Annotated in this window: 54 protein-coding genes and 9 pseudogenes (2 of these 63 running past the window's edge); 1 reads left to right on the top strand and 62 read right to left on the bottom strand. The window is 43.2% G+C overall.

The window, feature by feature from the left end; translation table 11 throughout:
• From OMP40_RS22545 to OMP40_RS22310, 51 genes and pseudogenes are all read right to left on the bottom strand, one after another.
• Positions 1-328, bottom strand: partial view of a hypothetical protein gene (locus OMP40_RS22545; RefSeq protein WP_277534696.1) — the beginning only. Its footprint begins 383 nt before the window's first position; 328 of the gene's 711 nt are visible here — the first part of the coding sequence; the start codon lies at positions 326-328; its stop codon lies off the left edge, out of view.
• Positions 325-1,002, bottom strand: a complete 678-nt coding sequence (locus OMP40_RS22540) for a RodZ family helix-turn-helix domain-containing protein (RefSeq protein ID WP_277534695.1) — start codon at positions 1,000-1,002, stop codon at positions 325-327. Before OMP40_RS22540 ends, OMP40_RS22545 begins: the two co-directional genes overlap by 4 nt.
• Positions 1,003-1,048: 46 nt before the next feature.
• A pseudogene (locus OMP40_RS22535) lies at positions 1,049-2,077 on the bottom strand (GDP-mannose 4,6-dehydratase).
• Positions 2,058-3,429, bottom strand: a pseudogene (locus OMP40_RS22530) (UDP-glucose dehydrogenase family protein). The pseudogenes OMP40_RS22535 and OMP40_RS22530 overlap by 20 nt, the downstream one beginning before the upstream one ends.
• 77 nt (positions 3,430-3,506) lie before the next feature.
• A complete protein-coding gene (locus OMP40_RS22525) occupies positions 3,507-4,025 on the bottom strand; it encodes a hypothetical protein (RefSeq protein WP_277534694.1) in 519 nt (172 codons plus the stop codon).
• 217 nt (positions 4,026-4,242) lie between these two features.
• Positions 4,243-4,608 carry a hypothetical protein gene (locus tag OMP40_RS22520; RefSeq protein ID WP_277534692.1) on the bottom strand — a complete coding sequence of 122 codons (366 nt, stop codon included), beginning with the start codon at positions 4,606-4,608 and terminating at the stop codon, positions 4,243-4,245.
• Positions 4,609-5,070: 462 nt separating this feature from the next.
• A complete protein-coding gene (locus OMP40_RS22515) occupies positions 5,071-5,865 on the bottom strand; it encodes a hypothetical protein (protein ID WP_277534690.1) in 795 nt (264 codons plus the stop codon).
• 269 nt (positions 5,866-6,134) lie between these two features.
• Positions 6,135-6,686, bottom strand: coding sequence for an O-antigen polysaccharide polymerase Wzy (wzy, locus tag OMP40_RS22510; protein WP_277534689.1), 552 nt, complete (start codon positions 6,684-6,686; stop codon positions 6,135-6,137).
• 230 nt (positions 6,687-6,916) lie between these two features.
• Positions 6,917-7,405, bottom strand: a pseudogene (gene wzy, locus OMP40_RS42125) (O-antigen polysaccharide polymerase Wzy); the annotation flags it as partial.
• Between the two features lie 293 nt (positions 7,406-7,698).
• A complete protein-coding gene (locus OMP40_RS42120; RefSeq protein ID WP_420872010.1) occupies positions 7,699-7,956 on the bottom strand; it encodes a glycosyltransferase in 258 nt (85 codons plus the stop codon).
• Positions 7,937-8,050, bottom strand: a complete 114-nt coding sequence (locus OMP40_RS42115; RefSeq protein WP_420872009.1) for a glycosyltransferase family 4 protein — start codon at positions 8,048-8,050, stop codon at positions 7,937-7,939. Before OMP40_RS42115 ends, OMP40_RS42120 begins: the two co-directional genes overlap by 20 nt.
• A complete protein-coding gene (locus OMP40_RS22505; RefSeq protein WP_277534687.1) occupies positions 8,043-8,408 on the bottom strand; it encodes a glycosyltransferase in 366 nt (121 codons plus the stop codon). The genes OMP40_RS42115 and OMP40_RS22505 overlap by 8 nt, the downstream gene beginning before the upstream one ends.
• A gap of 19 nt (positions 8,409-8,427) precedes the next feature.
• Entirely contained in the window at positions 8,428-8,808 is a 381-nt protein-coding gene (locus OMP40_RS22500; protein WP_277534685.1) for a glycosyltransferase, read from the bottom strand.
• 39 nt (positions 8,809-8,847) lie between these two features.
• Entirely contained in the window at positions 8,848-9,129 is a 282-nt protein-coding gene (locus OMP40_RS22495) for a hypothetical protein (protein ID WP_277534683.1), read from the bottom strand.
• A gap of 211 nt (positions 9,130-9,340) precedes the next feature.
• On the bottom strand, positions 9,341-9,796 hold the full coding sequence (locus tag OMP40_RS22490; protein WP_277534681.1) for a glycosyltransferase: 456 nt from the start codon (positions 9,794-9,796) through the stop codon (positions 9,341-9,343).
• Between the two features lie 139 nt (positions 9,797-9,935).
• Entirely contained in the window at positions 9,936-10,466 is a 531-nt protein-coding gene (locus OMP40_RS22485; RefSeq protein ID WP_277534679.1) for an acyltransferase, read from the bottom strand.
• 52 nt (positions 10,467-10,518) lie between these two features.
• A complete protein-coding gene (locus tag OMP40_RS22480) occupies positions 10,519-11,493 on the bottom strand; it encodes a glycosyltransferase family 2 protein (RefSeq protein WP_277534677.1) in 975 nt (324 codons plus the stop codon).
• 338 nt (positions 11,494-11,831) lie between these two features.
• Complete coding sequence (locus OMP40_RS22475) at positions 11,832-12,326, bottom strand: glycosyltransferase (protein ID WP_277534675.1); 495 nt, start codon at positions 12,324-12,326, stop codon at positions 11,832-11,834.
• Between the two features lie 156 nt (positions 12,327-12,482).
• Positions 12,483-13,064, bottom strand: coding sequence for a sugar transferase (locus OMP40_RS22470; protein ID WP_420872008.1), 582 nt, complete (start codon positions 13,062-13,064; stop codon positions 12,483-12,485).
• Positions 13,065-14,182 (bottom strand): annotated as a pseudogene (locus OMP40_RS22465) (DegT/DnrJ/EryC1/StrS family aminotransferase). It lies immediately after the preceding gene.
• 46 nt (positions 14,183-14,228) lie between these two features.
• Positions 14,229-15,596: a polysaccharide biosynthesis protein gene (locus OMP40_RS22460; protein ID WP_338131207.1), complete on the bottom strand. Its 1,368-nt coding sequence runs from the start codon at positions 15,594-15,596 to the stop codon at positions 14,229-14,231.
• Positions 15,532-16,050, bottom strand: coding sequence for a hypothetical protein (locus tag OMP40_RS40320; protein ID WP_338131206.1), 519 nt, complete (start codon positions 16,048-16,050; stop codon positions 15,532-15,534). The genes OMP40_RS22460 and OMP40_RS40320 overlap by 65 nt, the downstream gene beginning before the upstream one ends.
• Before the next feature lie 24 nt (positions 16,051-16,074).
• A complete protein-coding gene (locus tag OMP40_RS22455) occupies positions 16,075-16,767 on the bottom strand; it encodes a CpsD/CapB family tyrosine-protein kinase (protein ID WP_277534673.1) in 693 nt (230 codons plus the stop codon).
• Complete coding sequence (locus OMP40_RS22450; protein ID WP_277534671.1) at positions 16,748-17,527, bottom strand: YveK family protein; 780 nt, start codon at positions 17,525-17,527, stop codon at positions 16,748-16,750. Before OMP40_RS22450 ends, OMP40_RS22455 begins: the two co-directional genes overlap by 20 nt.
• 166 nt (positions 17,528-17,693) lie before the next feature.
• On the bottom strand, positions 17,694-19,895 hold the full coding sequence (locus tag OMP40_RS22445) for an S-layer homology domain-containing protein (protein WP_277534669.1): 2,202 nt from the start codon (positions 19,893-19,895) through the stop codon (positions 17,694-17,696).
• Between the two features lie 210 nt (positions 19,896-20,105).
• The gene (locus tag OMP40_RS22440) at positions 20,106-20,768 is read right to left on the bottom strand and encodes a tyrosine-protein phosphatase (RefSeq protein WP_277534668.1); all 663 of its coding nucleotides are present in this window, start codon (positions 20,766-20,768) and stop codon (positions 20,106-20,108) included.
• Positions 20,769-20,827: 59 nt separating this feature from the next.
• Positions 20,828-24,244 carry a SwmB domain-containing protein gene (locus tag OMP40_RS22435; protein WP_277534666.1) on the bottom strand — a complete coding sequence of 1,139 codons (3,417 nt, stop codon included), beginning with the start codon at positions 24,242-24,244 and terminating at the stop codon, positions 20,828-20,830.
• A gap of 7 nt (positions 24,245-24,251) precedes the next feature.
• Positions 24,252-25,202 carry an Ig-like domain-containing domain gene (locus OMP40_RS22430; protein ID WP_277534664.1) on the bottom strand — a complete coding sequence of 317 codons (951 nt, stop codon included), beginning with the start codon at positions 25,200-25,202 and terminating at the stop codon, positions 24,252-24,254.
• Between the two features lie 136 nt (positions 25,203-25,338).
• Positions 25,339-26,544, bottom strand: a complete 1,206-nt coding sequence (gene metK, locus OMP40_RS22425; protein ID WP_277534662.1) for a methionine adenosyltransferase — start codon at positions 26,542-26,544, stop codon at positions 25,339-25,341.
• Between the two features lie 153 nt (positions 26,545-26,697).
• Positions 26,698-26,973, bottom strand: a complete 276-nt coding sequence (locus tag OMP40_RS22420; RefSeq protein WP_277534660.1) for an alpha/beta-type small acid-soluble spore protein — start codon at positions 26,971-26,973, stop codon at positions 26,698-26,700.
• A 120-nt stretch (positions 26,974-27,093) separates the two neighbouring features.
• Positions 27,094-27,958, bottom strand: a pseudogene (gene rfbD / locus OMP40_RS22415) (dTDP-4-dehydrorhamnose reductase).
• Positions 27,959-28,982 (bottom strand): annotated as a pseudogene (gene rfbB, locus OMP40_RS22410) (dTDP-glucose 4,6-dehydratase). It abuts the pseudogene before it with no gap.
• Positions 28,983-28,984: 2 nt separating this feature from the next.
• Positions 28,985-29,551: pseudogene (gene rfbC, locus OMP40_RS22405) on the bottom strand (dTDP-4-dehydrorhamnose 3,5-epimerase).
• 173 nt (positions 29,552-29,724) lie between these two features.
• Complete coding sequence (locus OMP40_RS22400; protein ID WP_277534658.1) at positions 29,725-30,837, bottom strand: FAD-dependent oxidoreductase; 1,113 nt, start codon at positions 30,835-30,837, stop codon at positions 29,725-29,727.
• A complete protein-coding gene (locus OMP40_RS22395; protein ID WP_277534656.1) occupies positions 30,830-31,624 on the bottom strand; it encodes a glycosyltransferase family 2 protein in 795 nt (264 codons plus the stop codon). Before OMP40_RS22395 ends, OMP40_RS22400 begins: the two co-directional genes overlap by 8 nt.
• Before the next feature lie 63 nt (positions 31,625-31,687).
• Positions 31,688-32,422 (bottom strand): annotated as a pseudogene (locus OMP40_RS22390) (sugar phosphate isomerase/epimerase family protein); the annotation flags it as partial.
• Positions 32,423-32,497: 75 nt separating this feature from the next.
• Positions 32,498-33,280 (bottom strand): NAD-dependent epimerase/dehydratase family protein, encoded by a 783-nt coding sequence (locus tag OMP40_RS22385; protein WP_277534655.1) that lies wholly within the window; start codon positions 33,278-33,280, stop codon positions 32,498-32,500.
• Positions 33,281-33,647: 367 nt separating this feature from the next.
• Entirely contained in the window at positions 33,648-34,283 is a 636-nt protein-coding gene (locus OMP40_RS22380) for a glycosyltransferase (RefSeq protein WP_277534653.1), read from the bottom strand.
• Positions 34,284-35,603: 1,320 nt separating this feature from the next.
• Positions 35,604-36,134 carry a hypothetical protein gene (locus OMP40_RS22375; RefSeq protein ID WP_277534651.1) on the bottom strand — a complete coding sequence of 177 codons (531 nt, stop codon included), beginning with the start codon at positions 36,132-36,134 and terminating at the stop codon, positions 35,604-35,606.
• A gap of 204 nt (positions 36,135-36,338) precedes the next feature.
• Positions 36,339-36,626: a hypothetical protein gene (locus tag OMP40_RS22370; protein ID WP_277534649.1), complete on the bottom strand. Its 288-nt coding sequence runs from the start codon at positions 36,624-36,626 to the stop codon at positions 36,339-36,341.
• 525 nt (positions 36,627-37,151) lie between these two features.
• Entirely contained in the window at positions 37,152-37,853 is a 702-nt protein-coding gene (locus tag OMP40_RS22365) for a hypothetical protein (protein ID WP_277534647.1), read from the bottom strand.
• Between the two features lie 36 nt (positions 37,854-37,889).
• A complete protein-coding gene (locus tag OMP40_RS22360; RefSeq protein ID WP_277534645.1) occupies positions 37,890-39,122 on the bottom strand; it encodes an ABC transporter ATP-binding protein in 1,233 nt (410 codons plus the stop codon).
• A 44-nt stretch (positions 39,123-39,166) separates the two neighbouring features.
• Positions 39,167-39,967, bottom strand: coding sequence for an ABC transporter permease (locus tag OMP40_RS22355; RefSeq protein WP_277534643.1), 801 nt, complete (start codon positions 39,965-39,967; stop codon positions 39,167-39,169).
• A complete protein-coding gene (locus tag OMP40_RS22350) occupies positions 39,960-40,505 on the bottom strand; it encodes a glycosyltransferase family protein (protein ID WP_277534641.1) in 546 nt (181 codons plus the stop codon). The genes OMP40_RS22355 and OMP40_RS22350 overlap by 8 nt, the downstream gene beginning before the upstream one ends.
• Positions 40,506-40,509: 4 nt before the next feature.
• A pseudogene (locus tag OMP40_RS22340) lies at positions 40,510-42,051 on the bottom strand (glycosyltransferase).
• A 39-nt stretch (positions 42,052-42,090) separates the two neighbouring features.
• Complete coding sequence (locus OMP40_RS22335) at positions 42,091-42,369, bottom strand: hypothetical protein (protein ID WP_277534640.1); 279 nt, start codon at positions 42,367-42,369, stop codon at positions 42,091-42,093.
• A 37-nt stretch (positions 42,370-42,406) separates the two neighbouring features.
• Complete coding sequence (locus tag OMP40_RS22330; RefSeq protein ID WP_277534638.1) at positions 42,407-43,126, bottom strand: class I SAM-dependent methyltransferase; 720 nt, start codon at positions 43,124-43,126, stop codon at positions 42,407-42,409.
• Positions 43,113-44,330, bottom strand: a complete 1,218-nt coding sequence (locus tag OMP40_RS22325) for a glycosyltransferase family 4 protein (protein ID WP_277534636.1) — start codon at positions 44,328-44,330, stop codon at positions 43,113-43,115. The genes OMP40_RS22330 and OMP40_RS22325 overlap by 14 nt, the downstream gene beginning before the upstream one ends.
• A gap of 177 nt (positions 44,331-44,507) precedes the next feature.
• Positions 44,508-45,113 (bottom strand): glycosyltransferase family A protein, encoded by a 606-nt coding sequence (locus tag OMP40_RS22320; RefSeq protein WP_277534634.1) that lies wholly within the window; start codon positions 45,111-45,113, stop codon positions 44,508-44,510.
• Positions 45,067-45,822, bottom strand: coding sequence for a glycosyltransferase (locus OMP40_RS22315; RefSeq protein ID WP_277534632.1), 756 nt, complete (start codon positions 45,820-45,822; stop codon positions 45,067-45,069). The genes OMP40_RS22320 and OMP40_RS22315 overlap by 47 nt, the downstream gene beginning before the upstream one ends.
• Before the next feature lie 8 nt (positions 45,823-45,830).
• Complete coding sequence (locus OMP40_RS22310) at positions 45,831-46,223, bottom strand: hypothetical protein (RefSeq protein ID WP_277534630.1); 393 nt, start codon at positions 46,221-46,223, stop codon at positions 45,831-45,833.
• Between the two features lie 1,211 nt (positions 46,224-47,434).
• Between OMP40_RS22310 and OMP40_RS22305 the strand changes: the two genes are divergently transcribed.
• Complete coding sequence (locus OMP40_RS22305; RefSeq protein WP_277534629.1) at positions 47,435-48,376, top strand: NAD-dependent epimerase/dehydratase family protein; 942 nt, start codon at positions 47,435-47,437, stop codon at positions 48,374-48,376.
• A 17-nt stretch (positions 48,377-48,393) separates the two neighbouring features.
• Here OMP40_RS22305 and OMP40_RS22300 read toward each other — a convergent pair whose 3' ends face one another.
• From OMP40_RS22300 to OMP40_RS22255, 11 genes are all read right to left on the bottom strand, one after another.
• On the bottom strand, positions 48,394-48,867 hold the full coding sequence (locus tag OMP40_RS22300; protein ID WP_277534627.1) for a hypothetical protein: 474 nt from the start codon (positions 48,865-48,867) through the stop codon (positions 48,394-48,396).
• Positions 48,864-49,436 carry a hypothetical protein gene (locus OMP40_RS22295; RefSeq protein WP_277534625.1) on the bottom strand — a complete coding sequence of 191 codons (573 nt, stop codon included), beginning with the start codon at positions 49,434-49,436 and terminating at the stop codon, positions 48,864-48,866. Before OMP40_RS22295 ends, OMP40_RS22300 begins: the two co-directional genes overlap by 4 nt.
• A 152-nt stretch (positions 49,437-49,588) precedes the next feature.
• Positions 49,589-50,551: an O-antigen ligase family protein gene (locus OMP40_RS22290; protein ID WP_277534623.1), complete on the bottom strand. Its 963-nt coding sequence runs from the start codon at positions 50,549-50,551 to the stop codon at positions 49,589-49,591.
• Between the two features lie 530 nt (positions 50,552-51,081).
• Positions 51,082-51,303 (bottom strand): hypothetical protein, encoded by a 222-nt coding sequence (locus tag OMP40_RS22285; RefSeq protein WP_277534621.1) that lies wholly within the window; start codon positions 51,301-51,303, stop codon positions 51,082-51,084.
• 16 nt (positions 51,304-51,319) lie between these two features.
• Complete coding sequence (locus OMP40_RS22280; protein WP_277534966.1) at positions 51,320-51,817, bottom strand: sugar transferase; 498 nt, start codon at positions 51,815-51,817, stop codon at positions 51,320-51,322.
• Positions 51,818-51,917: 100 nt separating this feature from the next.
• Positions 51,918-52,196 (bottom strand): nucleoside-diphosphate sugar epimerase/dehydratase, encoded by a 279-nt coding sequence (locus OMP40_RS42110; RefSeq protein WP_420872007.1) that lies wholly within the window; start codon positions 52,194-52,196, stop codon positions 51,918-51,920.
• Between the two features lie 4 nt (positions 52,197-52,200).
• The gene (locus OMP40_RS22275; protein ID WP_277534619.1) at positions 52,201-52,830 is read right to left on the bottom strand and encodes a nucleoside-diphosphate sugar epimerase/dehydratase; all 630 of its coding nucleotides are present in this window, start codon (positions 52,828-52,830) and stop codon (positions 52,201-52,203) included.
• 176 nt (positions 52,831-53,006) lie between these two features.
• Positions 53,007-55,157: a hypothetical protein gene (locus OMP40_RS22270; RefSeq protein WP_277534618.1), complete on the bottom strand. Its 2,151-nt coding sequence runs from the start codon at positions 55,155-55,157 to the stop codon at positions 53,007-53,009.
• 372 nt (positions 55,158-55,529) lie between these two features.
• Entirely contained in the window at positions 55,530-56,549 is a 1,020-nt protein-coding gene (gene ltrA / locus OMP40_RS22265; protein WP_277534617.1) for a group II intron reverse transcriptase/maturase, read from the bottom strand.
• Positions 56,546-56,743: a TetR family transcriptional regulator gene (locus OMP40_RS22260; RefSeq protein WP_277534616.1), complete on the bottom strand. Its 198-nt coding sequence runs from the start codon at positions 56,741-56,743 to the stop codon at positions 56,546-56,548. Before OMP40_RS22260 ends, ltrA begins: the two co-directional genes overlap by 4 nt.
• Positions 56,744-57,317: 574 nt before the next feature.
• Positions 57,318-57,671: the 3' portion of an S-layer homology domain-containing protein gene (locus OMP40_RS22255; RefSeq protein WP_277534614.1), read on the bottom strand. It continues 2,418 nt past the right edge of the window; the window shows 354 of its 2,772 coding nt (coding positions 2,419-2,772); its start codon lies off the right edge, out of view; the stop codon is at positions 57,318-57,320.

The following is a 57,671-nucleotide window of genomic DNA, read 5'->3' as shown; positions in this document are numbered from 1 at the left end:
CGGGCGAGAGGGTCGGTTTCTTCGATGGTTCGCTCTGCTTTGGCTCAACTTCATTGCTCGGCGAAAGGGTTGCATCAGGACTGACGGTAGGCGCGATCGTTGCCGGCGCTTCTAAAGAAGGAACTATAGACGAAAGAGGTACGCCTTCGGGCTCACTTGAAGGCGACGGACTAACGAACAGCGTTACAATCACTGAGGGTGATGGCGACGAGGAGGGACTCGCATCTCCCTCGCCCCTTACCTTTGTGCATCCGGTAGCTAACATCAATACCGCCAGCCCCATCAACCCCACAACAAAAGGAGCGCGAGCTTGAGATCGTTTCATCATTCCTGCATTCCCTTTTCCTGCTTGGAATCCTCATAGCTCTTGCCTTCGCTCAATCCATACTTCTGGGCGATCTTGATCAGTTCATTGTATTCCTTCTCGCTAAGCTTTTCGAGAATGATCTTCTTCGCCTCTCTTTTTTTCTCTAAGCTCAGGCCACCGCCGGCCAGATCCGACAATGTCTTAATGTCGCTCGCATCTAGTCTCTTGAGCATAATTGTCATTAACTTCGTTTTTTCCGAAAAGGTGATCTCTTCCTTCACCGTCTCCGCCTTATCAACGGAAACTTCGGCACTATAGGAATGACTAGGAGCTGCGCCAGCAGTGCCGGATGAATCTTTGTCGCCGCTTGTCACATTCGTAGAAGCAGAGCTAGCGGCGCTTGGCTCTGCCGTGCTATAGGTACTCGGCTCAGACTGATCTATGTTAGTGGGCTCGACATCCTTCGCGGGGTTCGAGGGAGAAGAGAGCACGTCGGAAGACACCGGGGTAGATTGCTTCTCTTCCACAGCGGATGGAGTGGACGATGACATCGCACTTTCCAAAATCGAGTCGGATAGCTTATCCATCACTCGATCTGCTGCATAATTGATGCCGAAGTAGGCACCCATGAGCACGATGACGAGAAAACAACTAATGCTGATAAGCCATTTTTTCATTCTGTTTTTCTTTTTCATTCAGGCAATCACCTCGTGTTAGGGCGTTGAAAGTTGAATAGCCCAATTACGCTTTGTTGTAGTAAGCCACGTACCAGTCCGCAAACTTCTGCACCCCAACTTCGATCGAAGTCTGAGGTTTGAACCCCACCGCTTGTTGCAATCTGTCGGTTGACGCATAGGTAGCCGGCACATCGCCAGGCTTGAGCGGCTCGAAAACCTTCTCGAAGCAAACGATTCTTCCGGTTGCTCGACTCAGCGCATTTTCCAGTGTCTCAATAAAATGCATCAATTTTTCCGGGCTGTTGTTTCCAATGTTATAAACCTTATGTCGAACGGTGTCCAGAGGCGGATTGCCTAATATACGCTCAATTCCTTCTACAATGTCATCGATATAAGTAAAATCGCGATAGAGATCGTGCTCAAAATCGCCGTTGTTGAAAATATGAATAGGGTCTCCTTTAAAGTATTTATCCGCAAATCCGAAGTAAGCCATATCAGGGCGGCCCATCGGGCCATAGACTGTAAAGAAGCGTAGCCCTGTAGTCGGAATGCCGTAGAGATGGCTGTACGTATGCGCCATAAGTTCATTCGATTTTTTTGGTCGACGCATATAGAGAAACCGGCTGATCTACGGAGTCCGTCTCTTCAAACGGAACCTTCTTGTTGGAACCGTAAACTGAGCTGGAAGAGGCATACACTAGATGTGCTACCCGGTGATGCCTGCAAGCTTCAAGAATATTAAAGAACCCCACGATATTGCTTTGAATATAAGCATCGGGATGTTCTATGGAGTTCCGTACTCCTGCCTGAGCAGCCAGATTCACGACGATATTAGGCTTATGGCGTCCAAAGACACCCATAAGCTTTTCTTTATCGGAAATGTCACTTTCTATAAAGGTAAAATGCTCAAATGGCAGAAGGAGATTCAAACGGGCGTTTTTCAAGTTTATGTCGTAATAGTCATTGAGATTATCGATGCCTACTACGCGGCAACCTAGCTCCAACAACCTTTTTTGACAAAAAAGTAACCGATAAACCCAGCTGCGCCTGTGACCAGATATATTTCTCCAGTATCAAGACTTTTGTAATTCAAAATGATGCGGCTCCTTTATAACTCCAATAGTCGCAGGCTTACGTCCGATCGAGTAATACTCGACGCCTGCTTCTTGCATTTCATCTACGTTGTACAGGTTTCTACCATCGAACACGAGCGGCGTTCTCATCCACTGTTTATATTGAGCAGGGGTGATAGCTCTCACTTCTCCCCACTCCGTAAAAATAAAGCAAACATTTGCCTCAAGTAATGCTTGCTCTGCACTGGATACGTACGTGATGCTGCCTCTGCCTTTATCGCTTTCAGGGTATATTTTGGCGAAATTATCAGCCCCCACTGGATCAAATGCAAATACATGAGCGCCTTGTTCCAGTAATAAGGGTACATTCTCAAGCGAAGCCGCTTCTCTTAAGTCATCCGTACCTGGCTTAAACGTCAGCCCCAGAACGGCTACTTTTAACCCACTAAATGTTATTAATCTTTTACTAGCCTTTTTGTATAAAACCATCTTTTGATCTTTATTTACATCAATAGCAGCCTTAACGGTTCTAAGCTGATACCCTAGTTGCTTTGCTATATACTCCAAGGCTTTAGTATCTTTAGGAAAGCACGAGCCACCATAGCCAACACCGGCATTTAAAAACTTGCTTCCGATTCGCTGATCATAGCTCATCCCCTTGGCAACATCATTGATATCTGCACCAACAAGTTCACAGAGGTTAGCAATATCGTTCATATAAGAAATTTTTAAAGCAAGAAAGTCATTGGAAGCATACTTTATCATTTCCGCAGACCTTCTATTTACTGAAACAATCGGTAAATGGAATGGTTCATAAATCGTCATTAACAACTCCTCAGCCCATTTGCTCTGAGTTCCAATAATAATTCGTTCTGCATGCAGCGTATCATGGACGGCAGAACCCTGTGCTAAAAATTCCGGGTTCGAAGCCACCTCTACCTTCACTTTATGAACCAAGAAATCCTGTATAAACTGTTCTACCTTGTCATTGGTTCCGACTGGAACCGTCGATTTCACCACAATTAAGCAATCTTTTTCAATTGATTCTGCAACTTGCCTTGCCACAGTAGCTATATGGGTTAGATTTGCTGAACCATCAGGCTGCTCGGGGGTGCCGACACCGATAAAAATGGCATCTGCATCCTTATATGCAGATTTATAATCAGTCGTAAAATCGATTCTTCCCTTATGGTAGTTTTTTTTGCATCAGTTCTTCTAGGCCATCCTCATAAATTGGACAAACTCCTGATTTCATGCTCTTCACTTTGTCTTCATCTATATCAACGCAGGTAACTTGATGTCCCACCTCAGCAAAGCAAACGCCTGCTACCAAGCCAACATACCCGGTTCCGGCCACGGTAATTTTAAACATAAGCGCGTACCTCCTATGTGTCATGCTTAACTTTTAATTTCCCCCAAAATGGTACAACCGGCTATTTATTATTTTTTTTAAGATGACCGTTTAAATAAACTTGGTATTAATCTTAGTCTTTTAATAGTTTCGTTAAAGCTTTCTTTTTCAAAAATTAGTCCAATAATTGCTACAAAAGCAACAGTAATCAAACCTACCACAAAAGAGAAAATAGTCCAATTCACATAATTTGACGGATCATAATTTACACATTTCGATAAAGAAAAGACAATGCCAATAACCAAAATAATCCTAACGATTCTCCAAACATAGACGCTTACATTTTCATAAGTAATCTTTCTTGGAACAAAAATCATTAAATGAATACACCGATAGAGATCAGCAATAATAGAGCCAATTAAAATTCCTGGAAGTCCCCAAATCGGAGCTAAAACGATACCTCCTAAGATTGCAATACTCGTTTCAAGCGTCGCCTGTATTCTAGTTTCACGATAGAGTCCAGATGCCATGATAAGCATTCTCAGAGGCGTTTTAATAGTTTGTAATAAACCTCTAACTGCAAATAATATACTGAATATCGGTAACAAGTAATTCACGTCTGTGACTCCAGTCGTATAAAGTTTAATGAATGGTAAATACGCTACAAATGTAACGGAATACGCTACAGTAATAATGCTGAAAAAGACATATTGAAAAACACTATAGCTTCTTTTCAAAGTCTCTATCTCGCGAGTTGAAATTAATGCACCAAAAGAAGAAGTCACTCCTGTAGTAATAACATAAAATGCACTATGCAGTCCTTGGGTTACTATACTATATACCGCATAAATACTGACCGAAGTTAAATTTAAAAAAAAGTGTAGCAATAATTATTGGCGCTCCAAGGTAAGCACTGTTCATTATTTGCATGTAAAGTGCATCCCAGCGCTTTGAAAGTGCAGCATAGATAGGTGTTGCAGAATAATTTATGTATTTGTATTTTATTTTCACATATAAATATAAAACAACAGACCGCGAAAGAACCGCTAAAATTGCTATATATTTTAGCAAAACTATATTTAGTCCGGATCTAGCCATCAATACTACTATTGCTGTATTACAAACTATACTTAAAGTATTTGCAAATGCTAGTACATATGTTTTTTGATCGGCTTCTAAAAGCACTCGGTATTTTGCCATTAGAAAAAACTCCATAGCCCCAGCGAGTCCAATTGCAAAAACTAATAAGCCAACAAAAAAAAGGATCTGCCACTTCAGTCCTTACAAAAAAAGGATAGATAATTGCTATTACAAATATTACTGATATAAAGAAATATCCCATTTGATAATAATAACGTTTAATCGCGACCAAAATCCCGCTTACCTCTTTAAAGTTTTTATCAGATAAAGGTTTATAAAGTGAAAACATCGCGGCCGTAGCTAGACCGGCCTCTATAAGATAAAAGTAGGAAATAAATTGAGTGATAGAGGTAACTAAGCCATTTGTCTCTGAGCCGTAATATATCAGCATATAACGAGGGGTAATAAAGCCAGCAATAAATACAATGATTTGATAGAATGCAGTAGCAAAAGAATTATATAGAAATAACTTTGTTCGGCTCATGGGGCTTTCTCCTAAACTTTAAAGCATTTTTGAAAAACTCACTTACCATTTTCGGTCTCGAAATTATAGTACTTATCCATATTTGAAATTATATTTTTAATATACGGAGAAGCCTCCTCCAATATTTTATTTAAAATAATGTCATTATTTCGATTATCACAAAATTGAAAATAATAGGATCTATACAGGTCGCTTTCTGTTATAAAATTTATCTCTGATTTTGTTTGAGTTATATCGTTTCGCCAAATTCCCAAGTGTAGCCCATGGTGGGGCCTAAACTCCACTTTTTTAGGATCCTGGTTTAAAATCATTTCGTTAGAAGTTGTTATCGGTTTTGGAGGTAAGCCAAGTTTGGCCTCATTAACCAATTCATACAACACTGCTTCATCGTTAAAATAACACAGATTCCACCTTTTGGATTTTTTATTAGCTAAATGATTGAATTCTTCAATATACTTATTTTGTAGTGGTATAACTTTATTGAAGTATTCTTTGGTTTTAACAAAGTGTAAACCAGAAAGTTTGTCTATCTCAACACCTCTGTCCATAATCATTCTGGAAGTTTCTCTGAAGCCATACTGCAAGAAATTTTTCACCAACTGCTTTAGAGGTTTCTTAATAAAAGCGCTCCCTCCACGAACGCAGTTACTATATGCGAGACCTAAAGAGCAGCAGTGAATAGCATGCATTTCGCATAAGTCGTTTTCTTCTTTACAGATAAAAACGTCGATATCCCCAATATATACGTATTCGAACGAAGAGAGAGCTTCGTCATAAACCACCCATCTTAATGACCTAGAGATCATGTCATTATTTTTTGCTTTTTCATTCAAGCCCAATCTATCCGCAAAATTTGTGATTATCGTAAAATCACCTAGATCTCGCAAAGTGTCCAATATACTATTAATTTTTTTATCGAGACCATCATTAACATAGATTCTAATGCTATAGTGAGGATAACTTTTCAATATTGAATATATATACAGTGGAATAAATTCCTTATAAGCTTCACCAAAAACATAAGTTGCAACACACAACTTCTTCTTAATATCGATGCCTATTGTTGGAATAATAAAATAACACGCCTTTCACTAGTAGATAATCAACCTAGTATTTTCATATCACCATCGAGTGGATGGGTGCTATTTCCTTTATATCTAGACGCAACCAGGGTTAATAAAATCACAACTAGGCATATTAATAACGTTCCCCAAAACCACATCCTGGCATGATAGGTAAGAGACCCTCGCGCATAACCAGTGAATGTTGAAGTACTTGTGACTATAACAAAAATACGAAATAGATTCTTAAGACTCGATTTGGCATCAAAATAAAGCAAGGATCCTAAAAGATAACCCATAACTAACATGGCAAAGGGGGCAATATAAATACCGAAATTTAAATAAGCTTCTCCTATTATGGAAAATCCCACACCATAGTGATCCAGACCTAAATAATCTTGTGACAACCAATTTTCAACGTACATGTCCGGGTAACCAAACCAGGTCTTAACTCTCGGAAGCACCATTCCTAATATTGCAGGAATGTATGTACTACCAAACCCCCATGTATCGTGAATCTTATCCATCAACAATATTCCTAACACATTCATACTTGACCCCATTTCAAATATTGGATCAATATACGAGCTCATCCATGTCTGAGATAACTCCCTAAAAAAAATTCTCATCCCACAAACTTGATAACCCATTTTCCCTATTTTTAACGATCAAAGAAACAATGGGAAGCACCAAAAAGGCACAACCAAAACTTGCAACTATTATTTTCTTTAGTGAAATATTTAGACTTTTGTAATTAGTCGTAACTATCCATAACAAGATTAATAATTTATATATCCATGAGCCCCTATCACCGCCCATGAGATTAATTAACATATATAAAAAAGAATATTGAAAATACGACCAAAATACTTCTTTTAGAGAATTTATAACCCACAATTAGGGCAATTAAAGAAGGAAAAAAAAGAAAGTCAAGATATAGCAATATTCCACCTTGATTTGCATGATCACCATAATACAAAGCCGAATAACCATAAATTTGGGATAATTGAAATGACTTCCACGAACTATATAAAGCAGCAGGAACTGTGATTAACGACAACGTTACTCCAACTACTTTAAATGCTGTTGCAACCTCGTTACTATTATTTTTGAATATATAGGAATTACTTGATCGATAACAGAATAACGCACCTACATGAAAAAACAACATTGATATACACGTTACAACTTGAGTTTTTAATAAAACAACTGGACTTAAATATCTAATAAAAGACGTCTCGCCTAATTCTCCTATCTTATGAACTCCAAAAGCCCACATAAATGATTGTCCAAAATTGAATAAAAACAAAAAAGAGAAATAAAATCATATATGGTGAAAAGATCGTTTCTGTCTTTCTCCACCAACTAAATCCAGCGTAGAGTAATATAAGAACACCAAGCCATTCTATAATATTCATTACCTGTTTAATTGATGAATCACTCAAGTAATTTATATATTGGTAAGCTATAAGAAATAATACATATGCACAGGAGAGTAATAATAATTTGGTAAATACACGAAAATAATTTGCGTCCTTAGTTGCATTTATCGACACTGTTGATTCTCCTTAGAACATTCCGAATCAAATGTTTTGCATTTTAGTTCTACCTTTTATTGTGTCTATATATAATCTCATTTAAATAATTCATTAGTCGAGAATAAATTAATTCTAAATCGTTCGATTTTCTAACTTGAATTGCATTAGATGAAATTTTTTGTTTCAAGGAGTTATCTGTTATTAATGCGAGGATTTTTCTAGCTAGCCCTATTTCATCTTTGGGATCGACTAAATATCCATTTTCGCCATCCTTGATCATATCGGCAGGTCCACCTACGGGACAATTAGCAGCTATGCTTGGCACCCCCCATGGACATTGCCTCCAATAAAACGTTTGGATAACCTTCACCGTGGGAAAATAATATAAATATATCTGCTGATCTATAGCACTCAATCACATCTTTGCTTAAGCCAGCTAGAAACACATTTTTTTTCGATTTTCAATGAAGTTATTAAGCTTTGAAGTTCTTTCTTTTGTTCACCTTCACCATATATAAATAACTTGATTTCAGAATCAGCTTCAATCACTAACTTAAAAGCTCTAATTAATCCCTTATAGTTCTTTTGTTCTGCTAACCTACCGACAGCAATAGCGCGTTTAGGTATCGGTTTTCTTACAGGAAAATCATTTATCCATAAAGGATTAGGTAAAATAATGTCTGGACATTTAAATTTATATCTTTCTTTAAGAAAATCTCTAGCCCATTTAGTTTGATGAATAAATCCATTTGCAAAAGGATAAAAAATTCTTCTCATAATACCATTCAGTTTCGAGTCAGATAAAAAAAAAGTGATCACGTTCAGCTGCTACAATAGGTATATTTAGAATCCTGCAAGCCAGAATGCTATAGGAATTTTGTCGTGTATAAAATGAAATAACCAAATCCGGTGCTTCAATTTTTAATTTCTCAATTAACCGTTTAAAATTTCGAAAACCCGCAGATTTTCTATCTAAGAACTTTTTTCTGTTTTTGTAATCTCTATCAAGTTCAATTATTTTGACCCGGGGTTCTAGAGGATAATAAAAATTTTCAAATACATCTAAGCAAATAAGTCTAACATCAATTTCATCTTTAGACATTTGATTTGCAAAGTTGCAGATAACTCTTTCTGCGCCACCTGCACCAATCCGGTTACAAGTAAATACAATTTTCATATAAAGCCCCGCTTTAATCCTACATTTTTTATTATCAACTCATTCATTTTCCATACATATTTCAACTTCATGTGATATTAGATGAAATAGTGGAATCAAAGCCATTTTTACAGAAGCTAATTTTGTTAATCGTCTGCTAGATTTAATGTTTTTGTAGAATTCCACATTTTTAATTCGATATTTTCTTACACCTGCAAAATAAAGTGCTACTATAATGCTATCCCAACTATATAAATTAATATTATGTTCAATTTTGAAGTTTTGAAGTTGTTCAGCTATATAAAATTTATGAACATAATTTCTATATCCTATATTGTTCATAATAGATCCTTCTCTTCGCCTATAGACATAGTACTCAACAGGAAAGTATTTTACTTTGTTAGCAAAAAACATCGCGGTATACATAAACAATGTATCCTCATGTAGTAAACCTTCTTTAAATAGTAGATTATTTTGCCTTAACATTTCAGTTTTAAATATATTCGTTACCACCTCAACTCTAATTTCATCATGTTTTTTTTCATAACTTTTCTCAAAAAAAATCTAATCCTGTTGTTATACCTAAGGGAATTAGTTTATTTTTCCTTGTTTCAATACTTTTAGTTGTATAAATATTGTCTTTAAATTTATATTTGAACCCGCCAACGATTATATCTAAATTACAATTAACCCCCAAATTAAATAGCTCTACATATTTTTGTGGAATGATAAAGTCATCACTGTCTATGAATGTCACATACTCTCCTTCTGCTACGTTCAATCCCGAATTCCTTGCTCCTGATAAACCTTGATTTTCTTGTATTATTACTTTGGTATCCAGAGGATACTTTTCTAAGTATTTATCAATTATAGTTTGGCTTGAATCAGTTGAACCATCGTTTATAATAATAACCTCTTTATTAATCTCCTTAATTTTATAAATAGAGTCCAAACACTCCTGCAGATACTCTTCTACATTATAAACCGGAATAATAATACTTAAGTCCACAGAACACCTACTCACTTTCGATTTAACATTGTAAATGTCAGTGTAACTTTGAAACATAATTATAAAATTCACCAAGCTTCAGTTAAGAGTACTTTAATATAAATGCGCAGCTTAAGGGTTGATTTTTTTGACTTAATAATTATTTCTTTAAAAACATATTTTTATTATTTAGTAAAAGTGATCTTTTTTCTTGAGGTGATAATAGGGTTATATTAAATCCGTGTTCCATAACTTTTTCTTTAAATACTTCCACATCACTGATTTTCTTTGCAGGATTACCCGCAATAAGTATCCCTTCCTCATAAAAACTCTTTGTTACAACACTACCTGCTCCTACAATGATATTATTTGCTAAAGTAACACCAGGTAATAGAATAGACCTTGCTCCAATAAAGCAATTATCCCCAATAGAAATTTCGCCAAAGAAATCTGATAAATCAGGAATTACCTTACAAACACTGCTATCATGAGTAATAAACTGCACGTCGTTGGAAATAGTTACATTATTTTTTATTGTAATTAGGTAGGGTTCGGAAGTTAATAAGTCGGAGTATATATTGCAACCTTCTCCAATATTAACACCATTTTTTCTAAAACAATTGATTATATGATTCATATTTCTTCCAGTTAATACATAAAGCATTTTTGCTCTCCAGAATTTCAACCCCATTGCTTAACCTCCTTAACCTACATTCTGGATCAGTGTTGGATTTATTGTATTACTATTTATTCAATTCAACTTTAATCTTTGCGGCAATTACTATCGGCAACAATAAGTTATGTCTAGCGAAAAATATAAAACAACGAGTTCTGAACTCCAAACTCTCTTTGTCAAAATCAAAACTATATTTATATTTAAAATGCAGCAGCGCACATTTACCTTTTTTCATTGCACAAATCAAGTTGTGTTTTTTTGAAATTCTATATATAGAAACAATGAATGCTGTAAATCCAAAACTGTTAATCGTAGTATTGTATTTATCAATTAAATGATTTGCTCTTAAGTAAGCACTTAAGTTTTCACAAACAGGCCCCCAAGGATCGTCATCGCCCTTTTCAGATTGACTCTCTGCGTGTTTGACATAATGGTAACAAGGCATTTCAACAAATGAAATTTTTTCAGCATACAATAATACCTTAAAACTAAACAAAGCTTCTTCCCCAACTAAATTATCTGAATACTTTATACTATTCGCAAACAGCATAGACGCCCTAACAACCTTTCGAACGCCTCCCCAAGGAATTTTTCCAGTCATTTGATTTCTTATTAATCTCTCTCTCGAAAGTGATTTATATCTTGACATGAACTCCTGCCTTATAAGTTCCCCACTCGGCTTCTCATGCAATACATCAATAAAAACAACGTCTGGTTGATCAGATTCAATACATTTATTCAACTCAGAAAAATAATCAACATTTATATAATCATCTGCATCAATAAAGATAATATAGTCTCCAGTTACTTTCGCGATTGCATTATTCCTTGTGCTTCCTGGACCTTGGTTATCCTGCTTGCACACTTTAAACCTGTCATCGCTCAAGGCATAATTTAAAAGTAATGAGTAACTATTATCACTTGAACCATCATCAATAATTATTGCTTCCCAGTTACTATAAGTTTGATTTTTCACACTATCTAAGCATTTGTTAATATGCCTCTCTGCATTATAAACAGGAATGATCACCGATAATTTCACAATAAGAGCCCCTTACCCCCTTAGATACTTCTTATAAAACCAATTTTGTAAGCTGATTGGACTTAAAAACAAAATTATCTGCCCAACCGCAACAATTACGTAATCACTAAACCCGGAGTAACCCATTTTATGAAATTTGCGTATTGTCGAAATATAACTTCTAGTGTTCTCCCAACTTCTACGACGTTTGGATAACGATTCATTAGAGCGAAACAATAATAACGATTCATTTAAATTACTTGCCCAACAACCTTTAAATAACATTCGGCCAAATAAATCAACATCTTGGTTACGTCTCAAATCGCTGTAACCCCCACATTCAAGCACTTTACTCTTTTTTATACATAACTGTTGGATGATTGAAAGCGCTCCTTCTTTTTAGAAAATTCATAAATTTCCTTCTGGTTTGTAGGAACAATGCGTGATGATTTAATTTTTAAAGGATCTTCAGAAAACTCATCGACCATTGTTCCGATTATATCTAATTGCTTATTTTCAAGAAATGCTTTTAACTGCTTTTCACATCTGTCAGGCTTCGATATATCGTCAGTGTCCATTCTTGCTATAAGTTCATTTTTACAATGTTTTAACCCAAGATTAAGAGCCAATCCAAGCCCAACATTTCTTTCAATCATTACAAACTTAAATAAATTTGGAAACTCTATTTCATATTTTTTTAAGACTTCATCCAACTCTTCCGTCAGTAACCCATCTTTAACAATAACAATTTCATCTGGCATTATTGTTTGATTTAACATACTATTAATGCTCTGTGTTAGAAATTCTGCTTTTTCTTTTTTATACAAAGAAATTAACACACTATACTTAGCCATAAAGTCTACCTCTTACCTCTTAATTAACATCAGAAATTAATTTATCGTACTAATGTTTTACTATGTTCCATACCAGCATTAAATTTTTCTTCACTAATCTTCCCTTCCCGTAATAAGTAGACACCGTAATCTTCAGCAGTGTCCATTCCAGTCGAGCTAATCCCCTCCCCTTTTAAAGACTTTAGCTATGGTCTTAAAAATAATTTTTAAATCAGTTGCAAATGTTATGTTATGAATATATTGCAAGTCCAGTTGCAGCTTTTCTTCCCAAGAAATATTATTCCGCCCGTTTACTTGAGCCAGTCCAGTAAGTCCAGGCAAAACGCTATGCCTTCCCCTCTGTTCCGGGCTCATAAAAACCATATCTCTAACCAATTGCGGACGAGGTCCTACTATCGACATTTCACCAATTAAAATATTATAGAGTTCCGGAAGTTCATCAAGAGACGTTGAACGTAAAAACAATCCAAACTTGGTTAGTCTCTGGCTATCTGGAAGTAATGTTCCATTTCCGTCTTTTGATTCTGTCATAGTCCTAAACTTGTATACCACAAATATATTCTCACTCAAGCCCGGTCTATACTGCTTAAAAAGTATAGGACTCCCTAGTTTAATTCTTACTAATAGAGCAGTTATCAATAGTATTGGACTAGCCATCACAAGAGCTAAAAGGGATAATAAAGCATCCATCGGTCTTTTGACAAACTTGCAATAGAATCCAGGATTTAATTGTTTCATTTAAGCCCACCATATTTTTTTTATTGTTGCGACAACTCTTTCTATATCATCTTTATTCATCTTGGTGTCTGAAGGCAGGCATACACCGTTATTAAATAAATTGTTCGCCACATTTTCGCCAACGAATTCAAACTCCCTATAAAAAAGGTTGTAAATGCATCGGCTTCCATACCGGCCTTGATTCAATCTTTTCTTTCTCTAGAATTTCGAAAATATCTACAGGCCTTACACTACCATTCAAGGTGATAGTGCTTAGCCAAAAATTCGGTTGGTTCCATTCGACACTTGGCATAAATCCGACACCGGTTAGAGAGCCTAACTCTTTCTTATAATATTCAAATATGTATTTCTTTTTCTTCACTCTCTGATCGAGAACTTTTAACTGTCCTCTACCAATTCCCGCAATAACATTGCTCATTCGATAATTAAACCCTAATTCACTATGCTGGTAATGCCTTGCCGGATCTCTGCTTTGAGTTGCCCAGAACCTTGCTTTCGCAATTTTTTCTTCATTATTTGAAACCAACATCCCTCCGCCGGAGGTCGTAATGATTTTATTTCCATTAAAAGAGAAGATGCCATAATCACCAATCGTCCCGGTGTGTTTCCCTTTGTAATAAGTACCTAAAGATTCGGCAGCATCTTCTATAACAGTGGCATTATAGCGGCGACAGATCTCCATGATCCTGTCCATGTCCGCGGATAAACCATATAGATGAACGACAATAACGGCTTTGGCGTGCGGATATTTGTGGAAGGCTTGTTCTAACGCTTCGGGACACATGTTCCAGGTCTTATAATCGCTATCGATAAATACCGGCGTTGCGTTCTGATAAATGATGGGGTTGGCCGTCGCCGAGAACGTTAAGGTCGGGCAAAAAAACGATATCGCCCTCTCCAACGCCGGCAGCTTTTAGGGCTAAGTGAATCGCTGCCGTTCCGGACGAAAGTGCTGCTGCAGCCTTAATGCCTACTTTTTGAGCCAGCTCCCGCTCGAACGCATCGACATTTTCGCCGAGCGGGGCGATCCAATTGGTCGCAAAGGCTTCTTGTATATACTGCATCTCATAACCTTCATCGCTCATGTGGGGCGAGGAGAGATATATTCTTTCCTTCATGGTCCTAGCTTCCTTTCGTGTCCTTTAAGCTGCAGTCACGATGAATTTAAGAGACTTGCTCGTAAAGAGGAACCAATTGCTCGATTGCTTCCTTCACATCGTCGGATCCACCGGCGATGACCCGGTTGAGCTTATTCAGTTCTCTAGCCAAATCCTCACGGCTTATTACTTCCGGCTTTCCAATATAAATCCGCTCATGCTGCGTCTTTGTAGCGCCCTCTTCGGCCGTGAGCAGTTCCTCATACAGCTTCTCACCTTCACGGATTCCAGTGAAGTGAATCGGAATATCAATATAAGGCTCATAACCAGAGAGTCGAATAAGATCCTCGGCTAGCTTGAGTATCCGAACGGGCTCGCCCATGTCGAGGATGAAGATCTCGCCGCCCTGGGAGAGAGCGCCCGCCTGAATAACGAGCTGTACAGCCTCAGGGATCGTCATGAAGTAGCGAACCATCTGCGGGTCGGTTACGGTGACCGGGCCGCCGCGCGCGATCTGGGTCTTGAAGGCCGGGATGACGCTGCCGCGGCTGCCGAGGACGTTGCCGAAACGAACCGACGCAAATCGGGTACGAGATGACGCATTGAGGCTCTGCACATACATCTCCGCGATGCGTTTGGTCGCTCCCATCACACTGGTGGGGTTGACGGCTTTGTCGGAGGAGACGAGCACGAAGCGTTCTGTGCCGAATTTGTCTGCGCAGTCCGCAACATTTTGCGTGCCGAATACGTTATTTTTAACGGCTTCCGCCGGATTCTTCTCCATTAGGGGGACATGCTTGTGAGCTGCGGCGTGGAACACGACTTGCGGACGATAGGAATCGAATACTTCTTCCATTCGCCTGCGATCCTGAACGTCCGCGATGATCGGCTCGAACAGCATGCCAGGGAACTTATGTTTCAATTCCATCTCAATGGTGTAAATACTATTTTCACCGTGTCCCAGAAGCAGGAGCTTGTCCGGCGCGAAGGATGCGACCTGACGGCACAGCTCCGAACCAATCGAACCGCCCGCCCCTGTGATGAGGACGACTTTGTTGTGTACATAGTCTGCAATCCCTTGTAGATCCGTATGAACCGGGTCGCGGCCGAGGAGATCCTCAACGTCGACATTGCGTATGGCATTCACCGAGATCTTGCCTTTAATCAGGTCGTTAATGCCGGGGATGATCTTGATTTTGACGCCGCATGCCATGCACAGGTTGATAATCTCGGAGATTTGAGAGCGCGGCACGGACGGAATGGCGATGATGATTTCTTTAATCTTGAACACTTCGACTAAAGTAGACAGATCGGAGCGGCCGCCCAGTACGGGCAAACCGTGAATCGTCAGATTATGTTTGTCTTTGGCGTCATCGACGAATCCGATTAGCTTGTGATCGGCCATATCCGATCCTTTGAACTCGCGGGCGACCAACGCGCCGCAATCTCCAGCGCCATAGATTAAAGTGGGAATACGATAGTCCACGCCCTTCCCCCTGACGAAGACGGATCACGCGCCAGACGACGCGCACCCCGCCGACTAGCAGAAGGCTGGTCTCGAGCGTCCGTACGGCTATGGACAACGGCACCCGGATATCCGAGACAATGGTCGTAGCGGCAAAGGAAAAGGCCCAACCAATCGTGACGGCCACGCACATCGAGAACATCTCGGAAACGCTGGCATACTGCCACATTTTGCGATACATACCGAAATAAGCCATGCTTATTCCGCACAGGACGGATGAAATGATGCAGTACAAGAACATTTGGTTCGCGTATTGCTCTGGCGCAGGACCCTCGAATCGAAAATAATAAGCGCTGCAAATACTGAACCAAATGATGACCAAATCCACAAGAAATAAGATTGCCATTTTTTTCTTGACTGTCATTTAAGAAAGCCTCCGCCTTGATATCTATTTATTTTCGCCGTAGTAATAATAGTAGTAACCTTCGCTCTTCTTGCGCTTAACGTTATTGATCACGACACCCAGTATGCGTGCCCCGACCTTTTCCAGGTTCGCTTTCGCCTTCATCGCGATATCCCGCTTCACCTTGCCCTGATCCAGCACTAGCACGTATCCATCGCACTTGGTGGCAAGCACCTGGGCATCCGTGACAGCGAGCAACGGCGGCGTATCGATCAGAATGACGTCAAATTGCTCCCTGAGCTCATCGATTAACGCGCTCATTCGCTTCGATGCCAGCATTTCCGCGGGGTTCGGCGGTATCGGACCCGATGAGATGACGGACAGGTTCGGAATATCCGTTTTCTGGATGACATCATCAAGCTTCGATTGCTGCGACAAGACCGACGATAGTCCCCAACGGTTGGATAAATTGAACGTATGATGCTCGGTCGGTTTGCGAAGATCCGCATCGATTAATAGCGTCCGTCGTTCGGATTGCGCATAAGTGATCGCTAGATTGCCGATCGTGGTCGACTTGCCTTCCCCCGGACCGGCCGAGGTCACAGCGATCACCTGCATGCGCTCATCCACGGAGGAGAAATCAATGCTCGTTCGAAGCGAACGGTAAGATTCGGATACCGGCGATTTGGCGTTGGACAGCGTAATGAGCGGACGCTTGCTACTTGCCTGTCGAGACATGGTTCAATTCTCCCGTACTTTTGACTTGAGTGGGCCTGCCAGCCATGCCGCCTTGATTTTCATCAAAGTTCACTTTGGAGATCGAAGCGAGTACAGGCAGTTCCAAATAGCGCTCGACATCCTGTTCGGTCTTGATGCTGTCATCCAAATATTCCAGCAAAAACGCGACGCCTACGGACAGCATAAGAGATACGATAAAGGCAATGGCAATATTAAGAGGAATGTTGGGCGAAATGGGGCTGGGACTCTGGGCCGGCTCTAACTTGGCGTTGTTGAGGATGGATACGTTCTCTACGTTAAAAATGTTCGGTATTTCCTGACGGAAAATCTCGGATACGGCGTTGGCGATCTCGGCAGCTTTCCTGTAAGAAAGGTCCGTAACGCCGACTGTCATCACCTGCGTATTGTTCACTGAGCTGACTTTGATCTTCTCGGCCAACTGCTCTGAAGTCAATTGAAGCTGCGGATAATACTGGACGACTTTGTCGAGGATCGCAGGCGTCTTGATGATTTCCTTGTAGGTCTCGATCATTCGGATATTGGTATTCACCATATCGCTATTTAGTTGTGGTTGGTTCGCCATCACTTGCGCGGATGTTTGGTTGACGATGATTTTCGTAGAAGCTTGGTAAATTGGATCTTTAACATAAATGCTATACAGACCTGCGGCGACTGTCACGATCAGGACGACCCCGACGATCCACCACAACCGCTTCCGAACGATCCGGAAGTAGTCTCTCAGGTCCAACTCATTAGTCACACGAATTCCCTCCAAAGGCTAGAGTTCCAATCTGCTATCGCGAAGCCGCGCGTTGCCATAATTCGCCATTTTTCGCCGTTCATAGACAACATCCTCCCCTCAAAGCTTGAGAGGAGGATGCGACTATAAACATACTGAGCGAGTATTGAATATCTAACTAAAAGCCTTAAGCTTGCGGTTTGAAGTTGATCGCGCGGTAGATGATGACGGCAGCTTCGGCACGCGTCGCGTTGTCGTTCGGCAGGAACTTGCCGTTCGCGCCGATGATGATGTCGCTGGCAGCAGCCCAAGCTACGCTCGAGCGGAACGCGGAGCCGATCTTGCTGGCATCCTTGAAGACAGACAGTGCAGCTTCAGCGTTGTCAATGTCCTTCAGACCTTGCGTGACCTTCAACGCACGAGCGATCATCGTAGCCATCTCGGCGCGCGTGATCGTCGCGTTCGGCGCGAACGTCGACGGCGTCTTGCCGTTGATGATACCTTGCTCGGCAGCTACGGCGATGTACGGCGCAGCCCAGTGCGATGCAGGTACATCGGAGAACTTGGACGAAGTCGCCAGCGTGTTGTCAAGGTTGAGCGCGGTGATCAGGATCTTGGCGAACTCGGCGCGCGTGATCTTGTCCTGCGGCGCGAAGACGCCCGCGGACTTGCCTTCGATCGCACCCTTAGCCGCTACGACCTGAATCTGGCGGCCAGCCCAAGCTTGGACCTTGGCGATATCGTTGAACGTTACCTTGTTCTCGAATACGAAGTACTTCGAGAAGCTGTAGCGCGGCTCTACGATGAATTCGCCATCGATCGTACCGCCTTGGGTAGAGATCGTGCCGTCTGCTTCGACGCGGCCCGTGGTGAGCAGCTCTTTGTCGACGCCAGTCAGGTTCTTGAGCGGAAGACGCAGCGTGATTGCCTTGTTAAATTGCTCCACTTCCTTGCCGCCGACTTGGAGATCGAAGCCGTACACATCGGAAGCTACAGACTTGCCGTATACGCCCGAGGTGACGGAAGACGCAGCATCGCCGGTCTCGATCGTAACGCCGAGGGTCACTGCTTCAGTGAAGGTGCCTACAGGCAGCGTAGCGCTCAGCTCGCCGATCTTGATGGCAACGCCATCCGCCTTCGAATCGTTCGCCAGCGTCCACAGCTCTTGCGGCAGCGATACGGAAGCGCCGGATTGCGCGATCGCGCCCAGGTTAATCGTGATCTCGCCTACGTTCAGGCCATCAGACGATCCAACGGCATCAGCCAGCGCCTTCTTCGCGTCGGAGACAGCCGTGATGAGCTTCGTGACGTCTGCTGCAGACAGCGTCAGCGTTGCCTTGCCGTTCACGTTCTGTACTTGAGAGGAAAGATCAAGCGTAAGGATCTTCTCGACGACTTCGTTAGTCTTTGAGACGGCTTGCGCGATCAGCTTGTCCTTCTCATCGCCCGTAGCTGCTGCGATCTTGCCCTTCAGGTCAGCAAGCTCTTGCGCGAGTTGAGCGACGGATGGGCTGATGACGGACGAAGTGCCGCCGCCACCGCCGGTGTAAGGAGGCGTGTAGAACACCGTACGGTATGCTGTGAACAGTTCCGCAGCAGCCTTGTCAAAGATCTCAGGCCCCACGTAGAAGCGGAAGTTGCGGACGACATCCGCAAAATCAGCGCTTGTCACGCCTTGTGCAAGCAGCAGTTGCACTACCTTTGAAGAATTGCTGCTGGTCAGTACCGAAGCAAACAGTTCGTCAAAGAACTTGTTGCGAGCGACCGGATCCGTACCCAGCGCAAGAACGTCCGTAGCAGACAGACCGTTCAGCTTGCTGATCAGCGAAGCTTGAACACCAGTGTTGGTATCGAACAGGAACGTATCCAGGTCCGCAAAGGTCATCGTCGGATCTACTGCGTAAACTGCGTTAACAATGCTTGGCTCGTCGCGCAACGCATTAAATGCGTTCGTGTCTTGATTGAACATGAACTTGATCAGGCCCGCAACCAGGTTGGAGAAGTCTTCCTGAATATCGTTGCCATCCTTGTCGGTCAAGTTCAGCTTGCCTACAACCGGCTTGGCAATATCATAGACGGAAGTGGATACGGACAGATTAGGCGTCCCGTTGTAAACCGCATATGTAACGCTAGCAACGCTAAATTCTTCTTCGCCTTTCAGATAGACAGCATCCGCTACGCTTTGCGAATAAACCGCTTGCTGAGCAGACAGTTGCTTCTTGATCTTGGAAGCCCAATCTGCGAGCTTAATGTTCGAATCAGCCGCATAAGCAACGTTAATCCCCAGCTTCTCAGCGAGTCCCTTGTCGCTGAGCGGCAGTCCCGCCAGAGCCGTGAACGTCAAGCTGGCCGCGATCGTGCCGGCAATTACCTTTTTCTTCAATACCAAGAATCTCACCTCTACCATTTTTTTGTTTTAATAGTGTTAAAAATTACTTGCCTTAACAGGTATTCTACCTAATACTTAGTAGGCTGGTCAACTTTTCTTGAGAATATTTGCGAGTTTCCCCCCAAATCCTCTCAGATCGGGGAGCCGGAGGATGCGACTCAATGTGTCCATTATACAATACGGCTTCCGCATTTTTCCTAAAAAAAAAGCTCAAACTTTTCGCCGAGACGTCGATTGACCTCTCGATAACTCTCCCCCTAGCAAAAATCCGCGCTTGGACACATGGTGCGCATCGGATGAGACAATGTGAATCAAGCCTTGCCGGCACAGTTGCCAGGATGTCTGCTGGATTCGCTTGCCGAAGCCGCCGAGCAGCGAATGCGTCGTCACTTGGCCAAATGCGCCGGCTGCGACGAGCTCGGCGAGCCGATCGTGTTGACTGGCAATCTCGGCGTTACGCTCAGGATGGGCGATGATCGGCGAGAGGTTCATCATCCGAAGTTCATGCAGCAGATCTAAGGTGCTTCGGGGAATCCGGGAAGAGGGCAACTCGATCAACACATACCGCGAACCTGCGAGCGTCAGCAGCTCGCCTCTCGTCCACGCCTCCAGCAGATCGTCGTGAATGCGGATTTCTTGTCCGGACGCTACCTTTAGCGCGATCCCTTCCTCGGACAAACGCTCGTTCATCGCCGCGACCGCCGACTTGACGTCCCGAGCCTCGTTCGTATATACGCCGTTCGCGTGATGCGGTGTCGCAATGATCGTCCCGATCCCTTCCGCCTCGGCCGCCCGCGCGAGCTCCAAAGCATCCCTCCAGTCCTGCGCGCCGTCGTCGAGCGAAGGCAAGATATGGGAGTGTATATCTATCATCAACCTGTACCCCCTTTCGACAAAAATGTAACAGGGGCGCCTGCGCGCCCCCGTCTATTTTACATCAACTCCACGTACTCAAGGAACCGCTTCACGATAATGGCCGCTTGCGCGCGAGTGGCGTTGTCCTTGGGCTTCAACTGCGTCGTTGTAACGCCCTTGATCAGCCCCGTTTTGACGGCTGCGACTACAGCGTCCTTCGCCCAACTGCTGACGCTTGTGCGGTCCTTAAAAGCATTGATCTCGGTCCCCGTCACGGTCGGCATGATGCCCACATAAGACATCGCGCGGAGCATCATCGTCGCCATCTCCTCGCGCGTGATCGTCGCATTCGGACGGAACAAACCGTCCGTACCGCCTTGCACGATATTCGCCTTTGCCGCCGCTCCGATATAGGCGGAAGCGACTCCTCCGCTTCCTACATCGGAAAATTTGGCCGCCGAGGACGCGCTGCCGTTCAGCCCGAGCCCTCGCACGATAAACTCAGCAAACTCGGCACGCGTAATCTTGCGTTCGGGCGCGAATGCCGAATTCGTGCTCCCCTTGACGATAAACTTGGAAGCGAGCCCCCCGACATCGAGTCCGGCCCAATGCTTCGTCATATCGCTGAACAGCGTGACGGGCTTCGCGATGACGGCGTAAACGCTGTTGCTCTTGCGCATAAAGTCCACGCGCAGCGTCGCCCCGCTGACTACGGCCTTCGTCGGCACATACACGATCTCGCCGGAGTCCGCATCCAGTCGGACGACCGCGGCGTCGGACGCGCTAGCGCTCGTCGCTGGCAGCAGAAACGACCGCGTTACGTACGTGCTGTATTCGTCGATCGCCCTTTCGGATCCGTTGACTTCGATCGAGGCTGCAAAATCCGCTGCAGGAGACTGCATCTGGACACCCTTGGCATTCAACGCCGATGCAAGCGAGGTATTCGACAGCTTTTCGATCTTGAGCAGCAGATAGGCATTGGTCATATTGCCGCCGCTCGCCTGGACTTCCTTGCTAAAGTTAATCGCTTTAAGCGGCAGGCTGAACAGGAGGTCGCCATAATCGAGCCGGAGCACGGCGGAGGCATTTTGCGATACCGCGCCTGCAAGGGCCATGACCGGGATGGCGAGTATCGCGCCGCTCTCGCTCTGCGGCACGCTGAACGTAAGCTGCGGCGCGCTGACGGTGCCTGCGTTAAGCGCCGTGCCGAGCGCCGTAAAAGCCATCGTAACTTTATCGCGGTCCAAATTGTAGCGCCCTGCCGTCTTGCCGGAAGGCGTGATGCCCGAGATCTTCGACGCGGCCGTCTGACTCAGCAGCAGTCCGCCCGCACCGTCCAGCGACAAGTAATCCGGCAACCCGGCGGCCGCGGACGTCTGATTCGTCGCCGCCCTGTCGGCGAATGCCGCGACCGCTTGACCCAAGGCGTCTTTAAGTGCGTTCCCGGCAGGCGAATAGCTTACGGTAACTGCTTTGCCGGCAGCGGCAGGCGCCGTAAGGGTCAATACGACTTGCGACCCATTGACGCTAATGTTGCTGATGCCGAACAAACCGCCGTCCGCGTTTTTCACCGTATATTGGGCCGCGTAAGGAATGATCGAAGAGTTAAGCGCGGACGAATATTGAAGCGTCAACTTCGTACCGTCGATCGAGATGCTCGACAATGTAGCCGCTGCCGTGGAACTGGCGGTCACCGAATAGCCGGTGAACAGCGCGGCCTGGTTGCCCGCCAAGTCCTTGATCGGCGTAGCGCCCGGGATGTAAGTGACTGTCACGGTCTGATTCGGAATGACCGCGGACGATAAGGTCAGCGTAACGGTATTGTTGGCGATCGCAACGCCGGTGATCTCCGCGGCGGATCCGCCGACCAGCACGGAAAAGCTCGACTTCGGCGGCACGGAGGAGGACAATAGTCCCTCGTTGTAAGCCAGGACGACCGATGTACCCAGCACCGTTATGCCCGAGAGCGTCGGCGGTGTCGTATCGTTCGCGTTTTGCACATAGAAGTCGGAAAATCCCGCCGCATCGTTCCCCGACAAATCCGTCAGCTTGTAACTCCCCGGCGAATAGCTCACCGACACGGACTGACTGCTAGCGATCGTACTGTATAGCACGATCGTCACGTTCGCGCCGTTCGAGGAGATCGACGAAATGCTCTGCGCGCCTCCGTTCACTTTTACGGTGAATTGACCAGCAGCGGACGAAGATACCGAAGCGAGCGTCTTGTTGAAGGTCAGGGTCACCACGCTGCCGGACACCATGCCGCTTGAAGGGCGCGGCAATGTCGTGTCGGCCGTGTTCGCGACATTCGTGGCGTTGAATGCCGGCGCGGCATTGCCGGACAAGTCCTTTAACGTGACGGCGCCCAGCGTGTAGGACACCTTCACCGACTGTCCGACGGCCACGCCCGATTGCAGCGTCAACCGCACCTGCGTTCCTTTTACGGAAATCGAATTAATCTGGCGGGGAACATCGTTGACGGTGACATAATAATTGGATGCGAACGGAATCGAGGACTCGTCCAGCGCTTCCCCGTAAGTTAGCAGCACCACGGCCGCCCCGTCCATCGTCGCGCTCGCGAGCCCGGGAGCCGTCGTATCCGTACCGATCGTTTGGAAGGTCCAACGGTAGTCATTCAAGATGCCGGGATAAGCGTTGCCCGCCAAATCGGCAATGGCATTCGCAGGCACGTTGACGACATACCGGGAAGCAACGGCGAAAGGCGTGTCCGGCGTGAGCGTGACGATTCGCGGATCCGTGCCGTCAACCGCGATGGTAAGCGGGATCTTGACGGATGTGTCATTCGCCAAAATCGCGCTAGCTGTCGCTGTGGCAGATGCCAGCCGGACCGGCTCGCTGAAGGTCATTCGGAGAACGGCATTGGTGCGCACACTGTTGAGCAGCGGAGCCGGTTCCGTGGAAATCAACTCTGGCGGCGTCGTATCCGATGCCACGCGGAAACGCCAGGTGGTCAGATCCGCAGTGCCGATGCCCGCGAAATAGTTGCCCGAAAGATCCGAGAAGGCCATCGTGCCGATCTGAACGGCGTAGCTGACGTTCGGCGAAAAAGAAGTACATGGCTTAATCGCGATCATGGTCGTGCCGCCGCCAGTGATCGCTGGCGACGTGACCGGGATGGAGCAAAATACGGTGTTCGTGTCGGCATTGCGAATGACGACGTTGCCCGAACCCGGCACAACAGGCTCGCTGAACTGAATGCTCAGGCTGCCGGCGATGTCGGTCGTAGAAGCGCCGGAAGCCGGGGCAAAGGAAGAGACCGTCGGGCGGGTCGTATCGACAAAAGCTTGCGTAGAGAAATACCAGCCAGCCGGATCTACGATGCCTTCGTATGCTTCGCCGTTCGTTGTGAGCAGCGCGCCCGGATCGATCAGTACGTAATAAGATGTATTGCGCGGGAGTGCGACTGTCATCGGAACGTTTACGGCTGCGCCGTTAAAGGAAATGCGCCCCGAGCTGGCGGCGATCGTTTCCACCGTCTCGTTATTCGATACCTTTTTTGACGGTAATATTCCCTGCGGTTCCCGCCTTCATTCCCGTCTGAAATTGAAGCTGCAGCGTAATCGGCGCGTCGCCGTTCACGCCGGACGCGCCGCGCAGCGGATAAACGAACTGCGGCGCGGCCACGGCAGAAGCCGTCGTGGAGAAGGACCATATGTACGGACCGGAGATGCCTGCATATTTGTTGCCGACGGTATCGACGAAAGCGCCGTTGTCGATAAGCACGTCATATTGCGTGCTGGAGGCGAGTCTTGTCGGAGGCTGGACGCGAATGACATTGGTCCCCGATCCCGTGACAGCGGAAGACAGCACGGATACGACCTGCGCGTCCTGCGTATCCCGTCGCACGATCTGAATGCTGCCGGACGCAGCTTGAACAGGCTCGTTAAAAGTAATCGACAGCGCGCCGGTCGCCGACATCGATCCGCCCGAGGACGGGGCGAATGCACTGACCGCAGGCGGCGTCGTGTCTGCGGCTACGACATGAAAGTTCCAGGCCGTCGCATCCGTAATGCCGCTAAAATAACCGCTGCTCCCGATAAGCGCGCCAGGCGTGATTTGCACGTAATAGTCCATGCCGGCTTGCAGCGCGCCCGGAGCAGGCGAGATATTCAGCCGATTGTTCGGACTAATTGAAAGGCGTGTCGTATCCGTCGCCATGTCGTAGCTGCCGACGGTGTTGTTCGTCGCAACCTCTTTGATCAACACGGTACCGGACGTGCCTCTCGAGATCGCCTCGTCGAACGTAACGGAGAGCTGCGCGTTGGCCGGAACGACCGGGTTGTTGTCCGCCGGCTGCAACGTTACAGCGACGGGGCCTCCGCTCGCCGCCGCAGCGCCGAATGCGCCAAGCGTTTGAGAAATGATCGTCAACAGCAGAACAACGGGAATGAGACGAAAACGAAGTCGAAGTTGAAGTTGAAGACGCTGCAATTGCGATTCCTCCAGATCCTAAGGACATACTGTATTCTTTATGTCGGCTCATTGGACGGGGAAATTTAGGGCCAAAGCAAAAACCGCCTCTGCCGGATCGAATCCGTAGAGGCGGTCATTCGTGGAAAGAATAAGATTAAGCCCAGGCGCCGGACTTCAGCAGCTCCACCTTGTCGGTGCGCTCCCAAGGTACGTCGATGTCCGTACGGCCGAAGTGCCCATAGGCAGCCGTTTGCTTGTAGATCGGACGACGCAGGTCGAGCATCTTGATGATGCCGGCCGGGCGCAGGTCGAAGTGCTGGCGGATCAGCTCGACGAGCTTCTCTTCGGCGATCTTGCCCGTGCCGTAAGTATCGACGTTAATCGACACCGGGTTCGCTACGCCGATCGCGTAAGCGAGCTGGATCTCGCACTTGTCGGCCAGGCCGGCCGCGACGATGTTCTTCGCCACGTAGCGAGCAGCGTAAGCAGCCGAGCGGTCGACCTTCGTCGGGTCCTTGCCGGAAAATGCGCCGCCGCCGTGGCGAGCGTAGCCGCCGTACGTGTCGACGATGATCTTGCGGCCGGTGAGGCCGGCATCGCCTTGCGGTCCGCCGATGACGAAGCGGCCCGTTGGGTTGATGTAGAACTTGGTCTCGCCGTCGAGCCACTCTTCAGGCACGACAGGCAGGATGACATGCTTCTTGATGTCCGCTTGGATCTGATCCAGCGTGATCTCTTCGGCATGCTGGGTGGAAATAACGATCGTGTCCACGCGGACGGGCTTGCCGTCGACGTACTCGATCGTCACTTGCGTCTTGCCGTCCGGGCGAAGATAAGCGAGCGTCTCGTTCTTGCGCACTTCGGACAGGCGGCGCGACAGACGGTGCGCCAGCGCGATCGGCAGCGGCATGAGCTCAGGCGTCTCGTTGGTCGCGAAGCCGAACATCAAGCCTTGGTCGCCTGCGCCGATGTCGGCGTTCTCGACGAGCACGTCCTTGCCGTCGCGGCTCTCGATCGCTGCGTTAACGCCCTGCGCGATGTCGGCCGACTGCTCGTTGAGCGACGTCAGCACGGCACAGGTCGTGGAGTCAAAACCGTATTTAGCGCGGGTATAGCCGATCTCGCGAATCGTCTTGCGGGCGATCGACGAGATGTCGATGAAGTCCGCGGAGCTGGAGATCTCGCCGATAACAAGTACGAGTCCTGTAGCGACGGACACTTCGCAAGCGACGCGCGCGTATGGATCAGCCGCCAGAAATGCATCAAGCACCGCGTCTGAAATTTGATCGCAAATTTTGTCCGGATGGCCTTCCGTGACCGATTCGGACGTGAAGAGATGCCGGCCCTTAATCGTCGACAATATCTTCAACCTCCCCTACACAAAAAATGAACCTTTTCCGGTAGGAAAAGGTTGTTAGACAGACCTTCTGATTAATGATACCGGAATTGTCGAGGGGTGTCAATGCGCGGAAAACACGATCGGGCTTTTTGTCAACTGGTTATTAACCAGCTGTCAAATCAACGTTTGCTGCGCCTGTTGAATGAGCCTTTTCGTCACGCCGCCCCCGACCGCGCCCGCTTCGCGCGAAGTAAGGTTGCCCAGATACTGCGCTCCGCCACCGCCTGCAGAGAACGCACCCAGCTCGCCGGCGAATTCCGTATCGCCTGCGCCCGCCGCACCGCCGTATTGACCGAAGTCTACGCCAAGCTCCGAAGCGATCTCGTACTTCATTGCATCCAACGCCTTCGCGCTCTCCGGCACCAGCTTGCGATTGCGCCTGTTAGCCATTACGTCATGCACCTCCATTGAATTTGACAGGTCTAGTATGACCCGGTCCGCTTCGCCGGAGGCGTATGAGTTAATGGGTGTGGGGGAAAATAAAGGACAACATACAGCAAGGGGCATCGTTTAGTTTTCTAATTCAGCCAGGAATGCCCGAAGCGCTTCTCTCCAAGACCGCATGTCTGAAAAACCATTTTGGCGAATGGCCGAATGATCCAAGACAGAGAAAGCAGGACGCGGGGCAGGACGCGGGAATTCAGCAGTCGTACAGGGCGAGAGTACTGTTCGAATCCCCCCGCTCCTCGAAAATCGCTTGCGCAAACTCGAACCAACTGCAAGTTCCCGTATTTGACGCATGGTAAATCCCATAAGCTTCTGTCTCAATTAAATTCAGCAAAAACAAAGCGAGGTCCCTCGTATACGTAGGCGCTCCAACTTGATCGCTGACAACCTTAAGCGAATCACGATCCTGCGCGAGCTTCAGCATGGTTTTGACAAAATTATTGCCGTACTTGCCGTAAACCCAAGAGGTTCGAACAATAAAGTAAGACGAACATAGCGACTGAAGCAATAGTTCCCCGGCTCGTTTGGATTTTCCGTAGACCGATTGTGGATCCGTATTGTCATATTCATTGTAGGGCCGGCTGCTTTGACCATCAAAAACGTAATCGGTACTGATATAACATAGCTTCACGTTAGCCTCGCGAGCAGCCATCGCCAAATTTCGTGTACCTGCCGCGTTTACTTTGTAAGCTTCATCCGGTTTAGATTCGGCTAGATCGACCGCCGTATACGCCCCAGCATGGATAATGGCAAATGGAGCGATTTCAGATACTGCCCGTCTGCACAACTTAATATCAGTGACATCAAGCGTCGAGCGTCCTAGACCAATGATCTCGTATCGACCATCTTCAATATTGACCAATTCCTGTCCAAGTTGGCCTTCCGCTCCAGTAACAATTATTCTTCTTGTTCGAACTTCGGCCACCACTTACAGATCCCCTAAACGATTGCCGTATTGTGAGGCATAGTATGCCTGGTACGCACCTGAAAGGACTTGATTCATCCATTCTTGATTGCTAAGGTACCATCGAATTGTCTCACGAATGCCCGACTCGTAATTAAAATTTGGACTCCACCCGAGTTCATTACGAATTTTGGTTGCATCAATGGCATAACGGCGGTCGTGTCCCGGCCGATCTTGGACATATTGAATCAGAGATTCGGGCTTACCTAGCTCATGGAGAATTGTTTTTACTATTTGAATATTGGTTCGTTCATTGTTGCCGCCTATATTATACACTTCTCCACTGATGCCTTTTCGCAAAACTAAATCAATGGCGTTGCAATGATCTTCGACGTATAGCCAATCCCTAACATTTAGACCATCTCCATATACCGGCAGCGGCTTGTCATTCAACGCATTTTGTATCATTAGCGGTATTAACTTTTCGGGAAATTGATAAGGTCCATAATTGTTTGAGCAACGTGTGATATTAACGTCTAGGCCATAGGTTTCATGGTAAGCTCGGACCATGAAGTCCGATCCTGCCTTACTAGCGGAGTATGGGCTGTTAGGCGCCAGAGGCGTCCGCTCCGTGAATAAGCCATTATCTCCAAGTGTGCCGTACACTTCATCTGTAGAAACATGCACGAATTTCCCGACCCCGTAGGCTTTTGCTAGATCGAGTAGCGTTTGAGTTCCAAGTATATTGGTTTTAACAAATAGGTCCGGCGACATTATACTCCGATCAACGTGGGACTCGGCAGCAAAGTGAATGACCGCATCGATATCTCTCGCAACGAACAACGGTTCTAAGGTTGCTCTATCGGTAATATCCGCATGAACAAAACAGTAATTAGATCTGGACTCATAAAAAAGTCAAGTTACCGAGATTCCCCGCATAAGTAAGCGAATCAATGTTTATAATTTCATCATTAATGTATTTCCCCAAAATATAATGTATAAAATTGGAGCCAATAAACCCGGCTCCACCTGTCACGATTATTTTCAAAGTCATTCCACCCCTTCATAAATATAATTCACTTCAGCCATAGTCAGCAAGGGATGACTTTCATCTTTTGAGGAGAGAATGGGGTTGCTTGTCGGCCATTGAATACCAATAGCCGGATCGTTCCATGCAATACCTCGATCATGCTTGTTCGAGTAGAACTCATCTACTTTATAAAGCACTTCAGTATTCGGTTCAATGGTACAGAAACCATGCGCAAACCCTCTAGGCACTAACAATTGTCTTTTATTCTTGGCCGACAACTCATACATTTCCCATTCTCCAAATGTCGGCGAATTCAAGCGGATGTCGACGACAACATCAATTACGGCCCCCCGCAATTACTCTAACAAGCTTAGTTTGAGTTTTTGGCTCTAATTGATAATGGAGGCCTCTAAGAACGCCGCAATCTGTGGACTTAGAATGATTATCCTGCACGAATACAATGTCTATTCCAAGATTTTTTTAAGGACATTTGATTGTAACACTCCATAAAAAAAACCTCTGCTGTCTTCAATTATCTCAGGAGTTATGATTTTGACGCCCGGGATCATGCCATCTCGTACATCCATTGAATCACCTAAGCCTGAATATTTGTCGAGCCGTTGTTCGACATACCTTATTTATATTCCGACTCATTTTATTCATTCACAGGCTTCTGCGGGTTTATTGGTTTGTAAAACAAAAAACGGACTTCGCGCTGACACGGCGAGTCCGAATTTGTGAATGTCATAGGCTTGCTTGATTAGGGAGCACCGGCATAATTAAATCGCTCTTCAATAACACCCAGTATGTCGTAAATGTTATCTATCTTCCCTCCCATGATATTAGTAAAGTTATGAATTCCATAATTGTCTCTGCTAAGTATAGGGCGCCCATCGTCCCTTTCGTTTTGCAAAAGGATCGTCTTAACCTCAAAAATTGAATGTACATATTCCGCTCCCTTTATTAAAGGAAGAAATCGTTCAACATCCCTGAGCATATAGATATAATTCGATTTTTGCTCCATTTCTTTCAAGTAGTTATGACCGTCCATAAATTGCTCCAAGTCCACCCAGCTAAAGTGCGGAGTATAACGAACGTGACTCAATGAATGAAGATTTTTTGAGGGATAGGGCATGGTCGAAAAAAACGGACCGTCCATAACTGTGATCCCGACTCGCTTTAATCGTTCGGGCATATTAATTAGCGCCATCTCCGTCACTTCGTGCTTAAATGGAATTAATGGCATATTAGATTTAGACATCAATTTATTGATTTGAGAATACGTACAATTATATACGCGATCTGCGGTAATGCTCTCCTTTTCATTTATCTGAAGTTTAATCCGGTTAACGTCATACTGTTCAACCTTTAAGACCTCAGTTCCCATTCGTAGTTCAACCCCGGCAATTTGAAGCTGTTCGGTCATCAATTGTTTTAAAATTACAGCGTTGAAAGCAACTTCTTTAACTTCAAAAACTTCTTCAATTAGATTTTGATTAAATAGTTCACGATAATAAGAAGAAGCCGGCTTAATGGGAGCGCCAATTTCCTTAAACATTTTAAGAAATTGATACGCATTTACCTTAGAACCATATCTGGCAATTGCATAAATTTTGTCGAATTCATCTTCGATGCAAGCATTGTAATCGTGAATAAATCGGGGAAAATTAACATAGGAACGATAAGCGGTGACCAAGTTTCTGGGATAATGATAGCCATTATGCACACGAGCTTGGTTGACGAGAGACGCTCTGGACATTAAATCAGATTCTTTCTCTATAAGCAGCACGCTTTTAAAGTATTCTTTTAATTTAATTGCAATACTGCATCCGTAAAAGCCGCCTCCGATGACAACTGCCTGATAGTCAGGCATCCAGAGCTCCCCTCTCCCCTTTAACAACTTTTTTCTTGGGATTGTAGGCACCGGTAAATAAGTTCACTAATGTTTTTAGAAGAATCAGATTGCCTCTGAAGTGGCTTATTTTGGTCGGAACTATTCCATCACTGGGATAAACGCGCTTAACAGGGATTTCCTTTGTTTTATATCCTAATCGAGGTGCTTTAACAGAAAGATACGCCAATAATTCATATAGATTAAAAATATCCCTAAATGGCTGCACTTGAAGATCTAATAAATAGCCTCTGCTGTAAGCCCTGAAGCCGTTAGTCGTGTCTGTGTACCGAAAGCGAGCAGCTATACTAATGATGGGGGCATGGACTAATCTTATAGCCAAATCTCTAACAACAGGTGTATTAATAGCCAGTCCGCCTTTCACATATCGTGAACCCTGTATCATGTCATAGCCGCCATCCAATTCCGCTATAAACCGCGGAATAGCGTCAACGCCGTCTTTATTGTTGCCGTCTACAGTGATAATTCCTTCATATCCTTGCCTGAGCGCGTAGGCGTACCCGATCCGCAACTGAGCTCCGAGCTTTCCCTGATCTTTTTTCGTCAATAGCGTTCTTACGTGCACAGACCTCAAAAAATCCAAATCGAGGGAGTTATCTGTACTTCCTCCATCCGTAATAATAATATCTACCATTTCCGCATAAGGAGCCATCGCTGTCAGTTGCTTACGGATTCTTTCTCCCTCATTAATGACAGGAATAAGTACACAGTATCGTTTTTTTTTTGAGAGCCAGCTCCGCCGCTTCAAATTTGGGAATCTGCCAATATTGATCTTGCAGGGCAGCCATTTTCCTCATCCTCATCCCTATCTTTATGATGTATAAATATCAGAAACGTATTGAAGAGCCTGCTCGACACTATCGATATTCGAGTCCGCAAGTCCATCTCTCATTTCTATTGATGCAAACCTTGAATAACGAAGACTGCGCAAACTGTTTGCAATTCGCGGATGATCGACAAACTGGCCCGAGACGCGCAGTAAATTAGGCTCGCTAATATGAAAATGCGCCAGGTATGGAAAGGCTTCATCGAGCGATCGTTCAATATCCTCTCGGTTCAATGTCATAGCCGCTGCATCTAAATGAAGGGCTATGCCAGGATGATTAACAGTTTTCACTAAATGAATGCCCTCTTGCGTAGTACAAATAAAATCACAACCGTAATCTGCCGGATTAGGCTCTATACATAATTGAGCCCCATAACGAAAAGCCACTTCACCTAGTTCCTCTAGTAGAGGGACAATTATGGAGTAAGCTTCTTTTAGGGATAGGCTTCCAACTTGACGATTGCGTGGAGAACCGAATACAAAGGATTGAGCCCCAAGTAGACCTCCCAATTGAATGATTGAAGCCAGATACTCTTGCGTATTCATTGTCTGTGCGGGATCGAATAATTTAAGTCTTTCTTGCCCAAACAACAAAGATTGCAGAGCTATGATTGGAATATTGGAATCCGACCACCACTTTCGGTACTCTTCAATGGAAATTAAATCCACTCCGACTGGCGTGTTCCAAATCTTTGTAGGCGCAATTTCAACTCCCGCAAAACCATATTTTTTTCATCAGCGTAGATACTTGCTGATCCTCCTCGGTCGACCATGCCAAATTCGAGATAGATAATTTCAATCCGAATCACCTCCGATCTTATTTCTAATAACGAAACGACGAATCTGCTTCAAAACTTCTTGCTTTTCCAAAAAATAGTCTTTATTTTGTCCATTATTAAATAGCGGAGCATATCTCGATTTCATATCGTAACTCACCGTATTTTGGAACAAAGGGTTTGAAAAAGTCATATCAAAGGCATAACGCGCAATCTCTTCAACGCTAATGGGTTCCGTAGCAAAATTAACAATCGGCAGGTTGTTGTCCACTACAATCTGTATATCATCTATCAATCTACTTAGGTCGTAGAATTGAAATACATTACGCGAATCAATCTGATCAATTGCATTATGATGAAGTAAATCATAGATAATATTTTTTTTAAGACCTTCACCGAAAAGACCTGGCAGTCTGATAATATGAGTGTTGCTGAATTTCGAAGTGACGAATTGTTCTAAGCGATAACGATGTTTGCCGTAAGGCGCAAGCGAATCTTCCATAATTACATCAGTTTCCGTAATATTATGAGGATTAGCATATACATCGACAGTAGAGACAAGTATAAATTTTTGGCAACTCATTTTCTTCAAGTGATTTACCAGATTTTCAATACTACGCCAATCTTCTTCAGGCTCTCTGTTCGCCTTCCACTTAACTGCGGAAACACCTGCACAAATCACCGTATCAAACTCTTTTTCTTCAATTTCCTCAATATTGGTTGAGCGGTAAAATTGATCGAATTTGCGCTGTCTCATCAAATTACTACCGACAAAACCAGAATATCCGATTAACGCATCCATTTTATTTCCCTTCTTTCAAAAGTGATTATTAAACAATATTTTTCTTATTGATACTTCGATATATGATCGAACTGCTAGACTCATCACTAACATAATAAAGCGGCCCCCTCTTCGTTTCTTTAAGAATAGAAGAAAGGAAAATACAAACAATCGATAAAATCAAGAACATCAGGCCAAACATGGTGGAGCTAAATAGCGAAGTCGTTGTCCATCCTTCGGCGACATTCCTTTTTGAAAAGGACAATTACTATAACATATAGAACATAAACTAAATTAATAAAACTAGCCAAAAAAACCAACGAGAGCTACGCTTCGCAGCAATTTATCGGAATTAGTGATTATCATTTCTGCAGCAAATCCGAGAGAATTAAAAAAAAGAACGGTTTTTTCGTTTTTTTTGTCTTTGAATGCAATCATATTTAATAGTTGTTTGCTTGTGACCAACCTCAAGCTTTAGATATTTTAAATATCTACTTCTGTTTCGAATTTGAATAATCGAATTGACCACTTTACGGCTTAGCAGCAGAAAATCGGATTCATTCGGATTAATCCGGTACCCGGTCAACATCTGACTGGCTTTATAAAAAGCTTTGGATGTTATTCTCTCCATGATGCCTTCCGATTTCCGATGTCTTCTTTCCCCAATCACCAAGTCATTTCCCTTATCGGCCTCTTTCAACATCAGCGGAATTAGAGAAGGAGGATCATTGTTAATGTCCATTAGAATCACATAGTCCCCAATGCTCATATCCAGGGCAGCTGTCCTAGCCTGCTCGTCATCATAGTGCCTTGACAATGCAATTAAGCGAATATTTGATACGCTGTTTTGAATTACTTTTATTTGTTGAACCGTCAAGTCCGTAGAGCCGTTATCGATCAAAATAATTTCATAGTTTTCATAATTTTCGATCAAGACGCGCTGAACATCCTCTATAAAGGTTTCGACTATGTCAAATTGATTATAAACAATTGAAACGACTGACACTATCGTAGACTTATCCAAACAGCTCACTCCTTTTACCGACAAGCAAACCTTTATTTGACTTCGTTAAGTATCTATTATATATGACACTTCCAGCTAAGAATAGCATTAAAGGTGCGCAGAGGTATATCGAATAAGCATATCGAGCATCTTGAGCCGGCAGCGTGGCAAATAGGCTAAATATATCTGCCAATAAGGGCATAATAATGAAAACATACTTTCTATTAACAAAAAAAATAAATTACAAGAGTTGAAAATAGTGTTATATATAAAAAAACCAGCAGGTCTCCACAAAAACGAACTCCATGAACCTCCATTTTGCGATTTTACAATAAAAGAACTTATATTGCTTTTAATCTCGGAACCAATAATAGGTTTAGCCTTTAAACCTAATTCATTTTGGTCAATGCCGCTATGCGTTGCATACAAATAACCATCTGTAGGTTGCTTCACTTGCCACAATAACGAGGTTAGAGCTGCCCAGTCCTTTATCACGGTAACCGGATGCCTGACTGCTTCTTTGATCCAGATGTTAATAATGTCAGAACGGCTTCCCCCCCAGAATAGCCCTATTCATGTTGGGATTGTAGAATAAAGAATCTGTAGAATACGGAGTGTAGCTTGTTTTCCATTGATCTATAGGCATACTTTTATTCAGGACATCAATATCTTTTTTGTTCCAATATGACACCGGAGTGAACGATAGAAGATATATTATGAATTGGTATGGCCAAAGGAAGCCATTTCGGTGAAGGGGTAACTGGAAAACACAAATGAATAAGAACGTTTGCCATAACTGTTAACGCCAAGCCGAATGAAATTGCCTTAAAGCTATTTTTTCGATAAGCTTTAAAAGCAAATACTATAATAAGAGAAAAAATGACTGCGGGGGGCGAGACCGTTATGACGCAAAGAAAGCATTAAAAAAGATTAAGCTTCCTGCAATGAGCCATCCTTTTTTTTCTTCTAATACTTTCCCATTGGTATAATAAAAGTTCAATAACCAGACCGTCAAAGCCAAAATGGCATCTCCGTATAACACATCTTTCCACAGAGTAACGGAAAAGATTCCATTTATCGGTAGGAAAGTGCTAATTAGTATGAATGTAAGCACAAATACTTTGTGAACTTTTAATTCTAATAGTCGAACTGAGATATATCCTATTAAAATACTTAAAATAACTATTTGTATAAAAACGATAACGAACGGGCTATCGTATAGACGAGTAGCCAAATAAATGAAAAAAGTATGAATAATTGGCTGATGATCTGCATATTGATGCGTATGGGCCTGCTGCCACTGAAAGAGGGAATCGGCACTCATAAGTCCTGGATAAAAAGCTAGAGCGAACAACATCCAAAAAAAGAAAAGGAATAAAGGACGTAGCCCACACCTGAGAACGAACAGGACGCGAATATACCAGCCAACAAGCAACAAATATAAATGCGCATATAAACAATGCACACCATTGCGCAACATTTGTTATTGTGCCCCCCCCCTTTGATGGGAAGCGAAATAATGTATTCTGAATCTTGCTCACTATACAAATCTATTTCTTCATTAAATTCATTAATGCTTACTTTTACTAGGCCAGACCAGGGGTGCTTTAAAAATTTAAGTTCTATCTTATTTTTAACCTTTCCTGTCCATATCAAGTCGTTAGCGGTGGCAGCAAACGCCCGGTCATAAATCATTCTCCAACCAGGCTTATTTTCAATAACTGTTCCAAGTGATTGGTTTTCACCGTCCAACTGCCATTCGGTTAGCCATACCTCATTTCCCTTAGATGTATTGGAATGTTTTCCTTGTACGCTAATCCTCACGGTGGTTTGTTCAGGTACATGTTGATTTCCAGGGAGTAATGCCATCATATAGGATGCTATTCCGGATCCAATTACAATACTTATGATAACCACGTTCTTGCTCGCCGTTTTTTTTTTTGAATACAACAACCAGTAGAAATAACGAAATTAAAGAAAGAATAATTCCGAAAATCCAACTATAAGTAAAACTAATGGCGACGAGCAGTAAGATCAGAAAAGTGATTATAAAGGAAAACATTATGGTACTCCTTTTTAATTTAGAATGGCTTTGAATACCGGTCGTTCATTTTCTAAGAACACAATTTCACTTCCGTCAACTTTTGACAGCTTATCCCCGTTATATTCATATAAAAAAATGTTTTTTTTATTTTTTTTCAGTTCATCCAAAGTTAAAAAATAAGATGCAAGCGGGGAATATATCGTATCTCCTTGTAATGAATAAGATTGTACGAGTTGAGTGTTTCCTCCGTATATTGAATTAATTTGAATCATGGACCACTTATCTCGAAAAGCATACGTACCAAGCCAGTTCTTGGGCAACTTGTACGCCGGCTCCTTTACATCTAAAAGTATGAGCGAATCTGCAGGCAAGTTCTTTCTCTGCTCTATAAAACGGCTGACATATTTATTCATATTAGGTATCGGAAGAAGAGTATCTCTAATATAGCCTATCGTAGATCCTAACATTGAAACGAATAATAATACCACTATGGCATTAAATATATATTTACGTTCAGATAAAAAATCCAACAAGCGATTAAAGAACCAAAAAACACAAAATATAAGTATCATACTGCTGACATAAAAAAAAACGGTCTGAAAGATAACCATTCAGTAAAGAAAATGGGGATAATAAAAAAAAAGATAAAAAGCACACTAATGCCAATTGCTCTCCACTTTACCGCCTTCTTTTCATTCAAAAACTTTATATTAGCAATTAGTATTAATCCAAGTACGACAAATACACTGATCGGAAGACATTGGATCAATCTTTCAATCAATATAGGGTAGGTTTTAAGTATCGTTGAGTAATGGCGTTCATATATACTTATGGCGGAGGAGCCATTAAAAAAAACTCTTAATAGAATTCGATAAATCACATAGGGAATGAGCCAGCCCACAAAAAAAAGGAAGTCCCGACTTAAACCAGGCGTAGGCTTTATTTTTATAGGATGAGGATCCAAAATAATAGTTTACATATAAGTAAAGAGGAAGCATGAGCAATCCTTGTTCGTTACAGAGAATTGACAAAGAGGCTAATGTACAATATAAATAATACCAACTTCTTCTCGCCGTCAATTTATATTGAATGATTGATAAGGCAGCATAGACACCAAACAATAAAGTGAAAATTGGATAGCTTTGCAAAATCCACATTGTACTTTGATTCGTTAGCGGGTTAATAAACAAATAAACAGCCATCAGACCAATACTTATGAAATGGGCGTGTGACCACATTTTTCTTGCAAGTAAGATAAAGCCCGTACACACCAATAGATGCATTAATCCAATAATAACATGAGGAATCTCGAATGTATCATTATGAAAAAATAGGTTTAAAAGAATTACAAAGAAGAATGGCCCTCTAGCATAGGAAGGATTATCGAGTTGGTTTAATCGCTCTTTAAAGTTACCGCCATTTATTCCCAAATCAAAATCATCACTGATTAAAGGAAAATTAGCAATCTGGATGAGAAAAAAGATGGAAAGGGACACTGCACATAATACGAAACAAATTATCAATCTGCGACTTAACCGGTCTGACATTGTACAACTCCTTGTGGCTTCTCTGGACCACATAGATTATAGAATCCGAACCTCGGCAGGCAGTAACACTTTGCTCCACACCCGGACAACCGGATCTATTTTAACCTGAAGAAATGCTGCCCGTTCTATCCAATCGTAATAGTAGTCATTCCATTGCGTTCTATTGGCGTTCATGGCTCCTAATGCAACAGTGATTGCGTAAGAACCAGGCTTTAAAATAAAACTGTTCCATTTAAACCTAATGATTATTTTAGAACCAGCCTCGCCGATAGGTAGAATGCATTTATGGTTCCATGAATCGTCTCCTAAAATATCTAACCCCTTGTCATCTCTAAATAGAACGCCAACATTGATCTCGGATGTAACCGGTTGATTATACCTGACAAACAGATCTGCATACAGCGCCCTTCCGAATGGCACTTGATCAATCTCTAACATTTGCTCGTTTAAAAAACGTAAGCGTGCAATAATCGCTTCTCCACTGCCATGACGTTCCCCATGCTCAAATGAGTCATTTCCTGTCGCCCATATGGAATCTTCGACTAAATGCGTATCTAATTGCATCTCTTCGACTTTTCGATTAGTTAGTTGTTCCTCGTGAATCATTGCGAAGTACTGATTGGCAATATCTTCAGGCTTGCCTCGATTCAGTAGTCGGCCTCGATGCAATAGTATCGCTTCGTCACAAAGGCTTTTAACAGAATCGATGTCATGACTAACAAATAGAATCGTACAGCCATTTCTTTGTAGCTGCTTCAACTTTGCCATGCACTTATGTTGAAAAGCAACATCGCCAACGCTAAGCGCCTCATCAATAATAAGTACCTGCGGATCCACATGAATAGCTACCGAAAAAGCTAATCTTACAAACATGCCTGATGAGTAGGTTTTCACCGGATAGTTAATAAACTCGCCAATACTCGCAAAAGCGAGGATATCGTTATATTTCTCTTTAATTTCTTGTTTGCTGAGACCAAGAATACTGCCATAAAGATAAACGTTCTCCTCGCCAGTGAATTCCATATTAAAACCTGCACCAAGCTCTAGAAGGGCGACGACGCGTCCTTTAACCGAAACACTTCCTGAGGTAGGATGCAAAGTACCCGCGATTATTTGCAGTATAGTTGATTTCCCCGCCCCATTTCGTCCGATGATTCCAAATGTTTGACCTTCCAGAACTTCAAAGGAGACATCGCTAATGGATTGAATCTCCTTATATCGCTTTTTTTTTTGTAAACAGCTCGATAAACCTATCCCCCGGTCTTTCATATAACCGATAGCTTTTCGAGACATTTTGAAGAGATATTACGGTGTTAGATGACATCGGCAAAATTCTCCTTGCTGATTTTAAATATGTAGGAACCTATTAAAAAAATAACGATACTCACCCCTAAGACTTCGAACCAGGGTAATAGCTTCAGATCCTGTGTTCCCATCGTGGTGGCCCGGAAAGTTTCTATGATGGTCGTCAGCGGATTTAAGTACATATAAGGCCTAAATGCCTCCGGCACTGCAGTCACTGGGTAAAAGACTGGCGAAATGTAAAACAGTATATTCATTACTATGCTGATGATTTGACCGACATCACGAAAGAAGACACTTAGGGATGATATAAGAAGCGATATTCCCGCTGAGAGTATAATGACAGGAATTATAGAAATGGGCGCTAGTATCCAACTCCACGTAATTGAATAACCAAAACATAAGAGAGCGACTAAATAGATGACAATACTAAATAATTGTAAAATAAACGAACTGATAATGGATGATATCGGAAGTATTTCCAAAGGAAAAACGACTCTCTTAATGAAATTTGGATTAGATTGTAAAATTGACGTGCTACGGTAAACCGGATCGGAGAAGATTTGAAAAACGATCAAACCTGCAAACATTGTAATGGCAAATTGAAACTGATTCATGTCAGAACCAGTTCCCCATTTCACCTTAAAAACCTGAGTAAATACAAAACTATAGACAACCAACATTAGTAAGGGCTGTATTAATGCCCATGTCAAACCGAAATATGATCCTTTATATCTCTGCGCTACATCTCGATTGGAAAATTGCCATAATAATTGTCTATGGCGAATTAAATCTTTCAATGTACTAAGCATTTCGAGAACCAACCACTTTTTTCATTTTATCTTTCACCTTCCGCAAGAAGACGATTGCCTTCCAAGCCTTAGAATGCATAACTTGCTGGAGCTGACTTTGATTAAAATAATTCGACATATGCTCTTGAAAAAACAATTTGTCTTTTTCAACAAGAACATAGTTTAAAGAGCGAATATACGTTTCCTTGTGATGCTCAATCATTTTATTGATAAGATAGGGTCGATTTTGCTGCGAATTTGAAAGCATCGAAGCTTCATGTTTCCTATAATAAAATAAAGGTTCTGGAATACACTTTCCACGCCACCCATGCTCTACGAGATATATCCAAAAGTCCCAATCTTCAAAACCATAAATCATGTCAGTACGATAGCCGCCCACTTGGTCAAATGCTTCATGTCTAAACAGGGAGGTTGCTACGCACAAATTAGAAACCAGTAAAAGATTCGGGTCAAACTCAGGTGTTTTCCAAACGCCATTCGCCGCTCCGATAAATTCTACATGGCAATATACAAATCCTACTCCCTTATCCTTTTTCATTGCCTCAACGGCTTTTTTTAATATAATCAGGGTGAATAAGATCATCAGCATCTAAAGGAAGTATGAATTCACCCTTTGCATGATGAACGCCCGTATTTCTTGCCTGCGACAAACCGCCGTTATTTTGATGAATAACTTTAAATCCTTTCTCTTCGATTTCCTTCAGAGTAGCTATGGTTTTTTCATCAGTTGATCCGTCATTAACGATCAATATCTCGATCGATGGATATGTACTCGCATGAATGCTATCCAAGGTTTGTTGGAGCCATGATCCATGATTGAAGCATGGTATAACCACCGATACAAGGCCCGTTATGTATTTACCGGAAGCTCGAGAATCAGCATCCGGATTCAAGGATCTGAAATATTTCATTTGTTGCTCATAGATTACATCGGGCGAAAATGCTTTTTCTACTCGTTCACGCGCCATTAATCCCATATTCTCTCTTATTGACGAGTCCAGATTGTGTAGCTCTGACCATTTATTTGCTAGATCCACATAATTGGAGGCTTCGTGGATAAGACCCATCTGCTTGTTAACAATCATTTCAGCCATGCCACTATTTTTAGATACGATTACAGGACAGCCAGTAGCCATAGCCTCGAGACAGACATTTGGAAAGTTCTCAAAAAAGAGATGGGAAAATGGCGGCCTTTGCGCTTGCGTATTCCTTAATGACCTCCTGCCTTGGAATACGATCAATAAATATTATATTATCTTGTAGATTTTTCGGAATTAAACTGTTGAGATATGCTCTCATCGATTGACCTTTAGGTCCTGTATCCGTATCTCCTCCAATCAGCTTTAATCGAATAGATGAATCATCCTCCATCACCTTTATAGCAGCACGTATAAGATCTTCTACGCCCTTTCGCTTCTCAAGACGCCCGACATACAAGTAATGATTCGATTCCGAACGTTTGTTAGACAATGGAATTTGATCAATGTCAATAGGATGCGGAAGGATCGTAACGGGATTTGCTAAGCTTAAATATGTTTCAGTCATCTTCCCTAATATTTTTGTCGGCGATACAATTTGATCTGCCAGCAGCATAGGCAAATTTTCAAAATTAACCAACTGTTCCATCCCGGGATTATGAACACTAACATTATTATATTCATTCAATGTAAACAACGCCGTATGCAGTCTAACAATAAAGACGGTTTCCTTAAACTGATTATTTAGCCTTTTTGCTAATAAAGCGTGATAGCCTTCTCCTCTATAATCACAAAATTCATAAATGTTAATTTGATAAGCGACGTGAAGCTCTTCAATTTTACGTAAAACTTTTTCGCTGTATAATGTCCAATAAAGCAAAGTTGAAAGCTCCGAAGACGAGGCATCATTAATCTGTGCCATCTGGGAACCTTCCATGGCAATCCGATGAATGTGGACTCCATCTATGACCTCTTGTTCAGGCAATGTGTTTGCCTTATACGTGATAATGTGAACCTCTTCTCCTTTTTGGCTGAGAAGTTTCGCCATATTTCCTACATAAGTGCCGATTCCTCCTCCGAATTGCGGGGGATATTCATATGAAACATAGCAGATTTTCATGTTGCCCTCCTATTCAAAATTCGCCATTACTTTTCGTGAACTTTTTGTTCTAGTTTTCTAATATATAAATCGTGTTCATTCCAGGCATCCGCCAATTTAGTTAACTCGCTACGTTGTTCCATGATTTGATTTTCTAGTTTGCTGATATATTCTACGTGTGTCTGCCACGCTTCTGCGAGCTTTATATTTTCCTGCGTCATTTTTTCTAACTGTTGGTACAACTCTTGATTCAAGTGCTCAGTTTGCACTATATATTTCTTTTGATTGTCCCATCCATTAGCAAGACTTTGATTTTCAGCATACAAGTCGCTAATGGTCTTTTGAACCTCTTTGATATAGTCACTATAACCAGTAAAAAAAACTAACAGTAGGTTTTATCCCTGTAAGGTCAACACTATCCTTTGCACAAACAAGCAGCCAAGTATCTGCATCATCTAATACTTTGGCCTGAATTGGATGACTATTCGCAGCCATTGGTGGCTGATAGACATCAGCTGTTTGGATATCTTCGCTTGAGTAAATACTTGTACCAAGCGTATTGTTTTGAACGAACATTTTTGTTCGCTTAAAGAATTGTGCTACCAACTCCATAAATTCTTTTGATTGATACCTCTTCACATGAAATGGATTGTCCGGTTCAAAGATATAATCATTGGGGCAAGAAATCAGAAGAAGCCCATTCGCTGAAAGAACTCTATGAATCTCACTAAGTAATCTATCTGTTTCTGTAACATGTTCAATTGTCTCGAAGCAAATAAATACATCTACAGATCGGTCGGAAATCCAATCAAGGTTACGAATATCGCCTACTCGATAAGAGAGATTGTCTCTAACATAATGCTGCTTGCAATACGATATTGCTTCCTCGGCAATATCGATACCTGATACACTAGCCGCTCCTGACGATGCGAGATAAAAACTCCCGTACCCATTCCCACTAGAACAATCGACCACTTTCATATTTTGGGTAAACTGGGAGGCGAACATGTACCTTCCCAAATGCTCTGGATACATTAGATCATTGTAATGAGTATGCGGGTCGATCCGTTCAATGCTTCCCATTTTTTCCACCCCTAATATAAATTTGTTCATAGTTAAAACACATCTGACCTATGCTATACTCAATCTCTACCTTTAGCCTTGCATTATATTTTAATTCCTCGATCACAGCATCGTCACTTAGAGCTTTCATAATTTGCTCTGCCCATTGAGCAGCTCCCTCTTCGTTATCGAGTAGAATTCCATTTATGTTTTTATCTATTAAATCCGTCCATCCCGGAACATTGGATGCAATGACGAGAGTACCTTCAGCCATCGACTCCAAACCTGTCATAGGCAGTCCCTCCATTTTAGACGGAGCAACAAGTACATGAACAGATTCGCGCAAGTAACCACGAATATTCGACATAGCAGGCTTATAAACTATTTTGTTCTGCAGTCCTTTTTTCTTTAACTGCTTCTTAAGTTTATTTTCCAGGGGGCCCGAGCCTATGATTACAATGGGGTACCTAATTTTAGCTTTGACAAGGAAATCAGCGATCTGCACAAAAAAAACAGGTCGCTTCTGATCAACCAAACGTCCGATAAATGCAAGCTCCTTTTTGGACTCTGGCCATGACTTGTCAAAAAGTTCAATACCATTAGCAATGACAGAAACCCGACTTTCCTTTTCCTCATATATATTAATTAGTCGTTGTTTTTGGTAATTTGTAAGAACCACTCTATGATCCAAAATTTTTCCGAAGTCTCGGCTCACACGAAAGTAGTCCCATGGTTTATAGGGCTCCTCCATATGGAGGGTATCTATTATTTTTAAATACGGAAATCTTTCCTTTAAGTAGGCTGCCGATCGATATCCCAGCCGTGAGTTACTTATATGAATAATACGGACTTGGTTATTTTCAATAAAATCGCATATGAACTGAAGCATCTGTGCATCACCTCTACAGAAGAGCGGCAGATGAAAGATGCCTTCACAATGTTTTGCAAATTGTTCATCCCATGGATGTTCATGCTTAATCGTAGTCATCAAATAGCGATTGCCGACAATCTCGCGGTTTACATTCGATAGCAAATGAAGAAAGACTTGTTCTACTCCCCCAATGTCTAACCAAGGCAACAAATACAAAGTAGAGTAATCAAAAGTGACATTAGGTAGGGCTAAAAACTTAGCTCGTATTGATTGTTGCTCTAGTCTGATCGATGATAGCGAGCGTTCGTGTTTCACTTTAGAAGCGTAACTTCTTAACCTCTCAATCTTGTTCAATTTCATTTTTTTTTACTATTTTGATTACTGCCCCACGTCCTTTTTTTCATTCCATAGAATTTAAGAATACGCATTTTCCATCGAAAATTGTAAAGTTGTTGATGCTTTCTTTGAATTTGCTGAGTTAACGCTCCATGAATTAACCTCGAACCTTTGAGCATTGAGCTTTGATGTTGCCTATAATAAAAAAGTTGTTCCTCGAGCCGATAACCTTTTTTGTCCATTCTCAACGGCCCTGATCCAAAACTCCCAGTCTTCGTAACCCGAACGCATGGACTCTTCATATCCTCCAAGGGATTCCCAGAGCCGCTTCCGATAAACGGCGGAGGCCGGAATATAATTATGGTGAAGCAGTAAATCAGCATCAAACGCCTCGGTAACCCATACTCCTGATTCATATCCAAAGAGTTTAACAAGAGGATATATGAAAGCCAGTTTTTCGTCATTTTCCAGATGCCAAACTGACTTTGTGATGTAATATGGATCGATCAAATCATCTGAATCTAGAGGTAAAATATATTTACCGCGAGATACACGGATACCAGCATTCCTTGCCGCAGGCAACCCCTGATTCGCTTGCTTAATAAGAGTAATTTGAGGGAAATCTACTGACAGTTTATCCATTACACGCAGTGTAAATGGATCATCCGACCCATCATCGACTACAATAATCTCAATCGCTGGATAATGTGAATTTTTCGCCGATTCAATCGTATCTATCAAGAAGCGCCCATAATTATAGCATGGTATGATGACCGACACTAATGGAATGTGTTCTGTCATATTTGGCACCTCCGTCTAAAATACTATTATAGTACTGTCTAATTTGTGCGGAGAACTGACGAATGCTATACTTCTCCTCTACGACTTCTCGAGCTGCATGTCCAAACTGTCGACAAGTCCTTGGGGAATCGATTAATGATAAAATGGCTTGCACTGCCTCATTTCTATTTAAAGCAATGTAGCCGTTCGCACCATGGCGGATTAATTCACGATGAGCAGGAATGTCTGATACTACGATGGCACATTCGGCTGCCATTGCTTCCAGCACTGCTAAAGGCAGCCCTTCCCATAATGATAACTGTACATATACTGAGCAACGGCGATACCATGCCTCGATATCGGGTCGTTCCATCCAACCAGTGATTGTCAGCGGCAACCGCCTTTCTTTTGCTTGAGTTTCAATGTATTCTCGGTATTCGCCATCACCAACCCAAACAAAGCGCAACCCATGCTCGAGGTTACATGCTTCTTCAATCACATCCAGCCAGAGTTGCGGGTTTTTGGCTGCTGTTAGTCTTCCAACTGTTATTACGAGTTTCTCTTCTTCTCTCCGCAAAGCTTCGTAACTAAGATGGACACTATTTGAAATCCGACGAAGTCGCTTATCCGCACGCATCATCTTGCTTGTATCTGTATATTCGTTAACGGACGAAACTAGAATGTGAGTCTTATTAATTCGATCCAGCCATTTCTCAATTCCAAAATACAATTTTTGCTTTAAGTATCCAATGTCTCGTTGATAGAAGGAATACCCGTGTGGCGTATAAATAACTGGAGTTCGTATCCCTTTTGGCAGCCAACCTGCCTAACGCACCTGCTTTTGACGAGTGAAGATGAATAAGATCCCACTTCGTCTCCCGAAATTTTTTTATGCAAATATTTAAAGTTCTGAAAGTCGCTCTTCATGGAGATTTCTCGCGTCATGATAACCTCAGTTAACGTCACATGTAAACGAAAAAGCGCGCGAACATCCTTGGGCGTAACATTTCTTCGCGAAAAAACAACCTCAATGTCCCAATCCTCTGACGAAAGATGATTGCATATATCAACGACATATTGAAGCGCTCCTCCACCTGCCGCTTCGATGACATGCAGTAATTTTTTCTTCATACCTGCCTACTTTCTTGCTCGATAATTTCAATATATCGCTCTACATTCGAATCTGATGACTGCATTTCTGATAATTTTATGCGTTTTTCGATTTTAATCCTTGTCTCAGTCTCTGGCATCCGCTCCATGCAAGCTACATAATCTGCAGGCTGGTCACATATATAAAGTAAGTCCGCTATAGGCTCCAAAGAGACCAGGCGAGACGTAAGAACGGGTTTACCCGTTGCGAAACATTCAAATATTTTCGCTGGTATAATTCCGTCTGAGTAAGTCGTCTGGAGATATGGGATGATGAATGCATCGTACTGAACAATTTCTTTGGATAATTCTTCTATATTCATTGAAGGTTTGATTCGGACACTGATCGGAACTTTAACTTTGCAAGGTCCAATCATCGTTATATCATATCCACAATTCATCATTGTTTTCAATGATTCCCAGTCAATTCTATCATCTATCCCACCAAAAAAAGCATACTTTACTATATTTTTTTAATGGAGTTTTATAGTATGACTTGAAGAGATGCGTTTGTACGCCATGATGTATTTGAAATACCTTTTTTATGTCTCATACGCAGTTTCTGATACAAATAGTCCGAGTCCGTCAGAACTAAATTAGTATGTGCAAGTATTTTGCTCTCGGTAAGCTCATAGTCTTTAGGCTTCTGAGGATGCCCCTCGAAGTTCGCAACATAATCGAACACGGTGAACCCTTTAGATATCTTCGATAACAGTTGTTCTGTCGTGTAAGAAGGCATATAAAGGATTACAACGTCATAATGGTGCTGAAGCTTCCGGATAAGACGAGGCAGTAGAATATACCGATTGAGTGTTCGGAAAAGCCAACCGTCCGGAGGCAACACTTGAGGAGAGATTAACTTGATTCCATTCGGTTTTTCATTCAAATCACTTGCGGAAGCCACTTTAAGCTTATTCACCTTTTTGCGAAAAATACTGATTGCTCTATATATATCCTGCCATACAGGGTTGCGAAAAAAGTGTTCTCTACAAAATCTACTTCCCACCCTGCCTTGGCAAAGCCGCTCATAAAAGTTTGATGCCGCTGCCATATAAAATTCCAGTTAATGCTAGAGATACAAAGCAGTTTCTTACCGTACATAGTGCACCGCCTTTTTCAGATCGCAGATAGCACAATAACGCATATTTTGTTACAATATCAACAATACATGAAAAATACTCTCATTGTAAGGTGTGATTGATTTGAACATTCTGGTTACCGGAGGAGCAGGATTCATTGGTTCCCATATTGTTGACTTGCTCGTTCAGCAAGGACATCAAGTGTTTGTGGTCGATAACCTGTCTACTGGCGATCCGGGTAACTTAAATCCTAATTGTACCTTCTATGAAGCGGATATTTCGAAGCTGCCCGATCTTCAACATGTCTTCAGTCTTCATCCGATCGATGTCGTTTATCATCATGCAGCACAGATCCACGTCCAGGATTCCATCAAGTACCCTACATTTGATGCGATGACGAACATTATAGGAACAATTAATATTCTTGAATGTATGAAGACTTACAAAGCTAGTAAAATTGTGTATGCTTCCTCAGCTGCCGTTTACGGCACGCCGCATTATCTGCCGATTAATGAGAACCATCCGGTGTCCCCTGAGTCTTGCTATGGGATATCTAAGTTTACTCCCGAACACTACATCAAGATGTATGCTAACTTGTACGAGATTGACTATACGATTTTTCGATATTCCAATGTTTACGGTCCGAGGCAGTCTTCCATCGGGGAAGGTGGCGTAATCTCCATTTTTCTAGACAAGGTCTTAGAACAGCTTACGCCAACCGTATACGGCGACGGTACGCAGACACGAGATTTTATCTTTGTTCGAGACATAGCAGCCGCTAATATTGCAGCTCTCCATAGAGGCAACGGATTCACACTAAATATTGGTTGTAACACAACGACATCCATCAATGAGCTTGTAGATTACCTATCTCAACTTTCCAAAAGGCGGATTGTCCCTCATTATGTCGCTGCCAAGCCAGGAGATATCCTGCATAGCAGCCTCTCGAACGAGTTGGCGATGGCTGTCTTAGAATGGTACCCTCGGTATTCCTTGTTAGAGGGCCTGAGCGAAACCTTTGATTACCTTATTGAAAGGGTAGCGCATCCTGCTTAACAGGATGCGCTTTTCTTTTATTTCAACTGATACGCGCCTCTGACAAGCACAGTTAACCCGTTTTTCTGCATAGGATCCGCCATAACGCCTCGTCCCGCTCTAGGGAAGAGGATTAGATGGTTTTTGCCAACTGGCTTGCCAGGCGCTATGTCCAAGCCATCTGTCATATCAGATAGGCCGTTACTGTCAGAGCTCACTGCGATCGCTTTACCAGTCCGTACAATGAGTTCTCCACCCTCTTCAACCAACAGCGTTGAACCTAATGGGACGGTCACAACCTGAAGCTTAGAAGAGACGCCTGCACCTTCCCCACCTGATTGGCCATTTGTGATCGCGTCAATCTTTTGATCGACATAGCTCTTCGTTACGATAGGATCTTCGCTTCCTCCTGGTGTTGTCTTCTGAACATCTGCATAGACGGATTGAACAATATTTGCCGCACCCACAGCTAATGTTAGAGCGATTACACCAATTATCGCTTTAGTTTTCATTTTTTTTGATCGCTTCCTTTCAGTGCTTTTAGCGGATCTTGAAGTTGCTCTTTGGTGGAAGAGTTAACTTGCTGAAGCTTATTCAGCAACTCCTCGTCGTTTGAGCCTGTCTTTTGAAGAGCCGACAAGTAGAGTAATGCCAGTCTTTGATTATCCTCATTGCTCAGATCATCCAGCAACCCTGGTTTAAGAACAGCTATCGCTTCTTCGTAACCACCGTTCGCATACATGACATATGCCGCGCCTTCACGCACAGAACTGGATATCTCAAATGCGTTGCCCAACAGAAAGGATTCGGGAAGATTTTTCACGATTTGATCTTTGGCCTGCATTTGCTTGTAAAGTTCAATTAGTTGCTCCCCTATGACGGAATTTCCCTCGGAATTTTGATAGTCTTTCAGGAGATCGTCTGCATACTGACTGTAGAAGTTTGTTATGAACGGATATTTTGCTATGGCTTCCTTCATAATTCCCATTGCCCTTTCCCGATCGCCCAAACTTAAGGTTATCAGATAGTTCATATCCACGACCGGACGGAAATTAGGCTCTTTGTCGAGAAGTAGATCCAAATACTTTTTTAGCTTCTTGCAAGTACTCAGGATCCTGACTCTGCTTATAAGCTTGGTAATTTAACGCGACTAGTTGATACAAAATATCAGGATGATTGGGAGCCGTTTTTCTTGCTTTGTCAAGCTTTGAAGTGATTTCGGTAAAAATATCATTACGCGCAGTGGCCTCTACCGAAGACATATAATTGTTGTAGCCAGCCAGCTGCATCCCCGTCATTACAATAACTAAAAGAAATACAATCGTCATTCCGCTTGAAATTACTTTTTTTAATACTCAGACTTTGTTTAATTTCTTTAACTTTATTATATAGCGGCTTGTTTAGCGTACCTCCGAGTACGCCTAAGCAAAGATAGACTAAAATTACATTAAGTCCGTAACTCATTTCGAAATCGATAAGGGAGTGGACTAGAATCGTCAATGCAATTAAATAGAATGGTACATAATTCAGTCTTTGTGTGTGGGAGGCTTTTCTATAAAATTTATAAAATACATAAAATACGCCTGCGATTAATAACAAATAAAGCAAGAATCCCAAAGCCCCTGTTTCTACTAACAATTGCATGGGGTAACTGTGGGTTTTGTTACTCAAATATGGATAGGATTGATAGGTTTGATAGCTAGCGTCCCAAGCTCCTCCTCCTCCTCCAAGCATGGGTGCGGTTTTCCACAGGGAAAATGCATCCTTATACATAGTTAGACGTTCATAGACACTTTGGGTTTTATAGCTCACATCGCCCAATCGGTCACTGATAAATGTAGGGAACAAGTTAAGTATGGATGAACTTGTTATCAAAAGAACGCCGAAAATGGTCAGCAATACGATTATGCCGGGTATAATTATACGATAGCGATTGTTACTCTCAAGCTTTGATAAATGCAGCTTTGAAGAAAGAAACCGTCCATATGTATAGCTTAAAAGTCCAAATGCAAGGGTAGCTCCAATAAGAAGCCCCCATGTCTGTATAGACTTAGAGAAGAAAAAAGAGACTGTCTGTATGGGCTGCTTATTGTAAATTGCATTGCTGATTTGCAGGGCAACATCGTATCCTCTATCGGCTATAGGAGTATAAACAATGAAAGCAACCAACAATGCGAATAGAGAATAAAAAAACAATCATTAGCTGCTGCTTTAGCTTGAACATCAACAACGCCAAGACAGCGATTATCGGCAATACGAAAATAGCTCCCCGTGATAATGTCAACAGAAACGACAACAAGATAGGAACCATTGAAGCTGCTAATATGTGAAACACAAGTGGCGATTTTACCTTCATCATTTGCACGAGGACGCAGAACCAGATCGTCATCAGGAAGACTGCATATCCGTTCGGATATTGAAAAATAGATGACATTCTAATACCATTAACTGAAGCAAGTGAATCTAGCAAGTAGGCATTTCCGATTAACACAGTGAAGCCATAAATAATAATTAAGTAACCAAATATGATGTACAGCATAGGAAAAGAACGCAAGAATCGTTCATAACTTTGCAGCAAACTTCCTGAAAAGAACATGATAAACGCCATACAAGCAACCAGAAAACCAAATTTGGCCAAGTAATGAGATTGTGCTCCTATGGAGCTAATCGCATACGTAAGAGGCATTATTAACCCTGCAATTCCTAGAAGGACACTTTTCTTAAGTTCAAGTTTTTTTTTGAATAATAACAATAGAACTCCAAAGCGCAAATAATGACATTACGATAAGCTCATAGAGCATCGGTTTCTCAAACTGAACTTGATTCGTTGCCCAAACGCCATAACCTTGAAATATACCGTTATTAAACATGGATATTAACAAAGTGATTCCGAGCATTCCCCAAGCGATCCATTCCAACCCTGAAATTGGTTCCTGTCTTGTTTTCAACGCCTTACACTCCTTATCAATATGCGCCGGTTCCTTTTACTACCGCCGGAATCGTTTTAAATATTATTTTCATTTCCAACCCAATGCTCCATCGCTCGATGTAGTAAATATCAAGATCAACCCATTGATCGAATGCAAGGTCGCTTCTTCCGCTAACTTGCCAAAGACCAGTCATTCCAGGAAGTACATCCATTCGCCGCCAGTGGTAGTTTGTGTATAATGCTACTTCTGATGGTAACGGGGGCCTTGGTCCAATTAAACTCATTTCTCCTTTCCACACGTTGATAAGTTGAGGCAATTCATCCAACGAATATTTACGCAGTAACTTCCCTATTCTCGTAATCCTGGGGTCATTCTTCATTTTAAAAGCCGGACCATTACTCTCATTTTCGCTAACCAGTTGTTTTTTTTCGAACTCTGCTTCCTGGTGCATGGAACGAAACTTCAAAATTTGAAATGGAATTCCGTTTTTACCCACACGTTGCTGCTTAAAAAAAGACTTCTCCTCTAGAATCTATCTTTATAAAAATAGCCAACACTAAAAAAAACGGGAGATAGCGCTATTATCAATACTGTACTTCCTATTAGGTCCGATATTCTTTTTTAGAAAGACATTAATCCCCCCGCAGTGGCGTCTTAACGATTTGCATGCACGGATATTCCAAGTCACTACGCATTGTAAAAACGGTCGTTAAACGATCAAACATTTCTGGAATTATTCGAATATCAACATGGTACTTGTAAACCGAGTGAAGAATGGATTCGATCGTACGTCGCTCTGAGGGAATTGTAATATAAACAATATCAATGTGTTGTTCTTCCATGATGGCTTCAAGATCGGAAGTTCGTCCTATTATGGATTCTCCTATCTTAAAGTCATCAAGGAATCCCACAATTTCATGTTTTTTTGGTACGTGCCTTCATTAGAGCTTGTTGAACTTCATTTCCTACTTTACCCGCTCCTACAATTAACACCCGTTTAGTGATAATCCCTCTTGCGTAAAGCTTACTTGATATAACCGAATTTATCACTCGCCACAATATAGATTCAGCAATCATTAAAATCAAAAACAATACTAACGTTACTCGAGAGTATACAGTCGTTGTTTTTAAAAGAAAGGTGATGCCCACGGAAAGCAGAAATGCATATATGATGGATCTCGTACTGAATATAACTTCATCTATAAAAGAGCTCTCTTCTTTACCGGAAAAGAGCTTCTCTTGTAGAAGCGTGAAAGCGTGTATCCCCAGTATCATAAATAACAGCAACATATAAGCGCCAAAGATTTCGACATCTCGATACCAACTAATCGGATTATAATCACTCACATTTGGATATTCTGGGATTACTCGTAATGCCATTAAGAAAAGAAAAGTTGCACCATAAGTTAGATACTCGGTTGTCCCTAGTATTGTAGTAAGTATGGACTTGATATGCTTACGTTTCACGTTAGTTTGGGCCATTAAACCAACATTGCCTGCATCCCGTTTATAACCATAGCTTCTCAGTGAGCTATTCGTTTGCATGTCACCGATCTCCAATTTTATACGATTGCTGTCTTTATTTTAACATAATTTCGACAGCAATAAGTCGCTTTGTTCGATATTAAAAGACAAGCTGTCGGCTTTACACGCCAACAGCTTGTTTGTTTTTCTATTTATCCTACTTTACTTGCGCAGCGTTTTCAGTAGTCCAGTCATTCTCAATATACCAGTTGAAAGGATGCTCCGCTATGAGCTTTTTTAGATCCTTGTATGACTTCGTAAAGCTTCACCGTATTGAGTATTTCCGTTCCGCCATTTACACCGCCATTGTTTTCGAATGGCTTTTTAAAAGCGATCGTCTTCTTTTCACCAGGTTGGACAGCTCCAGCTCCTTCGCCTTCGAGTGCGAGTTCCTGCGTGAAATAAGTCTCCACTTCTCCTGTACTTTTATTTTTAGATTCGAGCGTCAAAATAAGTTTGCGATCAGCAGAATACACATTGTAGGTTGTGTCCTTTACTAAGCTATAGTCTAGGACTACCTGCATATCATCACCAAATACTTGTGGTGTAAATTTATTAACAGTTAACGTATAGGGCAACAAGCTGAGTTGATTGAATACGCCAGATGTACTCCGTTCTTGTGGCAATCCAAATTGAACAGCATTTACATATCCTTCAGCAATCGCCGTACCGCTCGTATACTTCGTATCTGTCACTGCTTCCCCGATGATCAACTTCAAATTATTAGAATCATAGGTTTGAGGGAGGTTAGCACTAAAGTTTACCAGGGCTTTATTAGAAGCATTCACCTGGCCTTGACCAGTCGAGGCAGTGGCTGGGAAAATATCTCCGTTGTCACTCATAAACACGCCAACGAGCTTAATCGGATCAATGGTTCTTTTCTCTTTGCTCGTTAAAGTAACTTGTACATTATATACTTTCGTCACAGAATTGTTGTATATGTCTACGGTATTAACTGCCGCTTCCATCTGGCTACCATCTCTAGCAATAGCGTATACCTTGTCAGATGCGTATTTGGGAATTTGCGTGAGATAATTTACAGTTGCAAGTTCACCAGCCTTGTTTATTGTTTTATCATCGATTTTATTGTTTATAACCAACTTAGCTTTCGTAAATGAATAATTTGAGGGTATCTTGGCATATACATCAATATCTACATATCCGTTCGCATTTAAGGCGAATTGATTGGCAGTTGCTACTGTTTTAAAATCGATTTTTGCAGTATTATCTAGTAAGAAGTTTCCTGTCACATTTGGAATCCCAAGAGAGTTAGCCGATTTATTCGTAATTCGAATACGCGCCGATAATACATCTTGATTTTCCCATGGCTCACGCAGCAACTGCGTCAAACGATATTCATACTTCCCATCCTCTGTCGTATACATAAAATTGTCGGTAGCCGTTGTCGTGCTTTCGCTACTAGTCGTATATTTAATATTGTACTCTCCTACCGGCAGTACTAGGCTCTCTGTGCCACTTTCCCTCGTTACAATTAATCGAGCACCAGTCGTAGAGACTTTACTTGGTAAAGTTACTGTCATTTCAATCTCTTTACGTACCAACGGAGCTAGAACAAGGTCGGTTGTATCGGTTGGTGCAGCCTCATACATTGCCCCCGTACTTGTTACGATATAGTATTTAAATTTTGAAATCGTCGCCGTTTTTTTACCTATATTATTGTAGACAAATTTAAGCTTTGCCAATTTATCCTCGCCCGATTGCCCTATTGAGGCTGAAGAGATTTTTGTGTAAAGTGTTGTACTGTTGTAATAAATCGCTTTGTAGGATGTGGAGGCTACATTATTTGTAAAATTCTGAGGAAATTGAATTTGACCGATTGTTCGTTCATATCCAGAAACCGAAAAATCGAATTTTACAACCTTTAATACCAGGTCCGAAAGCTTCGCATTCGCCCCCACGCTCGCATATATCGTAAAAATCAGCGTAGAATTCGGAGCTATTTTAGCTGTTTTGAGATCGACAGTAGCCGTCTTAGAGTCTCCCGTTGTCTTAATTGAATACTTATTTCCGGATTTATTGGACAGTCGGAACCAATAGTCTCCAAGGTTAACGGAAACATTTCCGTTATTCTTAACGGAGAGCGTGTAAGCCACTTGTTGTCCTTCATCAGAAGGCATCATAGCAACGTCTATGATAGAAATTGAACTATGAGCGGTTAACGTAATCGGTCTTATAATTTTGTTAACAGCAGTAATTGCTGATCCGACGCTCACCGTTTGAGCAGCAACAGCATGATTTTCGGATATAACAGGCGTGCTGATAAGCGCGAGGGCCGTTAGTCCAATCAGCCACTTACGTTGATTTACTAATGCTTGATTGTTCTTCATGAGGGAGCCTCCCGATTTCCTTTATTTCAAGTATATCTTTTACAAATGAATAGAGGATGAACATCACTATCTTAGACGAAGCTTGACCACAAAAAGTTCTTGTCTTTTAGAACATTATTTAAATTTTAATCTTTAAAAGTAGAGTAGAGAACTGGAATTTCATCGGAGGGCGCAAGCCCTCCTTTACTATTCAAGCTCCCCCTGCATCAAACCGGACGTGAGGTTTTCCCTCATCCGGCTTGCCGATGTTCTTCTTCCTTCAGTGTTGGGGTACTTTCTCTAGCTGGCGAGTTTCTTTAGTCCTGCTAACTGTGCCGCCATGGCGGCTTGCCTGGACTTGCTGTGTTTCTTACGGCGGTAGCGCTTCTTGTTCTAGAACAGCGTGAGGCGTTTTCGGATGTACCAGTCGATCTTGTTCAGGAATGGGTCGGCAAAGGAATCAAACGCGTGGTCGTTCTTCCACCCCTGAATCTTGGGGTTCAGTTCCGCCACCATCTGGTTCATCGTCCAGTAAAGGCGGTTTCTCGGCTCGGTCGTTTCCTTCACCTTCTGTCTCATGCTCTTCATCGCCTTCTTGGACGGGTAACTGCGGAGGATTGAGACTGTTTTGTTCCCCTTCAGCTTCTTCCTTATTTTCCGGTGATGAATCCCCAGAAAATCGAATCCCTGTTTGTCGTCCCACAGTTTGATGAGCTTCGACTTTTCCCTGTTCATCTCGACTTCCAGCTTTCCGAATACCGCCTTGAGCACGTCAATCGCTCTTAGCGCTTGTTCCTTGGTTCTGCACAAGATCACAAGATCATCGGCGAATCTCACCATCGTTCCCGTCTCTGCGAACTTCTTCTCCCAGATCGTATCCAGGTAGTTTAGATACAGATTTGAAAGTAAGGGGGAGATGACGCCGCCCTGCGGACTTCCCAAGTCGGTTTCGTGAAACTGATCATCTTTCACGAAACCTGCTTTCAGCCACTGCCGAATCAGCTTCAGCACCCTTCGGTCACTGATCCGCTGCTCCACCAGTTGCATCAGTTTGTCATGGGCAATGTTGTCAAAGTAGCCGCGAATATCGATGTCGACCACCCAGTAGACGCCCTTCTTCACCGCTCGGCGGATATGCCGGATCGCCCCGTGCTGGCTGCGCTTGGGTCTGAATCCGTACGAGCAGTCTTTGAAGTCGGCTTCGAAGATGGGCTCCACCATGATTTTCGTCGCCATTTGCACGACTCTGTCCCGGATCGCCGGAATGCCCAGCGGCCGCATCTTGCCGTCCGCTTTCGGAATTTCCTTGCGCCTTGCCGGTAATGGGCGATATTCTCCGTTCCTGAGTGTCGTCTGGATTTCGTCCACAAATCGTTCTTCGCCGATGACTTTCACGATGTGGTCGATGGTCATTCCATCCCCCCCCCACCGCTTCCGCCGTTTCCTTTGACCCTTTTCCATGCTTCCCATAGGATGTCGCTGCGATAAACCTTGTCGTATAACGCATGAAACCGCCGCCTCGGATTTCCCTTGGCTTCAAGGCTTAGTGCTTGTTGGAGTTGTTGAGCTTTAGCTTTGGCGTCGTTAGCAGGTTGAACTGCATTCACTGACTCTTTCCTTCTCCAAGTACATGAACAAAGCAGGGGCCCTTCCCTCCATGAGGTTTTGTTGTCCTCACTTCATCGGTACTATGGCCCCCTCCGACTCCCTTCCCGCAGCTCGCCACTTCACCTTTTGGGCTTATAGGTCTGCTCCTTACGAAAAAAAAATTTAGTGCGGGGGGAGAGTCTCCCTAGTTCCAGACACAACTTTCTCGGCATGCCGTTCCCCTTACACCGGAGAGTTCTTCCGCGCTGCGCTTCCAAGGGCTTCACGCGTTCCATGGCCTTCGCCCATATTCGCAGGGCTCGGCACACTCTTGTCCCTTTCGGGTCTTTTTTTTGACGATGCGGCAGGATTCACTTCATGTTACGGCCTGTCGATTTGCTCGCACTCCAATGAGTTACTTTGTCACCGGGCTTCAACCTTAGGATCTCTCCGCCAGTTGCCCGTCAGCTACGAGGCGACTTGGCTCTTACCTCGACCGGACTTTCACCGGCTAGTTGTGCCTAGCTTGCTAGGCGCGCCAAACACAAAAAGAGAAGCAAGCCATAAAGGCTTGCTTCTCTAATGAGTTGACAATTATTGAACAGTCAGGGATACATCAGAAACAGTGTTGTCGTTCGCATCCTTGATGTTCGAGCTAGCAAACTTCACTACGATCGTTTGGCCAGGAGCAAACGTGTTAGCGTTAGTCAGACCAATCGTCAGAACGTTGTTAACGTACGTGTACGATGCAACGTTAGTGTTGAAATCAATCTTGTTGTTGTTAACGTAGATCTCAACGCCACCTTCAGTACCTGGGTCGAGCACGTTTTCGCTGAACGTTACGTTGATCGATTTGTCGCTAGCAAGTGCAGCGGAGACAGCAATCGGCTTAACATTTTCCTTCAGCAACAGATCCTGTTGAACGTCGGAAGCTGTCGTGGAAAGAAC

The organism is Cohnella rhizosphaerae, assembly GCF_029525575.1.
Classification (GTDB): domain Bacteria; phylum Bacillota; class Bacilli; order Paenibacillales; family Paenibacillaceae; genus Cohnella; species Cohnella rhizosphaerae.
The sequence above is the reverse complement of the archived record's forward strand: the minus strand, read 5'-3'. Positions and strand labels throughout refer to the sequence as shown.

What these genes read in the sequence shown, in the direction of transcription:
- OMP40_RS22540 (WP_277534695.1), bottom strand. Translation starts at nt 1,002, where the DNA reads ATGAAAAAGAAAAACAGAATGAAAAAATGGCTTATCAGCATTAGTTGT.
- OMP40_RS22520 (WP_277534692.1), bottom strand. Translation starts at nt 4,608, where the DNA reads ATGGCAAAATACCGAGTGCTTTTAGAAGCCGATCAAAAAACATATGTA.
- wzy (WP_277534689.1), bottom strand. Translation starts at nt 6,686, where the DNA reads ATGAGCTCGTATATTGATCCAATATTTGAAATGGGGTCAAGTATGAAT.
- OMP40_RS22505 (WP_277534687.1), bottom strand. Translation starts at nt 8,408, where the DNA reads ATGAGAAGAATTTTTTATCCTTTTGCAAATGGATTTATTCATCAAACT.
- OMP40_RS22500 (WP_277534685.1), bottom strand. Translation starts at nt 8,808, where the DNA reads ATGAAAATTGTATTTACTTGTAACCGGATTGGTGCAGGTGGCGCAGAA.
- OMP40_RS22495 (WP_277534683.1), bottom strand. Translation starts at nt 9,129, where the DNA reads ATGAACAATATAGGATATAGAAATTATGTTCATAAATTTTATATAGCT.
- OMP40_RS22485 (WP_277534679.1), bottom strand. Translation starts at nt 10,466, where the DNA reads ATGGGGTTGAAATTCTGGAGAGCAAAAATGCTTTATGTATTAACTGGA.
- OMP40_RS22475 (WP_277534675.1), bottom strand. Translation starts at nt 12,326, where the DNA reads ATGGCTAAGTATAGTGTGTTAATTTCTTTGTATAAAAAAGAAAAAGCA.
- OMP40_RS22470 (WP_420872008.1), bottom strand. Translation starts at nt 13,064, where the DNA reads ATGAAACAATTAAATCCTGGATTCTATTGCAAGTTTGTCAAAAGACCG.
- OMP40_RS40320 (WP_338131206.1), bottom strand. Translation starts at nt 16,050, where the DNA reads ATGACAGTCAAGAAAAAAATGGCAATCTTATTTCTTGTGGATTTGGTC.
- OMP40_RS22455 (WP_277534673.1), bottom strand. Translation starts at nt 16,767, where the DNA reads ATGTCTCGACAGGCAAGTAGCAAGCGTCCGCTCATTACGCTGTCCAAC.
- OMP40_RS22440 (WP_277534668.1), bottom strand. Translation starts at nt 20,768, where the DNA reads ATGATAGATATACACTCCCATATCTTGCCTTCGCTCGACGACGGCGCG.
- OMP40_RS22420 (WP_277534660.1), bottom strand. Translation starts at nt 26,973, where the DNA reads ATGGCTAACAGGCGCAATCGCAAGCTGGTGCCGGAGAGCGCGAAGGCG.
- OMP40_RS22400 (WP_277534658.1), bottom strand. Translation starts at nt 30,837, where the DNA reads ATGCCTGACTATCAGGCAGTTGTCATCGGAGGCGGCTTTTACGGATGC.
- OMP40_RS22385 (WP_277534655.1), bottom strand. Translation starts at nt 33,280, where the DNA reads ATGGATGCGTTAATCGGATATTCTGGTTTTGTCGGTAGTAATTTGATG.
- OMP40_RS22375 (WP_277534651.1), bottom strand. Translation starts at nt 36,134, where the DNA reads ATGATGGCATTACTCCCTGGAAATCAACATGTACCTGAACAAACCACC.
- OMP40_RS22365 (WP_277534647.1), bottom strand. Translation starts at nt 37,853, where the DNA reads ATGTCAGACCGGTTAAGTCGCAGATTGATAATTTGTTTCGTATTATGT.
- OMP40_RS22360 (WP_277534645.1), bottom strand. Translation starts at nt 39,122, where the DNA reads ATGAAAGACCGGGGGATAGGTTTATCGAGCTGTTTACAAAAAAAAAAG.
- OMP40_RS22355 (WP_277534643.1), bottom strand. Translation starts at nt 39,967, where the DNA reads ATGCTTAGTACATTGAAAGATTTAATTCGCCATAGACAATTATTATGG.
- OMP40_RS22350 (WP_277534641.1), bottom strand. Translation starts at nt 40,505, where the DNA reads ATGAAAAAGGATAAGGGAGTAGGATTTGTATATTGCCATGTAGAATTT.
- OMP40_RS22330 (WP_277534638.1), bottom strand. Translation starts at nt 43,126, where the DNA reads ATGGGAAGCATTGAACGGATCGACCCGCATACTCATTACAATGATCTA.
- OMP40_RS22320 (WP_277534634.1), bottom strand. Translation starts at nt 45,113, where the DNA reads ATGACAGAACACATTCCATTAGTGTCGGTCATCATACCATGCTATAAT.
- OMP40_RS22310 (WP_277534630.1), bottom strand. Translation starts at nt 46,223, where the DNA reads ATGAAGAAAAAATTACTGCATGTCATCGAAGCGGCAGGTGGAGGAGCG.
- OMP40_RS22300 (WP_277534627.1), bottom strand. Translation starts at nt 48,867, where the DNA reads ATGAAAACTAAAGCGATAATTGGTGTAATCGCTCTAACATTAGCTGTG.
- OMP40_RS22275 (WP_277534619.1), bottom strand. Translation starts at nt 52,830, where the DNA reads ATGCAAACGAATAGCTCACTGAGAAGCTATGGTTATAAACGGGATGCA.
- OMP40_RS22270 (WP_277534618.1), bottom strand. Translation starts at nt 55,157, where the DNA reads ATGAAGAACAATCAAGCATTAGTAAATCAACGTAAGTGGCTGATTGGA.
- ltrA (WP_277534617.1), bottom strand. Translation starts at nt 56,549, where the DNA reads ATGACCATCGACCACATCGTGAAAGTCATCGGCGAAGAACGATTTGTG.